Origin of the sequence: Nostoc sp. DedQUE08, assembly GCF_034530895.1 — a bacterium.
Taxonomy (GTDB): Bacteria; Cyanobacteriota; Cyanobacteriia; order Cyanobacteriales; family Nostocaceae; genus Nostoc.
This window is the reverse complement of the sequence record NZ_JAVRCD010000003.1, coordinates 1-57,671: the sequence shown is the minus strand read 5'-3', so window position 1 is coordinate 57,671 and position 57,671 is coordinate 1. Positions and strand designations below refer to the sequence as shown.

Sequence of the window (57,671 nt, the reverse complement as noted above, 5' to 3'; positions counted from 1 at the left end):
GAAAGTCTCAACGACCTAGTAGCCAGAATTACAGGTGTGGTAGTCCGGGAGCGGGTTCCTGACAGGATTATGGATGAAGCAGATGAAATAGTGGTAGTAGATGTCACACCAGAGACACTGCAAGAACGGTTATTAGAAGGGAAGATTTACGCACAGCCAAAAATCCAACAATCACTCGATAATTTTTTCCAACGCCGTAACCTGATTGCTTTGCGGGAGTTGGCTTTGCGGGAAGTGGCAGACAACGTGGAAGAAAATGCGATCGCCTCTACTCCCAACGGACAATTTTGTAATATTCACGAGCGGGTTTTGGTGTGTGTATCTACCTATCCCAATTCAGTGCAGCTGTTACGCCGGGGTGCAAGGTTGGCTAACTATATGAATGCGCCGCTTTATACCTTGTTCGTAGCCGATCCAGAACGCTTCCTCACCAAAGAAGAAAGCTTGCATATCCACACTTGTGAGAAACTTTGTAAAGAATTTGAAGGTACTTTTCTTCGTGTTACCAACAGTAATATAGCTAATGCGATCGCCCAAGTCGCCGAGAAATATCGGATTACTCAAATTGTAATCGGTGAAAGTCAGCGATCGCGCTGGCAAATGCTCCTCAAAGGATCTTTGACGCAAAAATTGGTGCGCTTGCTCAAAAATATAGATTTGCATATTATTGCCAGCGAAAAAATGGTTTCACCCAAATAGGGGATCAAATTTCCCCAAAAACCTCAGAAGTAAAGCTTCCATGCAGACCATAGGGGATATGATGCTTCAGATGTAACCGTGCAATTACTCCTTTAGAGAAATCACTAGCATCCAAAATTACCAAATCTGAGCGGTGATGAGCAGCATCATAAACCAAAGCTAATATCCAACCATCATCTTCCTTTTCGGAATTTGGGCGCGGGACAAAAATCGGTTCACCTACAAAACCACGGGGTGCAGCACTCCAAAATTGTCTTTCTCCAGACTCTAAATCAATTTTCAACAATGCTTGTAAGGGAGCATTACCAGTTTCTGCATGAGCCGCACCTATATATAGATATCGATAAGGGCGTCCCACATTCGCCGGATGTATACTGGGAAATTCACAACATCGGCTCTCAATCAATTCCCGCCGTACTATCCCATCCTTTAAATTCAGAGAAAATCGCCAAAGTTGCCCAGGTGAAGAAGCTTCAAAATCAACTTGTCGAAAATCGCTGTTGGGTTCCACTTCTGGCAAATTTTGGTAACAAATGGAGTCAATCAAAACTTCTCCTCCTACCTCAAAAGCATTAACGTGGTGGAAGACAAAACCCGACTGAGTTTCCAGAAATTTTATCTCTTCTTCCCCTGCTTTGGGGAAGCGGGGAATAATTAGAATTTGAGTTGGCTGATTTGGCTGAAATTTGATACATTCTCCTGCCGCACGTATTCCCAAAGCGAAAGGTATGGGATTAAATTTAACAGGATTTTGAAAGAAGATGCAGTAATTAGGAGTAATGACAAAATCGTGAATGAAACAGAAACCTGGAACCTTATGAGCGTGCTGTCTGACAATTTCACCCGCTGGGTTTAGCTCAAAAATAGTAATTGTGGTAGATAATCCCGGCTTAATCGAGAAGTTGACTAGGCAAGGTGCGCCCCCATCTTGCTCACAATTATTTTCCAAGCGGGGATGTGCAGCGAAAGCTTCACCTGCTGACAAAGCACCATTAAAATATTCATTTCCTAGCGTTTCAAGAGTATAAGGATCGAGACGATATGCTTCAGCCGCTTCCCACATTGCTAGCAGTTTACCGCCCCAATAGATAACATTTGTATTGGCGATATTTTTAAGTTTAAAGTTAAAAATATTAGCTAACCAACCGCCGGGTTTTTGAGTACCAAAAGTACCGCGATAGAGAATTTTTCCCGCCTTTTGCTCTGCCAAATAGCCAGTTGTGCGGACAAAGCGATTGCGAAAATGAGCGCGATCGTTTGTAAAGGTAATTTTGCTAATCATTCCATCCCCATCAAACGGGTGATGAAGAGGTTGTCCATTCACATCCAGCAAACCGGGGCCATTTCTAAACAGCGTACCTTGTAATTGTTTGGGAATTTGCCCTTCTATATCATCAATCCAATAATCAAACTCTTCGGTGAGAGATTGATATCCTCCTTGCCAGTCTGCACGGGTGTAGGATTTTTCTGTAACTAAGCTTTCTTGAATTTTCAAATGCATATACTTGGTTTTTTCTGGTTATTTTGCACAAAAATATGTAGCCGCTAATAGTTTTTTTGCGGCTTTACTATGCCGATTGCTAACACGGCAAGGCAGCGCAATGGCTTGAATTGGCGTGAGATTTATTACACTATTCGACTATTTTCGACTCTGGTTCTCTCAGTACCAACTCAGACATCAAATCTGGCAAAAACGCTTGTTCCTCATCTTTGAGTGTCTCAGTTTGTTCTTCAGCAGCAGGTAGCCATTTGATAAATGGTAGGGGTAACAGCGTGCTGAGGTTAGTAATTAACACCAAGAGCCAAAGTGACTCAAAGTTTGTTGAGGTGATTCCCAGCCAATAGGTGATTAATGCTCCGATTGCATGGGAAACCGTTCCGGCTGAATTATAGACTGACATTAACAAGGCAAATAATGTCGCTTCCACACCAGAAGGACAAAGCCTTGCTGTTAGCACCATCACTTGCATAAAGGCAATTTTTCCCATCACAGTCAAAATCAGGCTATCACCCAAACTAAACCAGTGGTCATCTATACCCAATAGCCTGTTTGTGTGAGTTACCAACAACAGCATCGTCATCCCCAAAAGTGACGAAAGGACAGTACTCCAAGCAAAAATCACGCGAAAAGGGATGCTTTTGAGGAAACGCTGAAAAATCCAAACACCTGCCAAAGAAGCGAAACTTCCCACCAAGTTTACTCGCCCCAAAAATTCTGGTTCAAAGTGGAGTTCGTTGGTAGCGAAGTAGAAAAAGGCTGAGTCAGCATTTGGGGTAGCTTGCCAAATGAAGATAAACGCCGTTGGTAGCCAAATTGTTTTTTGGCTAATGGCTTGGCGTAGCTGTTCCAGTTGATGTTTGATTGGTACAGAGTTAGTCTGATTACTATCTTCAGGATCTTTGCTAACGGGGGACTCAGCAATTAACCAAGCCACCCCTGAAACGATCAGAGGAAATAAAGCGGTAATCCCAAAGACGGTACGGGTAGTAAAGTATTGAAGTAGTAGACCGCTACAGTAGGCTGTTATTAAACCTCCGATCGCAGAAGCACCCCAGCACAGAGATTGTAGTGAACCGGCTTTTGCTTGCGATTCGCCTCTGGCTCGTTCCACAACCAACGAGTCAACGATGACATCACTCATGGCGACACTAAGAGAACCAAGAGCGATCGCTAAGGTAGCTGCCCAGCTAGTATGAACTATTGTGGCCAGACTCATCCAAGAAGCAGTTCCCAATATCCCGGATAAAATCAAGTAAGGACGGCGACGATAGCCAAATATAGGCAAGCCATCAGAGATGAAACCAAACACCGGCTTGATCATCCAAGGTAGGAAGACAATTCCCAATAGCGCCGATACCTGGACTGGACTCAGGAGTAGTTCATCTTTGAGAAAAAAGCTAACGGCTAGACGCGATAGCCCTAAAATTCCTTGGACAAAGTAAACGGTGAGAATTGCAATTAACTCTGCATTAGGTTCATTACCCAAGAAGAGTTTTTGTGTTATTGAGTCTTTGACCTTGGACAAGCCAGATGATTGATCTACCATTCGATAAATATTTTTTAAATTTTGTTTACTTGTCTATCATATCGATTCTTAAGAGGTGGGTTTTTTCTCACTTTTTCCTTTGGTTTCTTCTTTGAGTATTATTTAACGTGAGTTCGATGAACCTCTCCCGGACAACCTCCCTCTCCCACGGGGAAAGGGAGGAGCAACGAGAAATTAGGGTTTTGGCTCCCCTCTCCGTGTCGGAGAGGGGTTGGGGGAGAGGTCAAAAAAGGGCTTGTCGAACTCACGTTATTTAAGGCTTTACTAACAACTTTTCTTTCTTATAGCAAGATGTTCTCGTTTCTGAACGGCTATTCGCCTTTGAATTTGGGACATCAAATACAGTTCTATCTACTGCGATAATTTGCTCTAGTTGCTTGTATTAAAAAACACATACAAACTGCTGTTACTGATTTGAGAACAATAAATTTAGAAATCACCAGGGTTTAGCAGTATGGTCAGTATTCCTGGATACGACATAAGTAAAGAAATCTACAATGGTTCCAGAACTCTAGTTTCTTGGGGGTACTGAGAAACTGACTCATTACCTGTAGTAATATAAACTGCTCAAAAATTCATATCCCAGTTTCAGCGATCTGTTGCAGTTTTGCAATCAGTACACAATTGCCAAAAATCTTAACTCAGCTGCGATCGTCCAAATCTACAGTCTGGAAGCGTATCAAAATGGTTATGCGTTACAAGGGTTTTTAACCCTCTGCGAAAGTAGGTTTTGATTGTGTAGGCGTGATTTCCAATCACTTAGGCAAGTAATAAATGAGACTTTTCAAACAACCTCTAATAGCAAGAATTGGTTGAAACGGACTAATAAAGTATTTTTAGTCCGTTTCAACCAACTTGAGCTAATAGCCTGAAAATAAATTTTCGGGCGGTTTTTAAGCTTTTGTAACAGCTTTTAAGATGGTGGTTCTACACATATTCATATCGGGAATTAGGAATACTTAACATCTAGAAAAGGCAGTTGCTTGGAACCATTAGCGCCAATAACTTCAATACCTTGTTTGCCACGAATGCCGTCTACTGGCAGAGAAACTATATAAGGTGCGATCGCTGGTAGTCCAATTCCGGGCAAAGTACCAACGACCTCAACTCCCCAATATTCAGGTTGCTGGACGTATACAAGTGGCACAAGATTCACTTCCAAATTCAAGTATGGTTTCGTTCCACTGACAACTAAAATATAAGTGTCTCTTACTATACCAGGACGAATTTCTGCTTCTTCAAAGTCAATTAATCGAGATGACTCTGGTTTTGGTAAAGCTCGGAATTGACTAAGACTTTGCTCTAATGTACTCATTTTTTCTCCTTTAGAAGAACTATGTTGTTGAAGCAACTAATTAAGGAGATAACAAGATATTTTCAATCTTGTACCTTCAACTTTTTAGTTTCTTAGTTAATTCATCAAGCTAGAAAGCAAAGTTTATGCAATGCCAACTTATTCTTTACATTTATTTATCAAGCTCAGAAATTACCATACAAGGTGGTTAATCTAAAAGAATCCTTGCATTGACAGTGATGTACCATCGATCTCTTCGTTTGCGATCGCAGATCCTTGAAATCATCAGAGTTCCTACATTATCCGAATAACGATCTCAAACAGTTCGCGTGCAGAGATACCATCGGGGGTGAATTATATGCAGCTTCACAAATAAACGGTATTACAGCAGTTTTCATGTATTTGAATCATATCTGTCGTAGGGACGCAAGTCCTTGTACCCCTACTGCGTGGTCTATTTACCTGAAAATAGCTGTAAACAAAAAGCACATACTACGTTAAATCGATACACAAACAATTGTAAACGCATACAATACTGATTGTATGAAGAATTAATGAAGTGAAGAGGAATAAATTTATATATCTATAAGTACTATAAAACTCATATTTTATTTTTGAAAAAAACTCAGTACAACTTTATTCCTTCTTCCCAGTCCCCAGTCCCCAGTCCCCAGTCCCCAGTCCCCAGTCCCTAGTCCCTACGATTAACTCAGAAATCAAATCAGATTGCTATAGTTGACCTTCACTGTCATCTATATGAATACTATACTGATGCCAATTTAAAAAATTTTTGCTAATCAGAACGCACACTCGCACACTCTCTTATATCTATATATTGATATTGCATTCTTTTTTCAAATTGGCATGGTTAAAGAAATCCACTATATTAATACGCCTTCATTTCCTGACGACTGTTTTTTTGAATAAAAATCTATTTTTGTCCAAAACTTCCTAATATAATCGAGTTTCAGATTCACCGTCCTCAGTAATTTCTTGGCTATGGTTAGGACGGGCTACGCCTACGCTACGAGAGTATGTTTGGTGGAGGTTATTCTTAAGTAGCTCTTGATAATATGGCAATCCTTTGGAGCGATCGCTTTCAACTCCTGTAACTTATCGTCACAACCTCACAGTATAACCCCAGATTTCAAAAACTCTTACAGCTTGTTTGTTTACTAAGGGCAACGACACGCTACACGAGCAAATAAAACAACTGTTTAGCTGCTGTTTAGCTGCTGTATTCTGGATTATTAGTGGTTTTCAGACATGAAGAATATATAAAGATAAGTACTGAGATTATACCGATCGGCAAATAATGTAAAGAGTATGCAAAGATATGTCTATAAGTGTGGACATCTCAGTAAATCTTCAGATATGGTTATCAAAGTGTTATTTAGATGTTCCCTATTTTTAAGCTACACACTTACGGGCAATAGCCCACAACAACTGCATAAAAATTATTTCCCTATCGAAAGTGAATTATTCTCTATATTTACCACAGTAGGGCTACGCTTTGAGAAGAAATATGAAGTGTGGGTTTTAGGTATTCAAGCTTGATTTTTCGACACTTTGTCAGTGATGGCTGGGTTGATCTGCGGATCGAGAATGATAAAAAAAGTGTGAAACCATCTGTTTTCCTAAATACACGCTCATAAATATGTACAATGCTAAGACTTAGATAGTCTTAACTAGCATTATTAACGGGTACACAAATAACGAATGAAAAAGGAAATAGGGAATAGGCAAAGAATTTAACTTTGAATCTCCTGCCTCCTAACTTTTTCAAGTCAGTTAGATAAGTCCTACTTACAAGCTCATCAATAGGGTAAATCTTCGAGAAAATGCTAACCCTCAAGGGTGGCATAACAGTATGTCGAAAGCGTCAACTCTCGGCGATTTCCGTGTGTCCTCAAACAACATTAACAACAAGTTAATAGCTGAAGTTACTCAAAATATCGATTCAGGAAGGTAAGAGTTATGGTGAATATCATTGGAACCAACGGTAAAGATACTCTATTGGGTACTCAGGACGCAGATACAATTAACGCTAAAGTGGGTGATGATATCATCGATGGCAAAAATGGCAACGACCTTTTAAGCGGTGATGCCGGAAATGATACCCTCATTGGTGGTGCAGGCAATGATACTCTCCTTGGTGGTACGGATAACGACTCCCTCCGTGGTGGTACAGGTAACGACTCTCTCCGTGGTGGTACTGGTAATAATCTGGTGCGGGGTGATGAGGGAAATGATACCCTTGATGCTTCCTATTCTTCTGGAAATAACATCCTCAGTGGAGATGCAGGAGATGACTACCTTGATATTAGCTATTCTGCTGGCAACAATACGGTTTCAGGCAAAGACGGCGATGATTCCTTTTACGCCGATGAAGTCCGGGGTAGAAACACTCTAAATGGAGGCGCTGGTAATGATGACTTCCATTTGTCCGCCTCAAAAACTGCCCCCTCTTCCTTAACGACTCAAAGTGTAAATGGAGAAACAGGTCAGGATTCTTTGTCTGTATATTACACCCGTGCTACTAAAGGAATCACTTCGAGTTTCGATGCTGCTACTAACACTGGCTCAATTCAGGCTGGCACAAATCGGATTAACTACACCAATATCGAACAATTAGAAATTAGAGGTACAACCTACGCTGATTTTATTGTCGGAAGCAATGGCAACGATTTACTCTTCGGAGGCAGTAGTGGCAACGATTCAAATTATGGCAATGATACAATTTTTGGCGGTGAAGGTAACGATTACTTGAATGTTGATTATTCAACAAGCGATAACATCCTTAACGGTGGTGTTGGTAACGATCAATTCAGTGCTACCTCTTCAACAGGCGATAACATCCTCAATGGAGAAGATGGCAGTGATAATCTCTCTGCGTCTAAGACAGATGGCAATAACACCCTCAACGGTGGTGCTGGTGACGATCAATTAGATGCTAACTATTCAACAGGCGATAACATCCTCAATGGAGGAGATGGCAATGATTCTCTTAGTGCCTCTCGCGAATACGACTATTCCGCCTCTTTTACCTCTGGTGATAACACACTCAATGGTGGTGCTGGTGACGATCAATTGAGTGTTAACTATTCAACGGGCGATAACATCCTCAATGGAGGGGATGGCAATGATTCTTTCTTTGCCTCTGGCTACTATGACGACAAAAAAGCCGAGGGTAGGTTTGGTAATAACATTTTCAATGGAGAGAATGGTAATGATTCCTTCTCTTTCGTCCTATATACTTCTCCACTTTCCTTAGCGACTCAAACAGTAGATGGGGGAACAGGTAACGATTTGTTGAGCGTTTCGTATATCTATCCTAGTGGGGGAATTACAACAACATTCAATGCTGCTACTAACACTGGCTCGATTAAGGCGGGCACGGATCTGATTAACTACAAGAATATCGAAGGATTACATATCTCAGGTACAGCCTACAATGACTTGATTGTGGGGAGTAATGGCAACGATACTATCTCGCTCTACGGGAGTAGTAGTGGCAATGATACTATCGATGGCGGAAAAGGTGATGATTTATTAGAAGGCTATTATTACAGTAATTCTAGCGGGGGTGAGGGAATCACTTCGACATTCAATGCTGTTACTAACACTGGCTCCATTACATCAGGCACGAATCAGGTTAGTTACAAGAATATCGAACGATTAAATATTTCAGGTACAGCCTACGATGATTTGATTGTCGGGGGCAATGGCAACGATACACTCACTGGAGGCGATCGCGGCAAAGATACTATAGATGGAGGGAAGGGTGATGATTTGTTGTCTTTCTATAACTATTCCATCGGCCAGGGAATCACTTCAACATTCAATGCTGCTACTAATGCTGGTTCGATTACAGCAGGCCCGAATCAGGTGAGCTACAAGAATATCGAACAATTAAATATCTCAGGTACGAACTACGATGATCTGATTGTGGGGAGCAATGGCAACGATACCCTGGCTGGGGGACGCGGAAATAACACGATTCTCGGCGGTACAGGTAAGGATTACTTGAGTGCTGACTATTCAAATGGGAATAATTCGCTCTCTGGTGGTGATGATAATGATTCTCTGAACGTCTCTGGCTCCTACGACGACTACCGAGGCGATTTTGATCTCGATGCAATCTCTGGTAAGAACACCCTCAATGGTGGCGCTGGTGACGATAACTTAGTTACTGACTATTCATCAGGCAATAACCTACTGAATGGGGGCGATGGCAATGATACTCTCACAGCCGCTGGTTCAGCCTCCTTATATTCCTCATACGGAGCTTATACTGTCTCTGGCAATAACACGCTCAATGGTGATGCTGGTGACGATCGCTTGATTGTTGACTATTCATCAGGCAATAATCTACTGGATGGAGGCGATGGCAATGATACTCTCACAGCCTCTGGCGCTTCTGGTAAAAACACCTTCAAAGGTGGCAAAGGTAATGATAACCTTTATGGAGGAGCTGGTACTGATACCTTTGTTTTCAATAGTTTCAATGAAGGCATTGATAATATTTATAATTTCAACGCGACTAATGAACTGATTCAGGTATCAGCTGCTGGTTTTGGTGGCGCGTTATCATCAGGTTTACTCTCAGCTAGCTCTTTTACCCTTGGAACATCTGCAACAACCAGCAATCAGCGAGTTATCTATAACAACACTACAGGCGCACTATATTTTGACCAAGATGGTAGTGCGGGTGGATTTGCTCAGGTACAATTTGCACAACTATCTGGTGGAGTGTCACTAAGTCAAAATAACTTGGTAGTTGTTTAATCCTCAACCCCACAGTCAAATAGAAATCTTCAGAATGCGAGGTGCTTAATATAACGCCTCGCATTCGATTCATCAATGGAATTATTAAACCACGCGGCAGAATAATTATTCTAATCGGTGCAAATAGGGAGGCGAGGTGCTAGCGCCCCGCTTTGCTAAGGCGCTTCCTTCCGTGCAAAGAGCAAGCAATTGCCCATCTCTTTTAAGAGCGATCGCTTGTAAATTATTGAGAGACCAACAAAAAGCCTTAAATTGAATATACAGTAGATTTCAAGCTGTAAAGTAAACAAGCTAAATCTGTTACTCAGATATAAAGCGTGTTTTACTCCTGAATTCTGACTTCTGAATTCTGAATTCTGAATTCTGCTGTATCTATTCAGTTTAAATATAAGCTCTAGAAGTGTGGTGTCCAGAAAAAAAGCCAGTCAGATTACTCAAGTCTTGAAGAGTCAGCAGAAAGCTAAAGAAGCTTTTAGTGTAGTACCAAGACTAACCAACCGTCGCTACGCACTCATCGCATTAATTCTCGGCTTGATAATTGTTGCTTGCACTAACACATATCAATCCTCGCCTTCCCCATTTAATAAGTTATCCAGTGAAAGTACCGATTTAAGGATTTGGTGGGATAAAGGTTTTACTCAGGAAGAGGATGAAGCCCTCAAGCAACTAGTTAGTGAGTGGGAAAAACAAACTGGCAACAAAATCAAGCTTTCTTTATATTCCACAGATGAGCTAACACGGAAGATTCAAAGAGAAATTCAGGCTGGCAACCTACCTGATATTGTTACCAGTTATACTGCCGATCGAGAAATTATTCCCCGTTTAAGTTGGGAAGGCAAACTAGCAGATGTATCAGATGTAATTGAGCCACTTAAAAATTTTTACCCAGAAAAAATCCTCAAAACTGTTCAGTCTTATAACAATGTTACTCAAAAGCGAAGCTACTATGCTCTGCCAATGAGTCAAGCAACTATTCACATTTTTTATTGGCGAGATTTGCTAAAGCAAATAGGTCGTAAAGAAAGTGATGTACCAAAAGATTGGGATGATTTTTGGGAGCTTTGGAAACAAATACAGGATGACTTGCGGACAAAACAAATACCAGATAAAAAACAGAATATTTATGGGTTAGGATTTACTTTCGGCATTAGTTCTGCTGATACATACTATTTATTTGAGCAGATTTTAGAAGCATACGACGTGCAAATTTTAGATTCTATGGATAAACTCCTCCTTGACGAGCCGAAAGTGCGTCAAGGCATTATTAACAGCTTAAAATGGTACACAAATTTTTATCAGCAAGGCTATGTCCCACCAGATGCTATAAATTGGTTGAATCCAGATAATAATCGTAGCTTACTCAATCAAAGCGTGGTGATGACTCCTAACAACTCGCTTTCAATTCCTGCTGCTGTGCGGCAAAACCCCGATACATATTATCAAAAACTTGGGATCTTAGAGTTTCCAAATAAACCCAATGGCTTGCCAATGCGCTACTTAATTACGGTGAAGGAAGCGTTTTTATTTGCCGATTCTCAGAAACAGAAACTAGCTAAGGAGTTTCTTGCATACTTAATACAACCAGAAGTGATGGGAAATTATCTCAAGGCTTCTGGAGGCCGTCATTTACCAGTTTTAACATCAGCGTGGGAAGATCCTTTTTGGAAAAATTCCAAAGATCCTTATCTCTCGACTGCCATTAATATATTTCTCAACAGAGAAACTCGCTCATTTTATTTTGTCCAAAACCCAGCCTATAGCTTGGTTTTAAAAGATAATGTCTGGGGTAAGGCGCTCAATCGAATTGTTGTAGATAAAATTTCTCCAGAGCAAGCAGCTGATGAAGCGATCGCCCGAATTAAGCAAATTTTTGACCAATGGCAGTAAGCTTTTATAAATATGACATTTAAAACAAAAGCTAGTCAAATTGCTAAAGGCTTTCATAATCAGCCGCAATATTACTATTATTGCAGATATGTGTTCATCGTATTGACACTCAGCTTGATAATTATTGCTTGTAGTAACACCTCTCAATTAAAACAATCTTCAGTCACCCATTCCCCTACTGACAACACCGTTTTAAAGATTTGGTGGGATAAAGGTTTTACTGTCGATGAAGATGAAGCAATCAAGCAGTTGGTGAGCAACTGGGAAAAACAAACTGGTAATCAAGTCAAGCTTTCCTTCTACATTGGCGATGAGCTACCGCAGAAGGCGCGTAGGGCCATTCACGCAGGTAATCCACCCGATATCATGATGAGTTACGGCGCTGAAAGAGCGTTGAATCCGCATTTGGCTTGGGAAGGGAAACTAGCGGATGTAACGGATGTAATTGAGCCAGTCAAAAATCTTTATCCTGAATATGCCCTGCAAGCTATTAATTATTATAATAATGCTGCAAAAAAGCGAAGCTACTATGCAGTTCCAATCAATCAGGCAACGGTTCATATTTTTTACTGGCGAGACTTGCTAAAGCAAATAGGTCGCAGTGAAAGCGATATCCCCAAAGATTGGGATGGTTTTTGGGACTTTTGGAAACAAGTACAAAACGAACTGCGGGCAAAACAGCAAAAACAGGATATTTATGGGTTAGGTTTTCCTTTTTCTACTGGAGCTTCAGATACCTACATCTTTTTTGAGCATATTTTAGAAGCATACGATGTGCAAATTCTTGACTCCAACGGTAAACTGCTAATCGACGATCCAAAGGTGAGACAAAAAATTGTCCAGGCATTAGATTGGTATACCAAATTTTACCAACAAGGTTATGTGCCACCAGATGCACTCAATTGGTTAAATCCAGATAATAATCGCAGCTTGCTCAACCGTGTGGTGGTGATGACTCCTAACAACACCCTCTCAATTCCTTGCTCTGTGCGCCAAGATCCCGACACCTATCGCCATAAGCTTGGTATTTTAAAATTTCCCAACAAACCCAACGGCAAGCCAATGCGTTATCTACTCACACTTCGGCAAGCAGTTTTGTTCGCCGATTCCCAGCAACAGAAAAAAGCTTTGGATTTTCTTGCATATCTCACCCAATCACAGGTGATAGGTAAGTATCTGAAAGCTGCTGGAGGTTGTAATTTACCTGTCATCAAGACACTTTGGCAAGACCCATTTTGGAAAAACCCAGCTGACCCACACGTTTCAACTGCGGTCAAGACGGTGACGGAAGGTTCAACGCGGTTGTTTTATTATGTCCAAAACCCGGCATACAGCGTAGTGTTAGAGGAGAATATCTGGGGAAAAGCTCTTAATCGAATAATTGTAGATAAAATTTCTTCAAAGCAAGCAACTGATGAAGCAATTAAGCGGATAAAACAGATTTTTGCTCAATGGTAATCAATAATTATTTATATTAACTACAGGAATAATCAATCTACATGAATAATAAAAAAGATAAATATCTTTAGAATAAGAAACAAGTTGTAAATATATGAACTTCTGGAATCAGCACCTAACTATTAAAGTTGCCAGTTCCTTCTTATTCCTATCCTTAGTAACTGTAGGTGTAGTAGGAGGATTTGCTTTTATCAATGCGAGGGAAGCTTTGAAGCAAGCTGCTTTTGAACGGCTCAGTGCTGCTGCCACTCTCAAAGAAGAAGAAATTACCCGTTGGTTTGAAGACCAAGAACGAGACTTTCTCTTAGTAACTCAGTTTCCAGACGTACAAAATAATTTTCAAATCCTTTTAAATTCCAAACCCGCCGACGCAAATTATCGAAAAGCTTACAAAGTTCTCTCAGATTATCTTGCAAATATGGCTACAATCAAGCCAAGTCTGGGAGAAATTTCCATTCTTGACCGGAGCAATCGGATTATTTTATCTACTAACAAACAGCGTGAAGGTCAATATGAAATTTCAGCTAACATCACCTATATTGAACAGATTCAGCCAGGAGACTCTTTTGCCCCCATCTTTTATGCCTCACCGATTACTGGTAAGCCATCAGTTACTTTTGCAACCCCTCTACGTGATGCAGCCAAGGTACGTCAAGGTGTTCTTTTAGCCGATCTAAATTTAGGCAGAATAGATCAAATTGTACGAGAACGTACAGGCTTAGGTAAGAGCGGAGAAACTTATTTAGTTGGTTCTTTAGTAACTAAAAACGCTTTTATTTCTAAAGATAAAAATAAAACACCGGACTTTTCTCAAGGAGTTAGCAGCCAAGGTATTGATGCAGCAATGGGTGGAATTAGCGGTCAAGGACTTTATCCAAACTATGCTGGAGTGTTAGTAATTGGAGTATATCACTGGCTCAATGACCAAGACCTAGCCTTAATGGTGGAGATGAACCAGGAAGAAGCCTTTGCGCCGGCTCAACGATTAGCAGGAACGATGATGCTAGTGGGATTCTTATCAATGGGATTTCTATTGATTGGAGTGTCTTGGCTAACGCGACAATTAAAAATTTCTGGCGAACAGTTAGAGAATTATAGCCATAGATTAGAACTAAAAGCCAAAGAAGCCGAAACTGCCAACCGTGCCAAAAGCGAATTTCTTGCAAACATGAGTCACGAACTTCGTACTCCTCTCAACAGCATCCTTGGCTTTACTCAGCTAATGATGCGCGATTCTTCTATCAATGTTTCTCAGTTGGAACATTTAGAAATTATCAGTCGCAGTGGAGAGCATTTGCTTACCTTGATTAATGATGTGTTGTCAATGTCCAAAATTGAGGCGGGTTTAACGACACTGAATAACAATAGCTTTGACTTGTACACTCTACTTGATTCACTTGAAGAGATGTTTCAAATTAAAGCGGAATCCAAAGGTTTACAGTTGATGTTTGAACGCAGACCGGAAGTTCCTAGATATGTGCATACAGATGAAAGTAAATTGCGTCAAATCTTGATTAATCTCCTTGGTAATGCTATCAAATTTACTCAAGAAGGTGGCGTCAGTTTACGAGTTAGAATGAAGGAAGAAAGTAGACTACAGCAACAAGAAGGGACACAAGTAATAAGAAACTCCCATCCTTCATTCTTCTGGCTTCATTTTGAAGTTGAAGATACTGGGACAGGGATTGCACCTGCCGAAATTGAAAAGTTGTTTAAACCCTTTGTTCAAACAGAAGCAGGTCGAAAATCTCAGCAAGGAACAGGTTTGGGTTTAACTATTAGCCAACAATTTGTGCATCTAATGGGGGGAAGTATTACTGTTAGCAGTACTTTGGGACAAGGAACGATTTTTTCTTTCGATCTGCAAATTAGTCTAGCAGAAGTAGCTGAAGCTCCAATTCTACAGCTAAAACGACGAGTAATTGGTTTAGAGCCTAATCAACCAAAATACCGGATTTTAGTAGTTGAAGATAAATGGGAAAATCGCCAACTCTTAGTCAAGATGCTAGTATCGCTTGGCTTCGAGGTACGCCATGCTGAAAATGGTCAAGAAGGGGTGACTCTTTGGGAAACTTGGGAACCACAACTGATTTGGATGGATATGCGGATGCCTGTAATGGATGGGTATGAAGCTACTAAACAAATTAGAGCTACTTTAAAAGGTCAAGCTACTGTGATTATTGCCCTAACTGCTAGTGCTTTTGACGAGGAACGCTTTGTGGTTTTATCGGCTGGCTGCAACGATTTTGTACGTAAGCCGTTCCGAGAAGAAGTAATCTTGAATATGATGTCTAAATATTTAGGGGTGCGTTATGTATATGCAGATAAACCCCTTCAAAAAGACGAATTTGCTGAAAATTCTGACCTGAAACTTTTATCATTAGAAGAGATGCTGGCTCAGATGCCCACTGAGTGGGTAGCACAGCTCCACCAAGCGGCACTGTGTACTGATGAAAAGCTGATTTTTAGCTTGCTTGAGCAAATTCCTGAAGAATCTGCTCTTTTGACAAACACTCTGTCTGATTGGGTTAATAACTTTCGCATTGATAAAGTTATTGATTTAACACAACTGTAAGAAATGATTTTTGAATCAAAATTCAAAAGTCAAAACAAGAAAGTGGGGGATTGAGACCTGCCACTAATTACATATCGCTAAATCTTCGTGTAGTGAATGCACTAGAAGATTTGGTAGGGATCTTATACTAAACTCATTGATTTACCAGTCGGACTCCAATTAAATTCTGAATTCTGATTTCTGACTCCTGAATTATTTTCTAATAAATTATTTCTAATAAATATGGATAACCATCAAGTTCAGCTACCAAAAGCAAATATTCTTGTTGTTGATGATACACCCGATAATCTGCGACTTTTATCCGCTATGCTAACTCAGGTTGGCTATGAAATTCGGAGAGTTATTAACGGACAAACAGCTTTGAAAACAGCACAAGCTGCACCGCCCGATTTAATTTTGCTTGACATCATGATGCCAGAAATGAATGGTTATGAAGTCTGTCAACATTTGAAAGCCTCAGAGAAAACCCGCGACATTCCGGTGATTTTTATTAGCGCCTTGGATGAAGTTTTTGACAAAGTTAAAGCTTTTGCAGTTGGAGGGGTAGATTACATTACCAAACCTTTTAGTGAAGAAGAGGTTTTTGCGCGTGTAGAAAATAACTTGACTATCGGAAGGTTGCAAAAACAACTGACCCAGCAAAATATCCTTTTGCAACAGGAAATTAGCGATCGCCAAAAAGCAGAATCAGCCCTGCGCCTCAGTCAGTTTTATTTAGATAAATTTAAGGATTCTATCTTTTTTGTAAATTCGGATGCCCAGCTTGTCTACGTGAATGAAGCAGCCTGTCGTCATCTTGGCTACTCCCGCGCCCAATTGTTGACCATGACTGTTTACAATATAGATCCTAATTTTTCGACGGTTACTTGGCGATCGCACTGGGAAGAAGTTAGACAGAAAAACTCTCTCACTTTTAAGTCTAGTCAACGAACCCAAGATGGTCAGGACATAGTCGTGGAAATAACTGTTAATTATCTAGAGTTAAACGGACAGGAGTACCATTGTGCTAGTGTCCGCGATATCACCTCCTAAGAGACTTCCAATAAAAAAAATATTCCATCGCTTTGAGGGCAGGGGAGCAGGGAGCAGGGGGAGAGAAAGTCGTTTTGATGAATGTGAAATGGGATAATTTATTTTCTAGAAGTCCTTTAATAACATCATTTCAGCAAACCGCTAAAGTATTTTGTATCAAAAGTTCTGTAAATAAATAAGTAGTCTGAGATTGCTAGAAGATACCTTTAGTCAAGGCTTCTAATCTAAAACTGCTAACACAGGTGGGAAAATAGATGTTTTCTGACGTTAGCAACATTTTTTACATAAATTAATAAAACTTTAATGGCAAAATTCCTGACAAATTATGACTTTTTCATGCTGTTAAAAAGTGAGTGATTCACTAAATTAAAGGTATGGTCAAAGTAAACTTCAATCCAAAACCTCAAGAAGGTCTAACTAAGTAGAAGCAGAAGGTAAAAGCCCAACAGTAACAGGTTCTTCTGATTTGCATTTTACATTTAATTATTTCCTCTTACTGAGTTGATTATGTGGATTGAATTGAATCGGCGAACAAAAGTGTATTGTCCATTGCAACCATGTTGTTATCATCTCTGATATCTGACAGATAATCATAGATAGCATCAAAAATCAAGCAAAGAAATGTTTGGCTACTGCATCAAGTCTGCAAAGTATGCCCAAAAAAAATACTTCAGGAAAGAAAATAAGATGCGAAAAAATAGTATAAACCAAGATTTTAGCCCGCCTGAAGAAGCAATCTATCGTTGTATTCAGGCATCTGAGCAAGGAAATATGGATAGCATTGCTGTTAAAACTGATAATGCGAGCAACAACTCTTTAACTGTAGAAGATGTTACTACTGATTTGGATATTCAGAGTCATTTACTACCAGTAAACCAGGAAGTCAGGTATCCGTTGTCTAGCATTTCAGCTAAGGAGGATTTAAATGAACAGCTAACATCCTTAGTTAACCAAGCTCGTAGATATTCACCTGGAAGCCGTCAACGTCAGAAGTTGCTCACGCAAATCATTCGTTTAACACAAGGTAAACTCTGGAAGGAAAATACTCCCTACTATCAAGACGCACTGCAACAAACTTGGTTGTATTTCTGCCGCAATGTTTGTGATGGTCTGACAGGTCAAGCCTATGACTCCACTCAAGGTAGTGTAATTAATTGGTTAGATGCTTACCTAAAACGCAGACTACAAGATTTTTATCTCAACCAAAACCGAGAAAAAGCCACAACAGTCTCCTTTGGGGTTCGTCAGTCTAAGTCGGGTGAAATTGGTGAAACTATTGACCCGATAGATAATATACCAGCTACCCCCCAAGCACCTCCCATTTTGGAAAACCTGGAGACATGGGTGGAGACAGACTCGGATATGGAACTACGTAGTACTCACATTAAAGGGCGTCCAGACGTAAATTGTCAGGTATTAATTCTCAAACGCTTACCCCCAGAAGTTAGCTGGAAAGAATTATCAAAAGACTTTGGGCTGTCAATTGCGACATTAAGCAGTTTCTATCAACGTCAATGTCTACCACGCTTGCGGAAATTTGCTGAGGTAGAGGGTTTATTATAAACTAGGCTTTCACCATAGGAAGGTGGCTCACAAAATTCCAGATAGTGGCAGCAAAACAATATTTCAACAGATAACCTAGAGAGGCAGTCTAGGATAAATATCGATTTAGGTTTTACCTATTCACGAAATATAATAATGTCCATGCCAAACCTGATACTTTATTAACCTACAATACTCTGAAATAAAAAACCAATAATTAGACCAACTATTCCAGCAATCAAACCGGCACAAAAGAAGTAGAAAACAATTCAAAACTTGCTTGAGTATTTTGAGTATATCTGAAATAAAATATTGCCCAAATCGCTCCAAGCGTTCCTAAAATTACTGTTGGAATCGTTACGATTGCTATGACACTTTGAGTTTTCATTGATATATGTATAGTATTACGAACCGTAAAAGTTTCTAGTTAAACACATAACAGAAAAGACCAGAATTAGGCGAAAAATCAAAAAATATGCACAAATAGAGCTAAAAATACGTACTTATCCAGAACGGATTATGAATAAAATCTGATAAAAATCAATCCTGGTAAAACTGCTCCTTCAATAATGCCTATAATCCAGAAAATTGAAATCCAAAGAAGCCAGCTGAAGCCTTCAGAACTAATAAAGAAATCAGCTGAAAATCCTTCAGCTACCCTCGAACCAACTAAATTACCAATAAAACCACCAACTATTCCACCAAGCAATCCTCCCAAAAATGAGTAGAAAAATAACTTGAGAGTTACTTGAATATTTTGGCTATACAGTAGATAAATTATTGCCCAGAGCAATCCTATGATTGCTGAGATTACTACCGATACTAATATAGCAAAGATTATCACTTTCATCGCTTTTTTCGTGGTCTTAGCTATGGGTAAAGATATAAGGTTCAGACTTAATAGTAACATGACAAAAAATATCGCTATAAAATGGGAGCATCCCAATTTTGCAAAAAAAGGGGAAAAACCCAGATTATTCTTTAACTATTATTAGCCGAGAGACTCTCAAAAATAAAATAATTCATTACAGTTTCGTTTGAAATTATTACTATCAATTAAATTTGAGGATGATTTTTAATTATCCTATCAAACTTAGCGGGATAATATAGTTAAAACTGACTTGGTTAATAATCAATAGTTATATGTACTAACTAGTGATTTTTAGCAAATTTTTATATATGATTTGTTCAGCAGTTTCACACCGATAACTAGTCTAAACTACAGCACTCATGGGTAATGTAGTAATTGCTTTGAGGTTACTGAACAGTGCTTTTTATACTCGAAAGTCACCATCGCCAATCCTAAAACAACTATTAATGCCCAACCGAACGCGCCTATAAAAAATAATCTTTGAAATCTAGCTGCTTTTTGCTCTTGAACTAGTCTAGCTTTAACTTCTTTAGTTCGTTCTGCTTCTAACCATGTCTCAACTTCCCGCCGATCGCATTCTTGGCTAGCTGCTAAAAACTGATAATCTAAATCGCTCAAACTTTTGCCTTGCGACCAAGCTAAAGCTTCATGTAAGGCTGTCCCGCGTAATAGTCGGGAATGATCGCGATGCTCTGAGGCTATCCAAGCATTGAATGCTTGGGAATATGGCCGTAATTTTGCTAATTGTTTTTCTACCCAAGCTTGGTTAAAAACCTCTTCATAAATCCGGTTCTTTACTATTAATTGCCCTTGGTGCTTGGTTACTAACCCCGATAACAGCAGTTCTATTTGTTCTTCTCCATCATCACTAGCTATCTGAATACCTTGTAAAATTTGCTGGTACAATCCTAGTAAACCTCCAGCACGCTGTTCATCGATCAGCAGGCGATCGCGGATTGTTTTCAAATGCTCTGGATCGTCTTTTGCTTCCCATTTCTCTATAATATGGGTTTGCACTAGTTTTTCTAAAATTAACAAAGGAAATTGATAATAAAAATTTATCAAATGTTGATTAATAATCGGTAAATGATTATCCAATTTATAACGCTCATCAACTTCTATGCTTCTGTGTTCCTGAACATCTTTGCTTCCAGAGTTTCTTTCTTGCACCACTATTTGACATAGTTTTTGAGTCAGAAATGGCTGACCATTTGTCCAAGCCAAAATTTCTTTGAGAACTGCCATCGGATTAGCTACTTTACTTTCTAAACCTGCGGCTAATGGCTGAACTTCCGATAAATTAAAACCGTGCAATTCAATAGATTTACCAATATTAAATGGCGTACAGTTGCGATCGGCAATCAAATCTGAAGGCGTTGCGACTCCGAACAGCGCCCAAGTTAGACGGTTATATTCGGGATTTTCGGCTCGTTGATTGTAGCACGAGCGAATCAGAGTAAAAAAATCGACGACAGGGAAATTCAAACCTAAAACACTATCAATTTCATCAATAAAAATAAATATTTTTTCAGTTTTTAGTTCAACTAACAAAATGTCTTCAACAAACTGGCTCAATCGCTGTAGCGCAGGTAAATCTTCTCGCTCCGACCACCAGCATTTTATATTAACTTTGCTAAAGAGATTAAAGCTTCTTAATAAGTCAACTACTATCCCCTTATACCATTGAGCAGGAGTAATATTGCCGTTGCCAATGCGAGTCATGTCGATAGATGCACAACTGTAGCCTGCTTGTTCTAATCGGTGTCTCGTTTGTAACCGCAAGCTAGATTTACCCATCTGTCGGGAACTAAATACATAACAAAATTCACCTTGAATTAGAGTATTATAAAGTTCAAAGTCAGCCTGCCGTTCTACATAGCTAGGAGCATCAACTTTGAGACTACCGCCAATTTGATATTCGTACTTATTCATAGCATTTAGGTTAATTGCTCTTGGAAATATAGCTGATACAAATCACAGCTAGGCATTGCCTGATTTCCTTCAAGTTTTACCAGACCCATACTTTCTAATTTATAAGCAGCGATCGCTTCTAGTTGTACACTTGTGGGAGAGGTAACTACCCGTTTGAGTGCGATCGCGAGTTCGGGATGTTCTTGAAGATTTGCCAGATGATGCCGTAAATAGTTGCTGTAGATGCCGGCAATTGTGGGAGCCTCTTGTAATAGCTGCTCTAGGGTTACTGTTTGATTTCCCAGGTTATAAAGAGCCAGACGAGCTAAATAAGGATGACCGCCAATCATCGCTCGTAGCAAAGCCAGCTTTTCCAATCCTTTCTCACCTTTAGCCCAATCCAATCCATGACGCACTGCCAAATCCTGCATCTGCTCTAAACTAAATTCTGATAACTTAATCGGCAGTCCCACATTGAAAGGTGATTGATTAATATCTAGTGGGATATAAGCTTCAGTGGCATGAACTACTACTAATCGCAGTTTTTGCCAGATTTCTAATTCGGAAGCATCCTCATACCAAGAACGCAGTAGCGGCAGAAAATCTCTAGAGATTTCTGGATACTCGAAAATTCGATTCACTTCATCCAAAGCTAAGACCACCGGAGCGTCGATTTTTTCTAGCAAATACTCCTGTAAATACAATGTGCAGCTAACTTTGCTACCAATATCCTCATCCCAATAATCATCTAGTCTGATTTCTAAGTTCAACTGTCGGCTAATATTCGCACAAAACCAGCGTAAGAATTTTTCCAAGCTAGTGAAAACTTGACTATCTGCCCTCTGTAAACCAATCTGTACAGTGTGTACCCCAGTCTGTTTGGCATGAGTCAGAATTCTGTGCATTAGAGAGGTTTTTCCCATTTTGCTGGGGGCTTTGATTCTGATTAGGCTTCCAGGTTTATTGATTTCGGTATAGGTGCGTTCTTCAATTGGCGGACGTTCTATGTAAAAAAAGGAATTTAGGGGCACTGAGCCACCAGGATTTTCTAAAAAGTCGGGATTAGAGACTGGGGTTTTTCTTTCGTCTTGTTTTTCGATTACCAAAGAAGACGCTGATATCGCATCTTTGGCTCTGCTTGTTGGCTGAGACTGTCTCAAGACTGCTGGCACAGGTTGTAGTTTTTCTGACAAAACGCTATTTTGCGTAGGCAAAGCGCGCTGGAGGCCTCGCCGTCTCAATACTGAGCGAAAATTACTTTTTGTCACCTCCTCCCCGAAAGCTTGTGAAAGTAGCTTCCATAACTTAGAACCAACATCTTTTATATAATTGGCATCGTAACCACAGCTTTCGGCAATGTCTGGATAAGTTTGTCCTTCCCAAGCTTTACGAAATATGATTTCCTGAACATCACTTAAGCCATGTTCAAGAAATGTATCTAAAATTACTAGTGCTTCTTCTATATTCATTTGTAGAAAGAATAAAGTTTGTTTTAAATAAGACTTTAGCGGAATTTTTCAGATTTTTTTCAGTATTTACTTAAATTTAAACAGTTATACCAATTTAATTAATCTTTGCGACAGATGGATTACTTGTAGGGGCATACAGGTAGCTGCGCACCCCTACTCAGGTATCTGTTGTGTTCTTTTCCCAAATTGGTATTAGCTTTATTTACATCTGCCGCTCCAAGATATTAGGGAATGTCACAATCCCCATTACTTAGGCAGACTAATGGGCATGAGAGTTAATTTACAGTAGTTTTCATGTATTTGAACTACACCTGTCGTAGGGGCGCAAGGTCTTGCGCCCCTAGCGCGTTGATGCCAATGGCATTAACAAAAGCTGAAATGCCTATTTTAGTAACATTCAGCCCTGATACTTTGTTCAATCTTTAACTTTCATATAAACATAGTTTGACGTAGAATTTGTTTTTTTAGAGTTTAATTAGCTCAGGATTAATGCAGCAATTAATAAGAGTATTTTCATCGCACGAAGCTTTAAGCTTAAGACGAATTATGTGAATATTTCTAACTAATTTCTAGCATTTTTAGAATTAATACTACAATTCTTAAGTAAGAGCATTGTTTTGCTAAATGGTCATCTAAAAAGATTGTAGCCATGAAAAATAACCTCTTTGCACTAGCGCTAACCTTATCAGCGCTTCCTATATCTATTTCTACATCAATTAATCCTGCGATCGCAGAGTCAACTCCTGTTGAACCATCTGTCTCAATACGAGCATTTAATCTTCGTAGCTACTATATTCGTCATCGCAATTTCCTTGGCGAAGTTAGCCTCATTTCAAGTTCTCTAGACAGAGGAGACGCAAGTTTTAGAGTAAGGTCAGGGCTAGCTTCTTCTGACTGTGTTTCATTTGAATCCTCAAATTTGCCAGGATACTACTTAAGACATCAAAATTTTCAAATTAGATTAGATCGCAATGACAATACCGCACAGTTAAAAGCTGATGCAACGTTTTGTATAAAACCAGGTTTAGCAAGTTTAACAAATGTTTCTTTTCAGTCATATAATTTTCCTACTTACTACATACGTCACAGAAACTTCAAGCTATATATTGACCCGTATACCACTGATAGCTTGTTTTTAAACGATGCCACTTTTACACTAGTAGCACCGTTCACTCGTTAGTTAAAGTGGCTTACAAACTTAGTCATTCAATCCCTGATGGCTTGTATAGAGTAAACTGTCTTGGCGCGTTGGTACATTACTAGAGATGACAATATTCTTTTGTGAACCCCTTCATCTGTGGTTTGCCTAAACCGCTCATTTTTTCTAGCAGACTCTGTACAATTTATATATAGCTATCGTTCCGGTGCTTGTTTGTTTTAACCAGCACCCTAAAGGATCGATAGCTTTCTTGTGAATTAGCTCAATTAAAAACTGTCTGGAGTATTGCTCTATTATATTTGCAGTTTATTTCTCGTTCCCAGATTGGAATCTAGGAACACCAGTAACGAGTGTAAGTAGGAGATGATTATGCCGAGATGGAACGCAGAAAAAAAACAAGCGTATCGAACCGAGGTAATTCAACGCATCACCGCAGCGATGCCCTCAGTAATGCAGGAATATGCCTCAATTAATTGGCAAGAGGAACTCAAAGGCTACCATACTGAGCATGAATATTACCCTGACTATATCCACGCTCCCATTCATGGGTCAACTGATTCCTACACTAACCCTCAGTCGTGCTTAGGTTGGGATGCTGCTATGGATGCGATTATTCCCCTCAGCCACAATGTTAGTTGTCAGCAGTTGCGCGAGACAATGGCTGAACTAATTCCTGAAGACACTCAAATTGAGACGGTGCTAGAGCTTGGTGCAGGTACGGGTGGTGGAGCGCTGGCACTGGCACAGCGGTTTCCACAGGCCACCTTTCGCATTACTGATGTTTCACCTTATATGTTGGTGATTAGTCAGCACAAATTTAACAAGGCTGGATTAAGTGAGCGGGCATCCTTCGAGCAGGTGGACGCTCGTAACACTGGCTACCCTGACAACTCCTTCGATCTTGTCACATCATCACTACTGTTTCACGAGACACCTAAAGAGTGGACTCCTAAGATTCTCAAGGAGATGTACCGGATTACCAAACCCGGAGGTTGGGTACTATATGCTGACACCTATCGGGGTGAATACGCCCTGAGTGCTTCTTTTCAAGAACCGTGGTTGGATGACTTTATCCATTTCAACTTCGAGTACGAGTTTGCGAAAGCAGGTTTTACAGAACTCAATTACATCCGCTATGCCGTGGGTTTGTGGTATATGGTTGGCCGGAAGCTAGAAATGTGAGGAAAAAACAATGACAACAGAAGTTGGCATTCTCCCTTAGACAGTTCTGAAGCTCGTGTTCAAAGCAGCTACGTAAACAAAGTTATTTTCAAGATAGTGTCGTTTACTGTACAAGTGCTGCTATAGCATAAGTAAATGCTGCAAATTACTCAAGTTGCATTCAAACGTAGGCTGATCGGCGCGATCGCTCTGCCAATTATCCTGTTATTGTCATTGTCAGGAGTTTCAATCTGGCAAATTAACCGCCTGCTCAAGGCTATGCAATGGGTCGATCACACTAATCAAGTCATTGCCAGAGCAAATGGCTTACAAAAACTGTTACTGGATCTAGAGACAGGAGTACGTGGATACCAGATTACAAGTAAGCCAGAATTTCTTGAACCTTATCAGCAAGCTAACTCTACCATTAATAATACTTTTGATGAGTTGGGTGATTTAGTTTCAGATAATCCCCAACAAAATCAACGCTTAAGGCAAATCAAGGCAGAGCAAACAGTCTGGAATATCTCTATTTCTCAAGCGATCGCCCGCAAACAAAGAGGTGAAGCTGAACCCTTATCAGCAATTAAGGTTCGCAAACAGAGTATGGATGTGATGCGAAACCAAATTACTGATTTGATTGCCACTGAAGAGCAGCTACGGTATCAGCGTAACCAAACAGTCAAAGAGACTACTGGGCGAGTCATCTTTACTAGCATAATCCTGTCGCTTGCTGCTGGTGGCGTCCTTGCCTTTTATATTCGGCGGCAAATTGCCCATGTGTCTGACAATTATGAGAATGCTCTCAAAACTGCCCAAGTACAAACTGAAAATGTTCGGCTTTCTGCCCAAAGACTTGCCGCTTTACATAATATTGACCGGGCAATTTTAGCAGCTGAGTGTATCAAATCTCTAGTCCGAACTGCACTCAAACAAATGCATCAGTTAGTTCCTTATGAGCAAGCATTTGTTGCCCTATTTAATTTTGAGGCAGGCACAGCTGAGATTGTGGCAGGCAGCAGCACTAAAGAATTACAACCGCTTGAAGGTACAAAGATGGCAGTATCAGACTTTGCGCCTGAGCAAAGCTTACGACAAAACTTTAGTTATATTAAAGACTTGACAAATGTTAAGCTTTACCCACCTATTTTAGCACGGTTGCATTCGGCAGGAATGCGTTGTTGTTTGCGGATTCCGATGTTAGTTGAAGAAACGCTGCTAGGAGAACTCAACTTGGCGGCGACTCAGACAGCCGTTTTTGATGCTCAAGCACAAGATGTTGTGGTAGAGGTGGCGGCTCAGTTAGCGATCGCTATCCAACAATCTTTGCTACGGGAACAACTTCAAAATTACGCTTTGGAACTAGAACAGCGTGTTGCCGAGCGCACTGCACAGTTGCAAGAAACCAATCAAGAGCTAGAAGCCTTTACTTACACGATATCGCACGATTTACGCGCACCGTTACGTACTATGCAAGGCTTTGCTCAGGCATTGCAAGAAGATTACACAGACAAACTAGACTCGGTTGGGCAAGAATACATTCAATATATTACAGAGGGTGCAGTCCAAATGGACACCCTAATTTCCGATCTGCTGGCATACAGCCGCCTCAGCCGTTCCCAAATTCAAATACAAAAAGTTGATTTAACTAATGTTGTCGAAGAAGCTTTAAAACAACTCAGCAAACAACTTCAAGAACAGCTTGCACAAGTTACGGTGGCAAAACCTTTGCCGCTAGTGATGGCTCATCGCTTTACGCTTGTTCAGGTAGTAACCAATTTACTCAGCAATGCGATGAAATTTGTGCAGCCTGGAATACACCCAAAAGTACATATCTATGCACAGGAACAGCAAAATTCGATAAAATTATCGATTGTGGACAACGGTATTGGCATTGCGCCAGAACATCAAGAGCGCATTTTTCGGGTGTTTGAACGACTGCATGGCGTTGAAATCTATCCAGGTACTGGTATTGGTTTAGCGATCGTCCGCAAAGGATTAGAGCGAATGAACGGTCGAGCCGGAGTAGAATCGCAATTAGGTACTGGTAGTCGTTTTTGGATTGCACTGCCAAAAGCCGTTCTTCACAGCAACGATGCCAATGACGCAAGTACTTCGCATTCTGATAATTGATGATAATCCAGGCGATCGCGCCTTAACGATCCGAGAACTGAGGCGAGAATTTCCGCAATTTCAACCTCAAGAAATTCGCGAAGCCTCTAGCTTTGCTAGTGCATTAGCAGCAGGTGAATTCGATTTAGTTATTACCGACTATCAACTGGGCTGGAGTACTGGACTAGAAGTTTTATATACAATTAAGCAACAGTATCCAAACTGTCCAGTGATTATGTTTACTAATACAGGTAGTGAAGAAATTGCGGTAGAGGCAATGAAGTCTGGGCTAGATGATTATGTCCTCAAGTTACCCAATCGCTACATTCGGATACCAGCTGCTGTGCGACTTGCACTAGAACGAACAGAAATCAAACGACGAGCTACCTTACTTGAAATCCGTCTTCAAGGTTTGCTTAACCAATTAAAACTAGGTATATTTCGTATTTATCCAGATAGAAATTTTATTGAGTGTAACCTAGCGTTTCTGGAATTGTTAGGGCTGGATTCATTATCACAAGCCTCAGCGATGAATTTATTGAACATCCATGAATACTACTCAATACTACAAAAGCTGCCGCCACCTCAACAGCAAGAGCAAGAGATTCAATTACAACGAGCAGATGGAAGATTTATTTGGGTAGGATTAAGCATAGCTCTAAATACAGTTGAGGGACAACAGGTACTAGATGGCTTAATTGAAGATATTACATCTCGTAAACAAGCTGAAATTGAAATTCAGCAACTCAACCAAACCTTAGAAGAGCGAGTCAGGGAGCGCACTGCTGAATTAGAAGTAGCAAATCGAGATTTAGCGCAGAGAAATCAGGAATTAGCAGTAGCTAATCAAGATTTAGAAGCATTTAGTTATTCAATTTCCCACGATCTGCGAGAACCATTACGCGCTATCCAAATGTTTGGTTCAATCCTCCTAGAGAACCAGGATAGGGAATCTAACCTAGAGAACCAACAAGACTATTTGCAGCGCATTATTGCAAGTACACAGCAAGCAGACAAGCTTGTTCAAGATTTGCTTGAATACAGTCGCCTCAGCCGGACTGAAATGCCATTACAACCTATTAACTTATCTTTATTAATGATACAAATACTGAGACAGCTAGGATTAGAGATAACACAGCGACAGGCGAGAGTGCAGGTTGAAGAGCCTTTAGCTGAAGTTACGGGAAACCCTACTATTTTGATTCAAGTAGTTACCAATTTGCTAACCAATGCGATTAAATTTGTTGCACCGGAAGTTCAACCTCAGTTACGGATATGGACTGAAAAACGTAATCAATTGGTTCGCTTATGGGTACAAGACAATGGCATTGGTATTGAGGAAACACACCACAAACGCATCTTTAATGTTTTTGAGCGCCTACATAGCTATGAAGTTTATCCTGGTAGTGGTATCGGTTTAGCAATTGTCCGCAAAGGAGTCGAACGTATGGGTGGACAAGTTGGTGTAGAATCCCAACCTGGACAAGGAAGCCGATTTTGGATAGATTTACCTATAGTTATAGATGTAAATCCCTAAAATTTTTCAATCCTCTTGATTACGGGCAAACATAAAATTCTTTCTACGGTCTTAAATATTTAGTGCAAAACCCTTGTCCTACGCTCTGGGGCACACAGTAAGTTTTGAAAAACTGTCTTTCCCCCTGCCCCCTGCCTCACTTCGGCTACGCTCAGTGACCACCTGCCCCCTGCCTTTGCCTTTAATGACAAAAATTTCATGAGTAAAGAGCAAGACACTATTTTACTTGTAGAGGATAATCACAAAGATGTGCTTCTGCTGCAACGCGCGCTCCGCAAGGCTAACATTGTCAATCCAGTTCAGGTGGTAAATGATGGCGATGCAGCAGTGTTATATCTGTCTGGGCAGGAACCTTATGGCGATCGCACTCGTTATCCCTTGCCTGTACTAATCTTGCTCGATCTGAAACTCCCCCGCAGATCCGGGGCTGAGGTTTTGATGTGGTTACGGCAGCAACCAGAACTCAAGCGCTTACCGGTCGTAGTTCTCACCTCATCGAGGGAGTATGCCGACATCAATCATATCTATGACATAGGTGTAAATGCTTACATAGTTAAACCAGTTATTTTTAACGAATTAGTAGAAATTGTTATAACCCTCAATCTCCACTGGATTATGTTTAACGAAAGACCGCAATTTTGAACTGTTTGAACATTTTTTGGACTTTCTTCTCACTGCTATCCTTACGTAAATATAATGAAATTAAATGTTACGTATTCTTCTAATTGATGATAATTTGAATGACCGCCTACTGGCGATTCATGTACTAGAGCAAGAGTTTTTTGACCTCCAGTTTCACGAAATTGTTCAAGCAAAAGACTTGGAAGAAGCACTGGAGAAAGGACAGTTTGATTTAGTAATAACGGACTATCAATTACGCTGGAGTGATGGCTTAACCGCGATCCGGGCAATTAAAAACCGTTATCCTGATTGCCCAGTAATAATGTTTACTAGTAGTGGTACTCAGGAAGTTGCCGTTGAGGCGATGAAATCGGGATTGGAAGATTACATCATTAAGTCTCCTAAGCACTATGTTCGATTACCCGCAGCAGTCCGCCGAGCAATAGAGCGGACTGAAGCTCAACGTAAAGCAGTCAGGCTAGAATCACGCTTTCAAACTTTGCTGAATAATTTAAATGTAGGAATTTATCGCTTAACGGCAGATGGTATTTTACTCGAAGGTAATCCGGCATTTCTGCGGCTGTTAGGTTTAAATTCTCTAACTGAAATTCCAGCAAGTCAAACCCTTGAGCCTTATTTCCAACCATTGGACTATGCCCAAGTTCTCAACCAATTAAAGCAAAATAGCGAAATCCGCGATCGCGAAATGCAATTGCGACGAGCGAATGGTAGTTTAATTTGGGTGCGAATTAGTACAACTTTTACCCAAGTAGATGGTACAACCGTTATTGACGGCTTAATAGAGGATATTAGCGAGCGTAAACAGGCACAAAAAGCTCTACACCAGAGTGAGGAACGCGCACAGCTTGCCATTAACATCAGTCGGCTTGGGACTTGGCATTATGACCCCAGTACGAACCTCGTCGAGTTTGACAAGCGGATGCGTGAGATTTGGGGCGAACCGGATGACACCGCGCTTATCCCTTTGCCGATGGTAATAGAGCGCATCCACCCAGACGATCGTGAGCGTGTAGTCAACACCATCAGCAATGCGCTCGACCCGATGTCGTCAGGTACTTATGAAATTGACTATCGGATCGTGTGGAAGGATGGAACTGAGCGGTGGCTATTCGCTAATGGGCAGGTGCAATTAGAGGGAGAGGGAGTATCCAAGCAAGCGGTTGGGTTCCTGGGAACCGCACTCGACATCACCGAACGCAAACGAGCAGAGGAACGGCTGCATCTGCTGTATGAAACGACCAGCGATTTACTGGCCACAGAACATCCCATGTTGTTAATGAATAACTTATTTAACAAGCTCTCAGCCCAGCTAGAGTTACATTCTTACTACAACTACATGGTCGAGGAAAAAGACAACCAGCTAATGCTGCATCTGAACAACTATGAAGGGATCTCTGAGGCAACAGCTCAATCGCTGGAATGGATTGAATTTGGTCAAAATCTTTGCGGACTGGTGGCACAAGAGCGGCAGCAAATTGTCCTCGATCGATCGCAAATCTCCACCCATCCCAACGCGCAGCTTGTCAACTCAATCGGCATTACGGCTTTTGCTGGACAACCGTTGATTGTCCAGGGACGGTTACTGGGGACGCTCTCCTTTGCCAGCCGCACCCGCACCTGTTTTACTCCCGAAGAAATCGATCTGCTGCAATCCACTTGCGAGCAGATGGCGATCGCTATTGAGCGGGCAAATCTGCTGGCTTCAATTCAGCAACAAGCTCAACAATTGCAACAAGCTAACCGAATTAAAGATGAGTTTCTGGCAGTATTATCCCATGAGTTGCGATCGCCCCTTAATCCAATTCTGGGTTGGTCTAAGTTGCTCCAAACCTGTAAGCTTGACGAAGCCAAGACCGCTCATGCCCTGAGTGCGATCGAACGCAATGCCAAGTTGCAGTCCGAACTGATTGAAGACTTGCTGGATGTCTCCCGAATTCTGCAAGGCAAACTTAGCCTGAATGTTTGCCCAGTGGATCTAGTATCGATCGTTCAAGCTGCAATGGAAACTGTACAGTTGGCTGCTGAAAGCAAGTCTATTCAAATTCAGGTGAGGCTTGAACCAAATGTAGGGCAAGTTTTGGGCGATCCAAATAGGTTACAGCAAGTGATTTGGAATCTCCTGTCGAACGCGATTAAGTTCACTGATGTCGAGGGACGAGTCGATATCCAACTCAAGCAAGTTAGCTCTTTTGCCGAAGTCACTGTTATCGACACAGGTCAAGGGATTCACCCTGACTTCCTCCCTTATGTATTTGAATACTTCCGCCAAGCAGATGGTGCTACAACCAGAAAGTTTGGTGGACTGGGATTAGGGTTGGCGATCGTCCGTCACTTAGTCGAATTGCATGGCGGAACTGTTCGGGTAGAAAGTGCAGGTGAAGGTCAGGGAACAACCTTTACTGTGAGACTTCCGCTCATGGCAACTCCATCCCAGAAGAACGCGGACAGTAAACCGTCTGAGCCATCCTTAAATTTGCATGGCATCAAAGTTTTGGTGGTAGATGATAACACAGATACACGGGAGTTTATTGCTTTCATGCTAGAGATGTATGGAGCAAATGTAACAACTGTCACCTCAGCCGTTGAAGCTCTCGCTACTTTAACCAAGTACAGAGCAGACGTGCTACTTAGCGATATTGGGATGCCAGAAATGGATGGCTATATGCTGGTACGCCAGCTGAGAGCCTTGCCGTACCAACAGGGCGGGAAGATTCCAGCGATCGCCTTAACAGCATTTGCTGGAGAAATTAACTATCAAAAGGCTATAGAGGCAGGTTTTCAACGGCATGTTCCGAAGCCTATCGAGCCAGTAAAGCTGGTTGAGACGATTACCGATTTGGTTAAACAGAGCCAGTAAGGGGGGTAGGGGGCAGGGGGAGAAATAAAAGCTTAACCCAAGCGTATTGGATCTACAATAGACCTCTTGTAAAAATGTATTTTTGCAAGACAGGGAAAAGGGTAAAGGTTAAAGGGAAAGGATTTTGAGTTTCTTTACCCTTTTCCCCTTTGCCTTTACCCCGACTTTTGCAAGGACATGGAAAATAGAACTACATCCGTGGGTAGAGAACTTCTAGCCTAGACAATTGTTACAAAAATAGTTTTGTAGGTATGAAAATTGATTTTGGTGCAACTGCTACTGATTATGCAAAACACCGCGCTGGGTTTCCTAGTTCATTATTCAACAAATTGTCTGAATATGGTATAGGTTTACCAGGGCAGAATATTGTTGACCTTGGTACGGGAACAGGGACACTAGCGCGGGGGTTTGCTGATAGAGGTGCTTATGTAATTGGCCTAGATCCATCAGCCTCACTTTTAGAACAAGCCAGACTGTTAAGCGAAGCTTTGCAACTTAAAGTAGATTATCGAGTTGCAAGTGCCGAGAATACCGAGTTACCAAACGCCAGTGCAGATGTAGTGACAGCTGGACAGTGTTGGCATTGGTTTGATCGTCCGCGTGCTGTCAAGGAAATTACTCGCATATTGAGAGTAAATGGCTTACTGGCGATCGCACATTTTGATTGGATACCCTTAAAAGGTAATGTAGTTCACGCAACGGAACAACTGATCCAGGCTCATAATCCCGCGTGGAATTTGGGCGGCGGTAATGGTTTGTATCCCCTGTGGTTACAGGATATTGGCGAAGGAGGATTCCGAGAAATCCGCACATTTTCTTACGATGTATTTGTATCTTATACACACGAAGCTTGGCGGGGGCGAATTCGTGCTAGTGCTGGCGTGGGAGCCAGCTTAACACCAGAAAAAGTAGAAATATTTGACCAAGAATTGGCGACATTACTCGAAACAAAATATCCGACACCAATTCTTCAAGTTCACCATAGAGTTTGGGCAGCGATCGCCAAATCACCGCTATGAAAAAGTATATATATAGTTATAGATTTATTAGCAATTGCTTCACAATGGGATCTTAAAACCATTCGGTTAGCTTGTTTTTCAAGGGGAGATACCCCCAACCATTGGTGTCAACTTAAGGTGAAACCCTTATAAAGGCTTGATATTGAGTCTACTCATATCATGTCCGCATAATTAGTTACGATTCCCATAGTCATTGCACCCCACCCCCAACCCCTCCCCGCAAGCGGGGAGGGGAGACAAAGCACAGCTTTGGCGGGGTGGGGTTCTTTGCGTTTAATAAGCAATCAAGCGGACACGATCTGACTCAGTTTCTTGCAAAAGTCAGTATATAGCGATTGGCAGTAAAAATGGGAACAATATATATTGTAAGGATAAAAACTTTACCAGATAATTTATGCTTTGATTTCTTACTTTATCAAGGTGAAGTTGACTTATATTCTATATCTAACAATAGTTTTATACTCCAAGCAGGAAGAACTATGACACATTTATTTACTCGGAATGACAATAGTAGAAATACTATATTAACCGTATTTTTAACTACAGTATTTTATGGTGGAATCGCGCTTAGTGGGGCGATCGCATATCGGATGATGGGGACGAGTGAAGCAGTTAAACCTCAGCCAGTGGTTGTAACTCCAGTGGTGCAAGCGGTGACGGCTTTGGGGCGTGTGGAACCTGAAGGAGAAGTAATTCAAGTGTTTCCGCCTTCTTCAACGGAATCAGCCCGCATTCAACAGCTACGCGTGCAGCAAGGGGATTGGGTGAAGGCAGGGCAAGTGCTTGCAGTGTTGGATAATTATACTCGTCGTCTGGCAACTGTGAATATGGCGCTAGAAGAAGTGAGAGTAGCCCAAGCGCGATTAATGCAGGTACGAGCTGGGGCGAAACAGGGAGATTTACAAGCTCAACAAGCGGCGATCGCTCGTTTGGAAGCGGAATTGAAAAATGCTCAGATGGAGGAGTCACGGTATCGCAGTTTGTACCACGAGGGAGCGGTTTCGGCTTCCCAGTACGATAGCAAACGCTTGGGGATGGAAGCGGCACAACGACAGGTGAATCAAGCCCGTGCTTCTTTGAATAGTTTGGCAGAAGTGCGTCCGGTAGATGTGCAGTTGTCTCAGGCAGAAGTGAAACACGCAAAGGCAAAGGTGATGCAGGCTCAGGCGGAATTAGCCTTGAGTGTGGTGCAATCGCCCCGAACTGGACAAATCATTAAGGTGCAAACTTCTCCCGGTGAAATGGTAGGGACGAAAGGCATCGTGAGTTTAGGTAATACGATGCAAATGGTGGTAGTAGCAGAGGTTTACGAAACAGATATCCCTAAAATACATCTAGGCCAAACAGCAACGATTACCAGTCCCAGCCTCACTAAACCGCTCTTTGGAAAAGTATCTCAAGTGGGTTTAGAAATTGGTAAACGCGATGTTTTAGATACAGATGCCGCAACAGATGTGGATGCTCATGTGGTAGAAGTAAAAATTCTCCTGAATCGGGAAAATAGCCGTGTTGTAGCAGGAATGACAAATCTCAAAGTTGATGTATCAATAGGACTTAAAGAATGATTCGACGTTTTGTAATTGAAATTCAAAAAATTCCCATTGCTTGGTTGCAATTGAGATATCAACGCAATCAAACTATAGCGGGAATTGTAGGAATTTTTTGCATTACATTTCTCATTTTTATGCAGCTTGGGCTGAGAAATGCCTTTTTAGAAGGAGCGTTGCAATTACCTTTGAATTTTAATGCAGATATTGTTTTAGTTAGCTCTCTCTCTTCAACTGTATTGCAACCAGTAACTTTTTCCTCTAGACCTTTATATCAAGCACTAGCGTTAAAGAACGTTGAATCTGTCGCACCACTTTATATTACTTCAACCCAATGGTACGACAGAAATCAATCTCTTTATCGTATTAGAGTGAATGTTATAGGCATTCCTTCTAATATACAAACACTAAATCTTCCCGGACTTAAAGAGAATATTGAAAAACTAAACAAGCAAAAATTCGCTTTATTTGACCGTAATGCCAGAAATGAATTTAGTCCCATCATTACTGAATTTAACGAAACAGGAAAATCATCGGCAGAAGTTTTAGCAGGAGCTAATGGATCGTTACAACAACTTAGAGTTGTTGGACTTTTTGAGTTAGGGGTTAATAATGCTTATGATGCTAGTTTTATTATCAATCCAACAACTTTTAGTCAATTATTTGGGCGGAGCCTGACAAAAATAGATGCTGGCTTAATTAAATTAAAACCAGATGCTAATTCAGATACTAATATAGAGCAAACTGTTGAGCAATTAAGAAAATATCTTCCGGCAAACATTAAAATATTTTCTAAATCAGAATTAATCGCCAGAGAAAAAGTATTTCATGAAAGCAACTCACCGATGGGTTTTATCTTTCGGTTTATTTTGATTATTGCTATCATTATTAGTATTTTTATTTTATACCAAATACTTTATGTAAAGGTTACGCATAATCTTGCCAATTATGCAACGTTAAAGGCTTTGGGTCTTAACCACAATTCTTTAGTTTCTATAGTTTTTCAAGAGGCAATATTTTTGGTTATTGCCGGATATATTCCAGGTGCAATAATATCATGCTTGGCTTATGATTATCTAGTTAAAACTACAAAAATATTTATCCAAATGACTGTAGAATCAGGATTATTTGTTTTAGGATTAGTCTGCATGATTTGCATAATATCAGCAGGACTTTCCTTACTAAAGGTTAAAGATGCAGATCCAGTGGATGTTTTTAAGTAAATTTAATTCCTTAATTTTATAGGTTTATGAATCAGGTTATAGCCATTAAAAGGCTGAATCATTATTACCGAGAAGGCAGAAGTCAAAGACAAATCTTATTTGGAATCGATCTGGATATTTACCCAAAAGAAGTTGTTATTTTAACTGGAGCATCTGGTTCTGGGAAAACAACACTACTATCTCTAATTGGCTGTATGCGTTCTGTTCAAGAAGGCAGTCTCAAAGTCTTAGATCGTGAATTGAAGGGAGCCAACGAAATCCAGCGAATGCAAATACGGCGAGGAATCGGCTATGTTTTTCAGCATTTTAACTTACTGGATTTTATGACTGTCCAGCAGAATGTGATGGTTTCGCTGGAACTACAGGATGATTTCACGCCTCAAAAAGCAAAAAGCCAAAGTTCGCAAATTCTGAAAGCGGTGGGGCTAGGGCAGCACTTGAATGCTTACCCAAGGGATCTCTCTGGCGGGCAAAAACAACGTGTGGCGATCGCCCGCGCCCTCGTTCACCGTCCTCGATTACTTCTGGCCGACGAGCCTACATCCGCTTTAGATCGGCAAACAGGGCAAGAAGTCACCGAACTAATGACCACACTGGCGAAAGAACAAGGAAGTGCGGTTTTGATTGTCACTCATGACAGTCGGATCTTTGGCGCTAGCGATCGCATTGTGCGTATGGAAGATGGCAAACTGGATGTGGACTATGAGGGTCAGGTATCTGTTACTTTACCAACCTTAACGGATAAGCAATTAATTCAGTTGATTCCCAGGCTAAAAATGTTGACCTTCCAGCCCGGTGAAATTGTTATCCGCCAGGGTGATGTGGCTGATAGATTTTATATCTTGATTGAAGGGGAAATAGAAATCATTCAAGAGTCTTCAGGTTCAGAATCAAAATTATTAAAAACATTGGGGCCTAATAACTCTTTTGGTGAAATAGGATTACTCCAGCGAAGCAAGCGCACAGCAACAGTACGTGCGGCAAATGACGCAGCGATCAAAGTTATTGCCATTGAGCGTTCTGATTTCTTTGAAATGGTTGTCAACTCAAAAATGACTCATGCACTTTTAGACTACCAGGCAATACAATTGCTCCATCAAGACGAGCGGCAGAGGCATGATGAATCGAAGCTCTATGTTTCATCCAGAGAAAGCCATGACTAGCAACACATAGACAGTTGCTAGTCATGGCTGATAATACAAAGCTAGTTGCCCTTGATAGGTTTGATTCTGGCGATCGCTTGTAGTAACATTTTTGGCAGCCAGAAAAGATAACAATATATTTGTTTTGCCTGACTATAAAGCGAGAATAACTTTCTTTCACTCAATAAAGTAAATGGTCGAACTGCTCTGAGAATTTCTGCAAATTTATCTTCCGTCGCAGATTCAACTGAACCACTTACAAAATAACCTTGTAAATGTGGAGGTAAGCGCCAGTTAATATTAGGATCTGGCTGATGTATTACAGGCTCAACATTTCCCCGCCATGCAACTCCCATAATTTGCATAGTTTGATACACCATTGTGTTCCACCCTTTCTCTTTAAAATAGTCCAAGCCTTGGCCTACATCAGGAGAAGCCAAATCGTGAAATAAAACTAAAGCATCTGCTTCTGCAAATTGTTCGCAAATAATTGCATCATCGAGTGGAGCTGATGCCTCGTGATTACCATCTATAAATATCAATGACCATTTACGTTGAAATTTATTTGCAATATCTTCTACTTTTTGAGGGCTAAATCCTGGTATGAGATTTACAGATTCCTTAACGCCTGCTGATTTTAGTGACTCTGTAACGCTTTCATTAAATAATTGTTCAGATAGCATCGGATCGATTACATCTAACTCTACTCCTCCTAGAGCCAAATGACAAGCTGACCAACCCATCCAGCAACCTATTTCTAAAGCTTTTTTTCCTCGAAATTTTAAGGCTGTATTATATAGAATATGAGCTTCATCTCGGCTTACAAAACCTACCTTTTGCCGTCGCTTATCCACATACCAGTTATGAGTAATATCCCGCCGCAAGTAAAGCCAAAAAGAATCATATTTATTTCCTAAAGTTATATTGGGAAAATATGAATCTGCCTGAATAGTGGAAAATCCTGACGAAACATAATCTCCTTTTGGCAATAAGTTTGCTTTAATCACGCTTACTGTTTTTTCACTCATAAGTTACTCTCTAAGTATTTGAAATTCTAGGTTTTGGGGTGACAATGCAACTTCAACAACTTCTCGAAAAGCGTCATCGTCTCTACAGATGAACTAGTTAATTTTTTTTAAGCATTACGTCTTTTTTTGTAATGCAAAATCATTAATAGCCCAGCAAAATAGTCCAGTATGGGGCTATAGCTCCATTCTGAAAGCGATTTTCCATCTTACCTCTAGGAGAATACTTTTGGGTATAAAGTGCTAAAATGCTGACTGTATATGCATTTTTGCAGCTTTTGCCCTCTTCTTTTCAGATTTTGTGAGAAATCCGAAAAAGCTGTCCGCACTATTGGCTTAAAAAACAATTGCACGATTTTAGGGAAGATAACCATGATCGATCTTTATTATTGGACAACCCCAAACGGTCATAAAATTACGATTTTCTTGGAAGAAGTCGGCTTGCAATATACCATAATTCCTGTGAATATTGGGGCTGGAGATCAATTTAAACCGGAATTTTTAAAGATTTCTCCTAACAATCGCATCCCCGCGATCGTTGACCACGAACCAGCAGATGGAGGTGCGCCAATTTCGGTATTTGAGTCTGGTGCAATCTTGCTGTATTTAGCAGAAAAAACCGGGCAATTAATCCCCCAAAATTTACGCGATCGCACTCAAGTTTTAGAATGGTTGTTTTGGCAAATGGGAGGACTGGGGCCAATGGCGGGACAAAATCATCACTTTAGCGCCTATGCTCCTGAAAAGATTGAATATGCGATTAACCGCTACGTGAATGAGACGGGACGCTTATATGGAGTGCTGAATAAGCAACTAGCAGATAGAGAATTTGTGGCTGGTGATTATTCTATCGCCGATATTGCTGCCTATCCCTGGATTGTACCCTATGAACGCCAAAGTCAGAATCTAGAAGATTTTCCTCATCTCAAACGGTGGTTTGAGGCAATTAAAGCCCGTCCAGCAACAATTCGTGCCTACGAGAAAGCAGAAGCATTGCAAACTCAGCCGCTCGATCCTGATAAGTCACGGGATTTGTTATTTAACCAGTCGGCAAAGACTATTCAACCTTGAGCCTAATGAAATTGTCTTGTTACTGTGGCGATCGCTAAGTAAGCTCTAAAGGAGCAATTATGAGCAACAATTTCTCACTATCTTCCTTTCCTAAATTAGAAACAGAAAGGCTCCTTCTTCGTGAGACAACGTTGCAGGATGCTGAGGCTATCTTTGCTGTATTCTCCGATCCAGGCGTGACTAAGTTTCACGATCTTGATACTTTCACTTCTATTAAAGAAGCGATCGCTGTTGTTGAACGTAGAGCCAAACGCTTTGAGCGAGGAGATGCAATTCGCTGGGGAATTGCTCGTAAGCAAAACAACGTTTTGATTGGTTCTTGTGGATTTACGTGGAACCCACAAGAACACTCAGCCGAAGTCGGTTATGAGCTTGCCAGTACTTTTTGGAGGCAAGGCATTATGACGGAGGCAGTGAGTACTATCTTGCAATTTGGGTTTCAAAAAATGGATTTGCGTTTCGTTGTTGCCCAAGTCATGCTGGAAAATATCGCTTCTAAAAAGCTGCTAGAAAAGTTAGGTTTTCACAGTCAGGGTGTAAAGAAACAGAATGGCTTCTTCAAAGGGCAATATCACGATCTGGAGCAATTTATGCTTAAAAATAATACCAATTTGGAAAAACAATGCGACAAATAGGCCATCTGTAAAGACGCGATTCATAACATCTTTACCCAAGAATATGTTGCAACCATTAATTGAATTAGTATTAGCAACGGATACAGGATGATGTTGAGCTTAGTTTCTCCGTTCGAGGTTGCTGACTTGCGCCTGTAATTTTCCTTCTACTTGAAACGGTAGTTGATAATAGTTGTTAGGTTCATATTCTGGTGTCACTTTCCAATCATATCGTTGCAGCAATGTTGCCAAAAAAATCTTCATTTCCATCTTGGCAAACTCTATTCCAATGCATATATGTTCGCCACCACCAAAACCAATTAAAGCAAAGGAGTCTTTTTTATCTTCTTCGCGGGGAGGGGCAAAGCGTTCTGGAGCAAAACTTTCTGGGTTAGTATAAATCTCGCTCATGCGATGCGTTAATCCTTGAGCAACAATCACCACCCAACCGGGAGGAATGCGATAACCTGCGTATTCAATTTCTTTTACAACTCCCCGAAACAGCACTACACCTGCGGGATTGTAAAGTCGTTCTATTTCCTTGAAAAAATAAGTCATTTGATTTAGTTGCTTGAGGTGTCCCAAGTTCAAAGGTTCATCTTTGACAACTGTTGTAAGTTCTTGGCGGAGTTTTTCACGCCATTGCGGACGCGCTGCCAATTCAACCATTGCCCACGTTAAGGATGTAGCAGTAGTGAAATGCGCTGCATTTAATAAGTGTATCAATTCGTCTACGATCTGTGACTGGGCTAAAGCATTTCCCTCTTCATCTAATGCTGCCAAAAATAATCCTAATACATCACAAGATTCTTCTAAGTTGCCTTGAAGTTTACGTTCGTTGATAATTTTTTGTAAGAAAGCTTTCAACTGACGACGAGCATTTTGGGAACGACCATATTTTGTGAATGGTATATCTAACCGTAATAGCGCCAATGCTCCCTGCGTCAAAGCGTTATACAACTGTTCGACTTGCTCAACATCGCTTTGTAGTCGAACACCTAATAATAACCGAATTCCAATTCGCAATGCTAACTGATTAAATTCATTCTTGATGGAAGTTGGACTGTTTTGCACCCAGTTTTCTAGGCATTTGTTAACTTCAGTTTGCATGATGTCAAAATAATTAGCAATGGCTTTACTATGAAACGCTGGAGCCATTAAACGACGAGTCCGGCGATGTTCTTCACCATCCTGAAGCATCATAGGCCGCCCAAAAATATGCTCCATAGCCACTTTCCATCCTAAGTAGGAAGATACATAATCGGCTTTTTCTTGCAAAATTAGTCGATTTGCTTCTACCCCTACCAAAACTGCATATTTCTTTCCTAAAATGCTAGTTTTAAAAACAGGCCCGTAGCGTTCGTAGTTCTTCGCCAGTCCCCATCCTTGGGTAGCAAATAATCGGAGAGTTTCACCTAAAATCGGTAGCCCAAAGCTACCGGGCATTTCTTCGGCTGGTTTTAGTTGTGTCATTTTTTGGACTATGGACTTAAAGTGTGATGACAACTATTGAGTCTAGCTTTAATAATATCGTGCTGTCTCACGCAATCTTCCGAAAACTAGCGTTATCTTCCGAAAAATTCAGTGTAGCTTCTTAAATGCTTGAGGAGTGATGCCGATATATTTGCGAAAAACCTTGGTGAAATGACTTTGACTTTGAAATCCTACTAGTTGGGAGACTTGTATAACTGATAGTTCTCGTTTTACAAGTAAATATTTTGCTCTTTCAACTCGGCATTGAGTGACATATTGATGGGGTGCTATTCCCATTGATTGCTTAAACAAGCTAGCAAAATAATGCGGACTTATCTGTGCGATCGCTGCAATTTCTGCTAGAGATAAATTTTGGTCTAAGTTATCGTTGATATAGGCGATCGCTTGTTTTAATTTATGTTTTGGTAATCCACCTGTGTATTCTCGAATGATAAATTTCTGCGTTGAGTAACATTTCAATAAATGCACTGCCAGTAGATTTGCTGCTGACTCCATATACAGGGAACTATCAAATCCACTAGTTTTTATTTCGTGCTTAAGTGTCAGTCCAATTTGTTGAATCAATGGATCGTGCGTTTGCAGTTGTTGGATAATTTCAACGGTATCAGCATTTACTGATTCGTAGGCAACACGAGTAATCATCGCTGGTTCAAGGCCAAAGTGAATAAACCCTAATTCCTGTTCAAATTGTACTGCTGGCGAAATTTGATCGGCAGGAAAAATCCCTACATCGGTTGCTGCATAAGATTTACTTTGCCAGTGTCCGTTAATTTTTAATTTTGCCTGAAACTCTCTACTGTAAATGGTAATAATGTGCTGAAAAGGCGATGTCTCAGGAAGTTGATAGTTTGACTGGCGATGATAGGCAAAATAAAAACCATTGCAACCTGTAACTGGGCTGGAAATAATTAAAGGTTTGGGAAGAAATTGTTTTAGTTTGTCTGGTTGGGCAGCATTAATTCTAAAAGGCTGATCTATTTGCATGACGACTCACACGCTTTTTTGTAAATATAAATTAAGAGGTGTTAATTCCCATTTTCTATTTTCCAACTTGTTGTGCTAGAGATGAGGAATCTTAGATGCAAACAGGTAAAATACGGTAAGCCCTCCAAATTACCGTTGATTTATCCAAAACAACGCTCAATTATTGTTACTTGTTTGTATAATTGGAAACTCAAATAACTGCTTATGTCAGAACAATATCGTTTTGAAACCCTGCAAGTTCATGCTGGACAAGAGCCTGCTCCTGGAACTAATGCTCGTGCTGTACCGATTTACCAAACGACTTCCTACGTTTTTGACGACACCGACCACGGAGCGCGGTTATTTGCTCTCCAGGAATTTGGTAACATTTACACCCGCATCATGAACCCGACGACGGATGTATTTGAAAAGCGGATTGCTGCGTTAGAAGGGGGTGTAGCAGCATTAGCAACCGCTAGTGGGCAAGCGGCGCAATTCTTGGCAATCAGTACCATCGCTCAGACTGGGGATAATATTGTTTCCACTAGTTTTCTGTATGGTGGGACATATAACCAGTTTAAAGTTTCCCTACCACGGTTAGGTATTAAAGTCAAGTTTGTTGAGGGAGATGACCCAGAAAGTTTTCGTCAGGCGATCGACGATCGCACCAAAGCCTTATATGTTGAAACCATTGGCAATCCTCAATTCAATATTCCCGACTTTGCCGCTTTAGCTCACATTGCCCACGAAAACGGCATTCCTTTAATTGTGGATAATACCTTCGGTGCTGGTGGTTATTTAGCTCGACCCATTGAGCATGGTGCAGACATAGTAGTAGAATCTGCAACTAAATGGATTGGTGGGCATGGTACTTCTATTGGTGGTGTAATTGTCGATTCGGGTAAATTTGATTGGGGTAACGGCAAATTTCCTGTATTTACTGAGCCAGCACCCGGCTATCGTGGGCTAAATTTTCAAGAAGTGTTTGGGCCTAGTGGAACATTTGGTAACATTGCCTTTATTATTCGCGCTAGAGTCGAGGGGTTACGAGATTTTGGCCCGTCCTTGAGTCCATTTAACGCCTTTCTGTTACTGCAAGGATTAGAAACTCTCTCTTTGCGTGTAGATCGTCATGCGAGCAATGCCCTAGAATTGGCTCGGTGGTTAGAACAGCAAGAGCAAGTATCTTGGGTTAATTATCCCGGACTTCCCAATCACCCGTATCATGAACGAGCGAAAAAATATCTTCGGCATGGCTTTGGGGGAGTTTTAAACTTTGGTATCAAAGGTGGACTAGAGGCGGGTAAAGCTTTTATTAATCATGTGAAATTAGCGAGTCATTTAGCAAATGTTGGTGATGCGAAAACCCTTGTTATTCATCCCGCTTCTACAACCCATCAACAGCTAAGTAATGACGAACAGCTTTCAGCAGGTGTGACACCCGATTTGGTGCGAGTATCAGTGGGAATTGAACATATCGACGACATCAAAGAAGATTTTGAGCAAGCATTCGGGCAAGTTAGGATTTAGTTTTTAATTGGGCATTGGGCATGGGGCATTGGGGATTGGGCATGGGGCATGGGGCATGGGGCATTGGGCATGGGGCATGGGGCATTGGGCATGGGGCATGGAGCATTGGGCATAAGAGGCAGAGGGGCGGGGTGCTGCTCTTGCTGAGGGGAAAACTCTTCTCCCTTGCTCCCTGCTCCCCTCCTCCCCTGCTCCCTGCTCCCTGCTCCCTGCTCCCCTGCTCCCCTGCTCCCCTGCTCCCCTGCTCCCCTCCCCCTCTGCTTCCCACTCCCCACTTCTAGTTATGATCTACTCAGACTTCATCTCACCGCAAACCCAGTTTTACCAGCTAACAATACCATTTCAATTAGAAGGCGGCGAAGTATTAATTGGGGTTCAGGTTGCTTATCGCACCTGGGGACAGTTAAATGCTCAAGGCAATAATGGGGTACTGATTTGTCATGCCTTAACTGGTTCTGCTGATGCTGATGATTGGTGGGAACCTTTATTTGGTTCAGAGAAAGCCTTCAATCCAGAACGCGACTTTATTGTATGCAGCAACATTTTGGGAAGTTGTTACGGCACAACTGGGCCAACTACTGTCAACCCCATAACGGGAAACCCTTATGGCGTATTCTTCCCTAAAATTACAATCCGAGATATGGTTTGCCTGCAAGTTGCGCTATTAGAATACCTGGGTGTTCAATCTCTGCGGTTAGTAATTGGTGGCTCGCTCGGTGGAATGCAAGCACTGGAGTGGGCGTTGTTATATCCAGAAAAGGTGAAAGCGATCGCACCCATTGCTGTTTCTGGCAGACATTCAGCTTGGTGTATCGGATTAAGTGAAGCCCAAAGACAGGCAATTTATGCCGATCCAAACTGGCAAGGAGGGAAGTATACTCTGGATGCGCCGCCAAACCAAGGACTAGCAGTAGCGCGGATGATGGCGATGTTTACTTACCGTTCTTGGGATAGTTTTACAAGCCGCTTTGGACGCGAGTATGATGTATCTGAGCAGTTTACTATAACCAGTTACTTACAGCATCAGGGTCAAAAGCTAACAGAACGATTTGATGCCAACACTTACATCACTCTCACCCATGCAATGGATCGCCACGATATTGCACGCGATCGCACCAGTCCTGATTTGTCAGATTATGAATCTATTCTGCAAAGCATCCAGCAACCAACTTTAGTTGTCGGCATTGATTCTGACATCCTCTATCCTCCAGTCGAACAACAAGAATTGGCAAATTTAATCCCTAATGCTCAACTGGCGTGGCTGAATTCAACCCACGGACATGATGCATTTTTAATTGATATGGCTGCATTGAATCAACTGCTGATCTCTTTTCGGCAAAGTTTAGATTTCTCAGCCTCCTAACTCGATAATCTGATTTTGTCGTTTTGTAGGGTGTGTTATCGCGTCAGCGTAACGGACGTTAGAGATTTGAGAGTTAGGAATAATATTATGTCTGCTTGATTACTTATTAAACCCGAAGAACCCCACCCCGCCAAAGCTATGCTTTGTCTCCCCTCCCGAAGAGCGGGGAGGGGTTGGGGGTGGGGTGCAATGACTGTGGGAATCATAACTATTTATCCGGACATGATATAAATTCCACAACGCACCTTATTAAATAAAAGCTTGTGTATATGGAAACAATGTAAAAATTATTTTAATTAGTGCCAGTCAACAGAAGTGGCAAAATGTGGGTATTAAGATTAAAACAATTATCAGTAAGCGTCACCCAATCTACAGGTTTTATAGCTCATGAAACAGAGACAAGTAAGCATATACAAATGCACTCAGCGACTTTGGAGTGTTTTGTTAATGTTAGTAATTTGGAATCTACCCCAATACGCTCTAGCAGATGTCAACCCACAGGAGATAAATGCAATTATTCGCACGCGGGATATTGCCCTGCAAGCTCTAAACACTCGCGATTTTTCCAAAATACAGCCTTACTTGCACCCAAACTTCACAATCACAACAGTTGATAATCAGATATTTCACAAAGTTCCTGAGTTGGAACAGTACTGGAATCAGCAGTTTTCCAGTTCCATTAAAGATATCAAAATGCAACTAAAAGGAGATAGTCTTAGAACATTTCTCACTCCAGAAATCGATGTTGCCTCTGGAGAAGCGATCGCATCTTTCTTTTTCAAAGATGGCAAAGCGGCTGATATGGCCTTGCGATGGACAGCTGTGCTGCAAAAATTCCAAGATAAATGGACGATTCAATCGCTACATTTCTCCTCCAATCTGTTGAATAACCCAGTATTGAATGCTGCTCAACAATTAGGGCGGATTCTAGCAGTTGCAGCAGGAGTGGGCGGTTTCCTTTTGGGAGCAGTGACGATGCTATTATTACGTCGCACGACTAAGCCACGAACCGAAAGGATATAGCAAATAAAGTGGGAAGTATTTATCAGTCCAGTAAAAATATTAGCTTTCATCGCCGTCTCAAAGCAACCTTAGTAGTTTTATTAGTCTGGAGTGGCGTGAGTTTACTGCACTGGCTACCAGAAACACAATGGTTGATGCTGGGATTAACGGCAATCCTGACTGTGCAAACGTTACGGATGCTGTTAGCTAAACCAGCGGCGGCGGTGATGGAGAGTGAAATTTATTTACCGTCAGTCTCGATTTTAGTTCCGGCTAAAAATGAAAGTCCAGTGTTGGCTAATCTAGTTTACAGCTTATGCCAACTTAATTATCCCAGCGACTCCCTAGATATTTGGGTTGTTGATGATGGTAGTACCGACGAAACCCCCAAGGTTTTGAAAGAGTTACAAACTCAATTTCCAGCTTTACAAGTTCATCGACGGGAATCAAAAGGTGGTAAATCAGGCGCATTGAATGCGGTGTTTCCCTTTACTCAAGGGGAGATTATCTTAGTCTGTGATGCGGATGCTCAGTTAAGAGCTAATTTTCTCCAGCAAACAGTACCTCTGTTTCATAAGCAAGCGATCGGTGCAGTGCAAGTACGAAAAGCAATTTCTAATGCTAATACCAATTTCTTAACCCATTGCCAGCAGATGGAAATGAACTGTGATAGCTTTCTACAAACCCATCGCATTGCTATTGGTGGAATGTCTGAACTGCGCGGTAATGGGATGTTAATTCGTCGGCAATTATTAGAAAAGTGTCAAGGTTGGAATGAGAACACTGTCACCGATGATTTGGATCTTTGTTTCAAACTCTATTTAACAGGTACGCAAATTGAGTTTGTTACAGTTCCATCAATTCAGGAAGAAGGTGTAACTACTTGGGAAAAACTTTGGAATCAACGCTGTCGTTGGGCTGAAGGTGGCTATCAGCGTTACCTAGATTATTTTCCGCAAATTTTTACTTTAGGTTGGGCAAAAGAAATTGATTTACTATTGTTTTTTATATTGCAATTTCTTCTGCCAATTGGGCTAATACCCGACTTACTTTGGACAATTTTTTATAGCCATAATCCAGTTCTGTTTCCCCTCCAGACACTACTTAGCATCATTCTGACAATTGCCTTTATTGCTGGACTTTACCAATTTCAAAATTTACGAGGATGGTCTTTGGTTTGGGCAACAATTCAAGGGTCGTTATACATGGTGCATTGGATTCCTGTGATGATTGTGACCACTTCAAAGATGTGTGTGCAAAAGGAGCGATCGCGCTGGGTAAAAACTGAACATAGGGGAGGAATTAATTGAAGGAAAAATTATTTAGTAAAACAATGTTGTATCTCTGAATTTTAGTATATTTTCATCAACAATCCTTAACCGAAACGTATTGGATAATTCGGGTTTAATAAGCAATCAAAATGTCACAGCTTCTAGACATAACCAAGGGTGATTAATTCGTAGAAGCTGTATTGGCGTTTTTTGAAGCTGAGATGCGATATTAGCTAATTTAATCCATCAGATGCTGCTGTACTTTGGAAACTAGTTCATTTGTCCAGTAGTTGGTGAGTTCGGCATTGGCTGCTTCCACCATTACTCTAATGACTGGTTCTGTGCCAGAGGCGCGAACCAAAATTCTGCCGGAATCGCCCATTGCAGCTTCAGCAAGAGCGATCGCTTGTTGCACAGGTTGGCAATCTTGCCATCCCAAACGGCGATCGCGATCGACAACGCGCACGTTCCGTAATAATTGTGGATAGGTTTGGAAGCTTCGATCTACTAATTCGCTCAAGGGAACACCCGCCTCTCTCACCAAAGATGCTATGTGTAATGCGGTTAACAAGCCATCTCCAGTGACGGCATAGTGACGGCAAAGAATATGCCCTGATTGTTCGCCACCTAGCATTCCCCCAGTGCGCTGCATTTCGGCTTGTACGTATTGGTCGCCAACTGCGGTACGAATTAAGTTACCACCAATTTGCTGCCAAGCTTTCTCAAAGCCTAAGTTGGCCATGACTGTAGATACAATCAAGTTGTCTGGCAATTGTTGGTTTTGTTGTAAGTGTCGTCCCCACAGGTAGAGAATGTAATCGCCGTTAACTTGCCTGCCTGTATTGTCTACTGCTAAGACGCGATCGGCATCGCCATCGAAGCCAAAGCCGATATCGGCGTTGTGTTCTTGTACCGTTGCTGCCAAAATGTCCAGGTGCGTGGAACCGCAGTTAACATTAATGCGATCGCCATCTGCTTCGTTATGCAAGCAGATTACCTCCGCTCCCATTTGGGTAAATACTGATGGTGCTAACCCAACTGCGGCTCCCCACGCCAAGTCTAAAACAATCTTCATTCCCTGAAGATTCAAGACACCGTTTAAGGGCTTTTTCAACGCCGAGCTATAGTCTTCCACTAACTCGAAACGTGAGTAATGCCGTCCGCAATTACTGACTCTAGCGATCGGTGATATCTTGCCACGCAGTCCCGCTTCAATTTCTGTCTGCAAGATTTGCGGCAACTTCCCACCATTGGCAGCAAAAACCTTAATTCCATTGTCTTCTGGAGGATTGTGGCTGGCAGAAATCATCACTCCGCCAATGGCATCACTGATACTGGTGAGATAGGCAACGCAAGGAGTGGGACATAATCCCAAATACCAAACCTCTAACCCTGCTGCTGTTAACCCTGCACTCAAAGCCATTGCCAGCATATCGCTGGAGTTTCTAGAGTCCTGTCCGAGAATGACTGGCCCTACTTGAGCAGCATGGTTACGTAAAACAATCCCCGTCCAAAAACCAACTTGCAATGCTAAAGGCGCATTCAGTAATTCTCCGACTCGTCCGCGAATCCCATCTGTGCCAAATAAGGGATTTGCTGGTAATGGGATTAAATTCAGTCCAAAACTGCTCTCAATCCCTTTGCCCAATCCCTCAACTTCAGAAGTAGAACCCCCAGAAATGCCCGATGTCCGAGTTATAGATGAAACCATATTTTTAAACACTCCACACAATCACACTGAAAAATAAATAGCACTTAAGACTTTATTCAGCAATTTTGACATGCTTTTTCTCTTTATAAATTCATTTTAGATCGAGTCATCTTTACGTAATAATACTGAATTTCTCTTTCTAAAATTGTAAATCTTTGATAAAGTCAGTATTGGTTTTTACTTTATTAGTAAAGTCTCCACATCTTAGCTGATTATTCCTTTTCTGCCGACAATTTTCGTTTTGATTTTTATCTGTATTAGTTCACACTTGATAATGCTATTACCAAATAAGTATGTAATAAATATTACTTTTGGTAAATCGCAAAATTTTTCATCCAAGCTGAGAATGAAAGCAAGATTCAGCTAATAACAACAAAAAATCAAAATCTAAAATCTAAAATTCTGTTCTCTTAGCCTTATCGCTGTGTAAAAAACTACAAAATCATTGCAGCTTAAAAAATTTTAATATAAATTCTCATCAAATAGTTTTAAGGTAACGTTTTAATGGCCTTTTTAGCCGTTAGTAAATCAAAACTCCGGCAGTAAACTTTTTAAAGTTGAGAAATTTAGCATGAGCAGCAATTTAGCAACCAAATTACGTGTAGGCACTAAGAAAGCCCACACAATGGCAGAAAATGTTGGTTTTGTCAAGTGCTTTTTAAAAGGAGTAGTGGAAAAAAACTCTTACCGGAAACTTGTTGCTAACTTCTACTTCGTCTACTCAGCGATGGAAGAGGAAATAGAAAAGCACCGCCAGCACCCAATAGTTTCTAAAATTAACTTTCCTCAGCTAAACCGCAAGCATAGCTTAGAGCAAGACCTAAGTTATTACTTTGGTGCAAACTGGAGAGAGCAAATCAAACTATCTCCCGCAGGTGAAGCTTATGTACAGCGCATCCGAGAAATATCTGCTACAGAACCGGAATTGTTAATCGCCCATTCATACACTCGTTACATAGGTGACTTATCCGGGGGACAAATTCTCAAAAATATTGCTGTAACAGCGATGAATTTGTCTGATGGACAAGGAACAGCCTTTTATGAGTTTCCAGAAATTCCTGATGAGAAGGCATTCAAAACCAAATATCGGCAAACTTTGGATGAATTACCCCTTGACGAGGCGGCAACCGATCGCATCGTTGATGAAGCTAACGCCGCCTTTGGCACGAACATGAAGCTGTTCCAGGAATTGGAAGGTAATTTGATCAAGTCGATCGGTGTGATGCTGTATAATAGTCTTACACGGCGTCGTACACGTGGTAGTACTGAACTCGTCACAGCTGAGTAATCGTGTTGAGATTGCGGAGTATGGTGTGTGGAGTCATAAATTCAGATAGCCTGATGAAGGATAATTCATAGGTGTTTCTGACAAAAGAGCGATCGACGCTCAAAATATTTAGGGGCAATAGCCTTGTGACTGCTTTTGAGATGTGAAAGTAAGCATGGGGAGATTGCCCCTCAATTTTGATTGGATTGGGAATTGGGAAGATAAGTATCTGGATTCAAAATCCCAACCAAATTTTGAAATATTTTCTAGTTTAGTAGTTTACACTACCACATTTATCAGTACCGATGCTTTGTCGAGTTCTGACTGAATCAGGCTGATAACCAGCAAATATAAAATAATAAAATACTCAGTAAAAGTCGGCAGTATTCCAAAATGGAATACGGAAATGGAATTTAAGTATATCGAGTCACGACATCGAAAAAATTGTCGCGATCGAGTCCGATTAATTAAAAACTACGGTAATACGATCGAGTTGTGGTATATTACCACCATCAGAAAATTGTCTACTTGTAAACTCAGAATAGTTTTCAGCCGCTCTCAAGCTTTCGATTTTGACTAAAATTTTGCCCGATCGAGTTTTAGCTGATTTGTTAGCGATGACAAATTAGGCTTTGTTACATCACTTGCAAAGTGAGAAAAATAACCAAGCAGTTTCAATTACAAACGCACAATTATGGTAGATATTAAGTTCGCATACTGGATTCCCAACGTTAGCGGGGGGTTAGTTGTGAGTAAAATTCCCCAACGCACAGATTGGACTTACGAATACAATGCTCAACTAGCTCAGACGGCTGAAGAAGTTGGATTTGAATATGCTCTAGCACAAGCCAGATTTATCGCTAGCTACGGCGCTGAGTACCAATTAGAGGCATTAACAACCGTGTCGGCTCTAGCTCCTGTCACCAAGAAATTGAAATTGATTGCAGCAGTTCACCCTGGATTGTGGCATCCGGGAGTAGTTGCCAAAATGGGTGCAAGTATTGATTTTCTCTCTAACGGCCGATTTGCTTTGAATGTAGTTAGTGGCTGGTTCAAAGATGAATTCACTATATATGGTGAACATTGGTTAGATCATGACGAACGCTATCGTCGTTCAGAGGAATTTATCCGCGTTCTCAAGGGTTTGTGGACTGAGGATGAGTTTCACTTTAAAGGCGACTTTTACCGCATTAACGGCGGTTGGGTGAAGCCTAGACCAATTAATCAGAATCCTCACCCGGAGATATTCCAAGGTGGTAACTCCAAAGCAGCGCGGCGCATGGCTGGCCGCGTCTCTGATTGGTATTTTATGAATGGCAATACCATAGAAGGCGTGAAAGAGCAGATTGCAGAGGTGTCTGAATTAGCGAGTCTTCAAGGACGCACAATTAAGTTTGGTTTGAATTCCTTTATCATCGTGCGAGATACGGAAGCAGAAGCGCATGAAGTATTGCGCGATATTATTGCCCAAGCTGATGTGGAAGCGGTGAAAGGATTTGGCGAAGCAGTGAAACAGGCGGGAGCTTCAACTCGTGAACGTCAGGGAATGTGGGCGAATTCCAATTTTGAAGACTTGGTGCAGTATAACGATGGTTTCCGATCGGGGTTGATTGGTACGGCTGAACAAGTAGCTGAAAAGATTCGCCAGTTCCATGAAGCGGGAGTCGATCTAATTCTTGGTGGCTTCTTACACTACACAGATGATTTACCAGCATTTGGTAAGACAGTAATACCAATTGTGCGCGAACTTAAATCTAATCCTCGGACAGCTGATGAGTTGGTTGGAGTGTAGATTAACAGCAACATACTTTGTCGGAGCGGGTTTTGTGGATTGAAGCTGTTGTAGATAACAGCTATATCTGAACGGCACTAAGAAAAATCCAAAGGCTGTCTCATAGTAGTGGCGATTATGAGTCACTCAATCACAATCAAGGAGTTTTACTATGACATCAGTAATTGATGCTGACCAGAAGGCGCATATTATTCAAGATGACAAAGAAGCGATCGCGATCGCTCACGAATTAGCAGCTGAGTTTGCCAAGGGAGACTCAGAACGCGACCAAAATCGGCGTTTACCTGCTGAGGAAGTAGAAAAGTTCTCCCAGAGCGGATTGTGGGGAATTACAGTCCCGAAAGAGTATGGCGGTGCTTTTGTATCGAATGCCACCCTCGCAGAAGTAGTTAAAATCATCTCCGAAGCCGACTCTAGCCTCGGTCAAATTCCCCAAAACCATCTCTATATGGTGGAAGCAGTCCGGTTAGATGGTACAAATGAGCAGAAGAAGTTTTTCTTTGATTTGGTTCTCCAAGGTAAACGCTTCGGTAACGCCTTCTCGGAAATTGGCACTAAGTCTGTGACTGATGTCCAAACAAAATTAACACCAGATGACTCTGACTTCGTACTCAACGGACGTAAATACTACTCTGCTGGGGCACTATTGGCACATTGGGTTCCCGTGATTGCCAGTAATCCAGATGGTAAGACAGTGGTGGCATTTGTCGAAAGAGACGCCGAAGGATTAACCCTACTCGATGATTGGACAAGCTTCGGACAGCGTACCACTGCTAGCGGCACTACGATTATTGAAAATGTGAAAGTTAAGGCAGAACACGTGATTCCGCACTACTTGGCTTTTGAAAGGGCAACACCAATGGGTGCGATCGCCCAAATCATCCAAGCCGCCGTAGACGTGGGAATTGCTAAAGCAGCAGTCCGTGACACCATCTACTTTGTCCGCAACCATACTCGTCCTTGGGTTGACAGCAATTTAGAAAAAGGCTACGAAGACCCCCTGACGCTCTATAACTTAGGCAATGTCCAAATTCAGGTTCACGCTGCGGAAGCATTGCTGCGACGTGCAGGTGAGTTTATCGACATCGCCAACGAGTCAGGCTTAGAAGAACCCAAGGTAGTTGAAGCATCAATTGCAGTTGCCGAAGCCAAAGCCTTAGCCACCGAAGCATCACTACTAGCTACCAACAAACTGTTTGAACTAGCAGGTACTAAATCCACATTAGAAGAATTCAACTACAATCGCCACTGGCGAAATGCTCGTGCTCACACACTGCACGATCCCGTCCGTTGGAAATACTACGCTGTTGGTAACTACTTCCTCAACGGCGTCTATCCCCCGCGCCATCCTTGGTTGTAATTGCAGCATTTTCTACTGGGGTGAAGCTTTCAGAATTAACATTTACCAGAATGCTTTACCCCTGATAAGAGACTTCCAAATAAAAAAATATCCCATCGCTTTGACGGCAGGGGGGCAGGGAGCAGGGGGAGAAAAAATCATTTTGACTCAGTGAAATTGGATAATTTATTTCTTGGAGTCCCTAAATTTATTGATTTGTCATCCCGTTCAATCAAACTCCGCCAAATATTAGCGGGTTCTTCATAATTTTTCACTTATTCGGCAGATGTTGCTTTTTGTTTCAACTCCTCTACCGTTTGTGCAACACTGATTTCAGGAATTAAAGCCAAGCCTAAACTCAACAATAACGGGAATATTTTCCGGCTTACCATAGACTTTCAGCTTAAAATAACTAAGTCAATCTTCAAACCAAGCTTAATCTCAGTATTTAAGTTTGTAACCCGTAAAACTTCTCATACTGAGTAAATCAGGCAAAAATATGGCAACGAAAATTCCTGTCACAGTGATTACAGGCTTCTTAGGTAGTGGAAAAACCAGCCTAATTCGCCACCTGCTACAAAACAACGAAGGACGGCGTATTGCCGTTTTAGTCAATGAATTTGGCGAACTCGGTATTGATGGCGAATTGTTAAAATCTTGTCAAATTTGCCCCGAAGATGGTGAGGGCGACACTAATATCTTTGAATTAACTAACGGTTGCTTATGCTGCACTGTGCAGGAAGAGTTTTACCCGACGATGCAAGAGTTAATCAAGCGACGAGATAGCATCGACTGCATTTTGATTGAAACTTCTGGTTTAGCTTTACCAAAACCACTGGTGAAGGCTTTTCGCTGGCAAGAAATTCGTAACGCCGCCACTGTAGATGCAGTGATTACCGTGGTAGATTGTGCGGCGGTTGCAGCCGGGACATTTGCTAGCGATCCAGATGCGATCGCAGCCCAGCGACAAGCAGATGATAATCTAGAACACGAAACACCTTTGCAAGAACTGTTTGAAGACCAACTTGCTTGTGCAGACTTAGTGGTGTTGAATAAAATTGACTTGGTAGATGCCGAGACAAAAGCCAGAGTTGAAGAATTGATTAAGCAAGAGTTGCCCAGAGTGGTGAAAATTGTTGAGAGCGATCGTTCTCAATTAGACGCATCTATATTACTAGGATTCCAAGCCGCAGTCGAAGACAATTTAGATTCTCGTCCTAGTCATCACGATACTGAAGAAGACCACAATCACGATGAAGAAATTACTTCAGCTAATTTAATTTTGGATCGTACCTTTGACCCCGAAAAGCTGCAACAGCAGTTGCAAACATTGGTACAACAACAAGAAATTTACCGGATTAAAGGCTTTGTCGCAGTACCTAATAAATCCATGCGCCTAGTGATGCAAGGCGTGGGAACCCGATTTGATAAATTTTACGATCGCCCTTGGAAACCAGAAGAAGCTAGGCAAACGCGGTTAGTTTTCATCGGGCGTGATTTGAATTCTTCAGAAATTGAATCACAGCTTGTAGCTTTATAAGTATACCCTGATTCCTGACTTCTTTGAAAAGTCGGGAATCTATCTCTTGAAGTTAATTCAAAACGAAAGCAATAATAACTTCAAATTGCTAACTCATCACTTTAGACAAATATGACGATTTCTCAACTATTTAATATTGCCAATCTTTTCGTATTGCCATTTTGGGCATTGATGATTTTATTGCCTAACTGGAAAGTCACACGGTCGATAATGTCATCATATTTACCCTTTGTGCTGTTAGCTGGGGCATATTTGTATTTGTTTATCAACAGCATTACGCCAGAAAATGCTCAAGCTTTATCGAATCCTCAATTAGCTGATATTGCACGATTTTTTGCAGACGAAACAGCTGCGGCAACAGGTTGGATTCATTTTTTAGTGATGGATTTATTTGTCGGTCGCTGGATTTATTGGGAAGGACAGAAAACAGGTGTTTGGACAATTCACTCTCTAGCTTTATCTTTGTTTGCTGGGCCTTTGGGGTTACTATCTCACATCTTGACTGACTGGATTACTAAGACATTTTTCCCGAAGTTTCAGCAGAATGAAGGAGTGACGGCAGGAGAAAAAGCTGCGTCATAATCTTACACATAATAGGGTAGCACTGCTGTGCTACCCTATTATTTAGTAGTTACCTGATTTTAAAATCATTAACCGTTGTCGTGTCTATAGTCAGCATCTAACCAACAGCGTGGTAAAACTTCACCTGAAGGAAAAACGAGATTTTCTTTTTTAAAGCTTTCAGGTTGCTGTTCTTCTTGACCTTCTTGGTCTTTTGCGCGAACAACATCATTATTCGGGTCAATTAATTCCTGAATTTCAACAATTTTTACCAATTCGCCACTATCTTTGACTTGTAAAAGCATAGAAATTGCCTCAATGAGTTTGCATGAAAGTTCAAAGCGAGTCTCAACATAAACTCGCTCAAATCTAAACTGATTTTGAACGCGGAGATTCCTTAATTGTTAAAGGAAATTTTTATCAGACCACACAGAAATTACACGAGATTCATCTATGTGTATCTGTAGAGTTAATATTTATAAAATTGATACTATAAACATATTCCTCATTCACAAGAGAAACTCGAATCAGGAAATGCTGATTAACAAAATTGTCTAGCCAAGATAAGTTTGTTTTATCTATTAGAAATCGCGTTGATATTTTTCCAAAATATCAACTAATGTTACCTGGCATTGTAGGGGTAGTAAATCGATTAAAGGAACTTCACGTTTCCCGCCGCCAATTTTTACTGGAATCGCTCCCAAGACTTGTAAAACTCGGTCTTCATTGACAGCGTTGGAAGTAATTAAGGGATACAGTTGCTCGGCAACAACTGTATGCAGTTTGGCATTAGATAAATAAAGATGCCATTTGGCAACATCTATGTAGACGTTTTCGCCAATTTCAGCTGCTAGGGCTTCTAGTAGTTCTGTGGTGTTAGTCTTAGCCATAAAAATAACCCTACATTAAGAAAAAGTGCGAAATCTCAGGCTTTTTTATATTATGGCTCAATTAACAGGCTAATCCTACTACCAGAAGTTACAATCGCCCTAGCATGAGTAATCCATCTTCAGGTGGATTTTGGTGGAGTTTCGGTGTAGTTAGCGATCGCACTAATATAAATCAGATGTGCTAACACTATTCCCGTCCAACTTAACGTTACCAAAGGCAGCCACTCCCAAGTAGTGTCTTTCAAAATGTGGAAAAACCACAACCCGGAATTAATACAAGCAGCGATCGCCACATGGATAGCAAAATTCATCCGGTCATCGATCTTGCGGTAATCAGGGTCTTTGCGATCGGGTTTGCGAGGCCAACGAGGAGGCATAAATATTTGTTACAGATTTAAATACACCCTACTCATTCTAAGGTTTTTAGTGCAGTCGTTGCTATTAGACTTCTAGAAGCAGTCATAATTGAATTGGAAGTCAAGAGCCGCTGGGTTAAATCCGATGACAATCTTTGAGCAAATAGACCCCGATCTCCTCTATCCAGATAGCGACGGCAAACCAATGGCAGATAATACAGAGCAATATCGTTGGATTGTCTTGATTAAGGAGAATTTAGAAATTCTGTTTGCTAATAATGACAATGTTTTGATTGCAGGAGATTTGCTCTGGTATCCAGTCCGTTCTCGGCTGATTACACCGACTGCACCTGATGTGATGGTTGTCTTCGGTAGATCAAAGGGTAAACGTCGTTCCTATCGTCAGTGGCAAGAAGATAATATTCCACCACAAGTAGTCTTTGAGATTCTTTCTTATAGTAATGATACCAAGGAGATGGAGCGCAAGCTGGAATTTTACGATACCTATGGTGTTGAAGAATACTATTTATACGACCCTGAAAGTTTTCAACTAGATGGCTGGTTACGGCAAAACAACCATTTGAATAAGCTATGGCAAATGGATAGTTGGATCAGTCCCCGTTTGGGAATTAGATTTCAAACGGGGCTTGGAGAGTTAGTAATTTACCGTCCAGATGGACAGAGATTTTTAAATTCCCTGGAACTCAATCAACGGGCTGAACAGGCTGAGTTATTGGTAGAACAAGAACGCCAACGCGCTGAACAAGAACGTCAACGCGCTGAACAGTTAGCAGCATATTTGCGTAATCTCGGCATTGATCCTGACAATCTGCCGTGACTGGCGAGCAGAGGAGCAGGGGAGCAGGGGAGCAGGGGAGACAAGGGGACAAGGGGACAAGGGGACAAGGGG

43 protein-coding genes and 1 pseudogene (1 of these 44 running past the window's edge) are annotated in these 57,671 nt (G+C 41.2%); 31 read left to right on the top strand and 13 right to left on the bottom strand.

Going from position 1 to position 57,671, the window contains the following annotated elements:
- Positions 1–699, top strand: the 3' portion of a protein-coding gene (locus RMY64_RS02800) for a universal stress protein (RefSeq protein WP_322699339.1). 450 nt of this gene lie to the left of the window's left edge; only the last 699 of its 1,149 coding nucleotides appear in the window; the start codon falls outside the window, past its left edge; the stop codon is at positions 697–699.
- Positions 700–703: 4 nt separating this feature from the next.
- Here the strand turns inward: RMY64_RS02800 and RMY64_RS02795 are convergent, their stop codons facing one another.
- Together RMY64_RS02795 and RMY64_RS02790 are read right to left on the bottom strand one after the other, a co-directional pair.
- A complete protein-coding gene (locus RMY64_RS02795; RefSeq protein ID WP_322699249.1) occupies positions 704–2,200 on the bottom strand; it encodes a carotenoid oxygenase family protein in 1,497 nt (498 codons plus the stop codon).
- A gap of 130 nt (positions 2,201–2,330) precedes the next feature.
- Complete coding sequence (locus RMY64_RS02790) at positions 2,331–3,746, bottom strand: folate/biopterin family MFS transporter (protein WP_322699248.1); 1,416 nt, start codon at positions 3,744–3,746, stop codon at positions 2,331–2,333.
- Positions 3,747–4,200: 454 nt separating this feature from the next.
- Here RMY64_RS02790 and RMY64_RS36735 point away from each other — a divergent pair.
- Positions 4,201–4,444: pseudogene (locus RMY64_RS36735) on the top strand (hypothetical protein); the annotation flags it as partial.
- A 251-nt stretch (positions 4,445–4,695) separates the two neighbouring features.
- Here RMY64_RS36735 and RMY64_RS02785 read toward each other — a convergent pair.
- Positions 4,696–5,061 carry a hypothetical protein gene (locus RMY64_RS02785; protein WP_322699247.1) on the bottom strand — a complete coding sequence of 122 codons (366 nt, stop codon included), beginning with the start codon at positions 5,059–5,061 and terminating at the stop codon, positions 4,696–4,698.
- A gap of 1,956 nt (positions 5,062–7,017) precedes the next feature.
- On the opposite strand from RMY64_RS02785, the gene RMY64_RS02780 reads away from it, so the two are divergent.
- From RMY64_RS02780 to RMY64_RS02755, 6 genes are all read left to right on the top strand, one after another.
- A complete protein-coding gene (locus RMY64_RS02780) occupies positions 7,018–9,828 on the top strand; it encodes a calcium-binding protein (protein ID WP_322699246.1) in 2,811 nt (936 codons plus the stop codon).
- Positions 9,829–10,233: 405 nt separating this feature from the next.
- On the top strand, positions 10,234–11,715 hold the full coding sequence (locus tag RMY64_RS02775; protein ID WP_322699245.1) for an ABC transporter substrate-binding protein: 1,482 nt from the start codon (positions 10,234–10,236) through the stop codon (positions 11,713–11,715).
- 12 nt (positions 11,716–11,727) lie between these two features.
- Positions 11,728–13,173 carry an ABC transporter substrate-binding protein gene (locus RMY64_RS02770; protein WP_322699244.1) on the top strand — a complete coding sequence of 482 codons (1,446 nt, stop codon included), beginning with the start codon at positions 11,728–11,730 and terminating at the stop codon, positions 13,171–13,173.
- Positions 13,174–13,267: 94 nt separating this feature from the next.
- On the top strand, positions 13,268–15,748 hold the full coding sequence (locus RMY64_RS02765) for a hybrid sensor histidine kinase/response regulator (protein ID WP_322699243.1): 2,481 nt from the start codon (positions 13,268–13,270) through the stop codon (positions 15,746–15,748).
- A gap of 222 nt (positions 15,749–15,970) precedes the next feature.
- Positions 15,971–16,780: a response regulator gene (locus tag RMY64_RS02760; protein WP_322699242.1), complete on the top strand. Its 810-nt coding sequence runs from the start codon at positions 15,971–15,973 to the stop codon at positions 16,778–16,780.
- 903 nt (positions 16,781–17,683) lie between these two features.
- Complete coding sequence (locus tag RMY64_RS02755) at positions 17,684–18,343, top strand: sigma-70 family RNA polymerase sigma factor (protein ID WP_322699338.1); 660 nt, start codon at positions 17,684–17,686, stop codon at positions 18,341–18,343.
- 496 nt (positions 18,344–18,839) lie between these two features.
- Here the strand turns inward: RMY64_RS02755 and RMY64_RS02750 are convergent, their stop codons facing one another.
- From RMY64_RS02750 to RMY64_RS02740, 3 genes are all read right to left on the bottom strand, one after another.
- Positions 18,840–19,232, bottom strand: coding sequence for a hypothetical protein (locus RMY64_RS02750; RefSeq protein WP_322699241.1), 393 nt, complete (start codon positions 19,230–19,232; stop codon positions 18,840–18,842).
- 318 nt (positions 19,233–19,550) lie between these two features.
- A complete protein-coding gene (locus RMY64_RS02745) occupies positions 19,551–21,125 on the bottom strand; it encodes an AAA-like domain-containing protein (RefSeq protein ID WP_322699240.1) in 1,575 nt (524 codons plus the stop codon).
- Between the two features lie 5 nt (positions 21,126–21,130).
- Entirely contained in the window at positions 21,131–22,573 is a 1,443-nt protein-coding gene (locus RMY64_RS02740; RefSeq protein WP_322699239.1) for an AAA-like domain-containing protein, read from the bottom strand.
- Positions 22,574–23,222: 649 nt separating this feature from the next.
- Here RMY64_RS02740 and RMY64_RS02735 point away from each other — a divergent pair.
- From RMY64_RS02735 to RMY64_RS02690, 10 genes are all read left to right on the top strand, one after another.
- The gene (locus tag RMY64_RS02735) at positions 23,223–23,753 is read left to right on the top strand and encodes an AbfB domain-containing protein (protein WP_322699238.1); all 531 of its coding nucleotides are present in this window, start codon (positions 23,223–23,225) and stop codon (positions 23,751–23,753) included.
- A 348-nt stretch (positions 23,754–24,101) separates the two neighbouring features.
- Positions 24,102–24,914 (top strand): class I SAM-dependent methyltransferase, encoded by an 813-nt coding sequence (locus RMY64_RS02730; RefSeq protein WP_322699237.1) that lies wholly within the window; start codon positions 24,102–24,104, stop codon positions 24,912–24,914.
- Between the two features lie 135 nt (positions 24,915–25,049).
- Positions 25,050–27,026, top strand: coding sequence for a CHASE3 domain-containing protein (locus RMY64_RS02725; protein ID WP_322699236.1), 1,977 nt, complete (start codon positions 25,050–25,052; stop codon positions 27,024–27,026).
- Positions 26,995–28,542 (top strand): sensor histidine kinase, encoded by a 1,548-nt coding sequence (locus RMY64_RS02720; RefSeq protein WP_322699235.1) that lies wholly within the window; start codon positions 26,995–26,997, stop codon positions 28,540–28,542. Before RMY64_RS02725 ends, RMY64_RS02720 begins: the two co-directional genes overlap by 32 nt.
- 198 nt (positions 28,543–28,740) lie before the next feature.
- The gene (locus RMY64_RS02715; protein ID WP_322686161.1) at positions 28,741–29,184 is read left to right on the top strand and encodes a response regulator; all 444 of its coding nucleotides are present in this window, start codon (positions 28,741–28,743) and stop codon (positions 29,182–29,184) included.
- A gap of 64 nt (positions 29,185–29,248) precedes the next feature.
- A complete protein-coding gene (locus RMY64_RS02710) occupies positions 29,249–32,041 on the top strand; it encodes a response regulator (RefSeq protein WP_322699234.1) in 2,793 nt (930 codons plus the stop codon).
- A 251-nt stretch (positions 32,042–32,292) separates the two neighbouring features.
- Positions 32,293–33,060: a class I SAM-dependent methyltransferase gene (locus RMY64_RS02705; protein ID WP_322671667.1), complete on the top strand. Its 768-nt coding sequence runs from the start codon at positions 32,293–32,295 to the stop codon at positions 33,058–33,060.
- 479 nt (positions 33,061–33,539) lie between these two features.
- Positions 33,540–34,625, top strand: a complete 1,086-nt coding sequence (locus RMY64_RS02700; protein ID WP_322699233.1) for an ABC exporter membrane fusion protein — start codon at positions 33,540–33,542, stop codon at positions 34,623–34,625.
- Entirely contained in the window at positions 34,622–35,830 is a 1,209-nt protein-coding gene (locus tag RMY64_RS02695) for an FtsX-like permease family protein (RefSeq protein WP_322686158.1), read from the top strand. Before RMY64_RS02700 ends, RMY64_RS02695 begins: the two co-directional genes overlap by 4 nt.
- Positions 35,831–35,856: 26 nt before the next feature.
- Positions 35,857–36,993: an ATP-binding cassette domain-containing protein gene (locus RMY64_RS02690; RefSeq protein ID WP_322699232.1), complete on the top strand. Its 1,137-nt coding sequence runs from the start codon at positions 35,857–35,859 to the stop codon at positions 36,991–36,993.
- Positions 36,994–37,034: 41 nt separating this feature from the next.
- Here the strand turns inward: RMY64_RS02690 and RMY64_RS02685 are convergent, their stop codons facing one another.
- Positions 37,035–38,000: a class I SAM-dependent methyltransferase gene (locus tag RMY64_RS02685; protein ID WP_322686156.1), complete on the bottom strand. Its 966-nt coding sequence runs from the start codon at positions 37,998–38,000 to the stop codon at positions 37,035–37,037.
- A gap of 369 nt (positions 38,001–38,369) precedes the next feature.
- Here RMY64_RS02685 and RMY64_RS02680 point away from each other — a divergent pair, with 369 nt between their 5' ends.
- Positions 38,370–39,068 carry a glutathione binding-like protein gene (locus tag RMY64_RS02680; RefSeq protein WP_322686155.1) on the top strand — a complete coding sequence of 233 codons (699 nt, stop codon included), beginning with the start codon at positions 38,370–38,372 and terminating at the stop codon, positions 39,066–39,068.
- 59 nt (positions 39,069–39,127) lie between these two features.
- Positions 39,128–39,703 (top strand): GNAT family protein, encoded by a 576-nt coding sequence (locus RMY64_RS02675; protein WP_322699231.1) that lies wholly within the window; start codon positions 39,128–39,130, stop codon positions 39,701–39,703.
- Positions 39,704–39,802: 99 nt separating this feature from the next.
- Here RMY64_RS02675 and RMY64_RS02670 read toward each other — a convergent pair whose 3' ends face one another.
- Both RMY64_RS02670 and RMY64_RS02665 read right to left on the bottom strand, forming a co-directional pair.
- Entirely contained in the window at positions 39,803–41,155 is a 1,353-nt protein-coding gene (locus tag RMY64_RS02670) for a cytochrome P450 (RefSeq protein ID WP_322671674.1), read from the bottom strand.
- A 108-nt stretch (positions 41,156–41,263) separates the two neighbouring features.
- Positions 41,264–42,160 carry an AraC family transcriptional regulator gene (locus RMY64_RS02665; protein WP_322699230.1) on the bottom strand — a complete coding sequence of 299 codons (897 nt, stop codon included), beginning with the start codon at positions 42,158–42,160 and terminating at the stop codon, positions 41,264–41,266.
- 204 nt (positions 42,161–42,364) lie between these two features.
- Here RMY64_RS02665 and RMY64_RS02660 point away from each other — a divergent pair, with 204 nt between their 5' ends.
- The 4 genes from RMY64_RS02660 to RMY64_RS02645 all read left to right on the top strand — a co-directional run bounded on the left by RMY64_RS02660 (position 42,365) and on the right by RMY64_RS02645 (position 47,344).
- Positions 42,365–43,669: an O-acetylhomoserine aminocarboxypropyltransferase/cysteine synthase gene (locus RMY64_RS02660; RefSeq protein ID WP_322699229.1), complete on the top strand. Its 1,305-nt coding sequence runs from the start codon at positions 42,365–42,367 to the stop codon at positions 43,667–43,669.
- A gap of 283 nt (positions 43,670–43,952) precedes the next feature.
- Positions 43,953–45,032, top strand: a complete 1,080-nt coding sequence (gene metX / locus RMY64_RS02655; protein WP_322699228.1) for a homoserine O-acetyltransferase MetX — start codon at positions 43,953–43,955, stop codon at positions 45,030–45,032.
- 447 nt (positions 45,033–45,479) lie between these two features.
- A complete protein-coding gene (locus RMY64_RS02650; RefSeq protein WP_322671678.1) occupies positions 45,480–46,055 on the top strand; it encodes a nuclear transport factor 2 family protein in 576 nt (191 codons plus the stop codon).
- 8 nt (positions 46,056–46,063) lie between these two features.
- Positions 46,064–47,344 (top strand): glycosyltransferase family 2 protein, encoded by a 1,281-nt coding sequence (locus RMY64_RS02645; protein WP_322671679.1) that lies wholly within the window; start codon positions 46,064–46,066, stop codon positions 47,342–47,344.
- 199 nt (positions 47,345–47,543) lie between these two features.
- On the opposite strand, the gene glmM is transcribed toward RMY64_RS02645, so the two are convergent.
- Positions 47,544–49,016 (bottom strand): phosphoglucosamine mutase, encoded by a 1,473-nt coding sequence (gene glmM / locus RMY64_RS02640; protein ID WP_322671680.1) that lies wholly within the window; start codon positions 49,014–49,016, stop codon positions 47,544–47,546.
- Between the two features lie 571 nt (positions 49,017–49,587).
- Between glmM and RMY64_RS02635 the strand changes: the two genes are divergently transcribed.
- The 6 genes from RMY64_RS02635 to RMY64_RS02610 all read left to right on the top strand — a co-directional run bounded on the left by RMY64_RS02635 (position 49,588) and on the right by RMY64_RS02610 (position 55,536).
- Positions 49,588–50,304 (top strand): heme oxygenase (biliverdin-producing), encoded by a 717-nt coding sequence (locus RMY64_RS02635; protein ID WP_322667120.1) that lies wholly within the window; start codon positions 49,588–49,590, stop codon positions 50,302–50,304.
- Between the two features lie 385 nt (positions 50,305–50,689).
- Entirely contained in the window at positions 50,690–50,863 is a 174-nt protein-coding gene (locus tag RMY64_RS02630) for a hypothetical protein (protein ID WP_322671681.1), read from the top strand.
- Positions 50,864–50,977: 114 nt separating this feature from the next.
- Positions 50,978–52,075: a dimethylsulfone monooxygenase SfnG gene (sfnG, locus tag RMY64_RS02625; protein WP_322671682.1), complete on the top strand. Its 1,098-nt coding sequence runs from the start codon at positions 50,978–50,980 to the stop codon at positions 52,073–52,075.
- A 151-nt stretch (positions 52,076–52,226) separates the two neighbouring features.
- A complete protein-coding gene (locus tag RMY64_RS02620; RefSeq protein ID WP_322671683.1) occupies positions 52,227–53,435 on the top strand; it encodes an SfnB family sulfur acquisition oxidoreductase in 1,209 nt (402 codons plus the stop codon).
- Positions 53,436–53,913: 478 nt separating this feature from the next.
- Positions 53,914–54,954 (top strand): cobalamin biosynthesis protein CobW, encoded by a 1,041-nt coding sequence (gene cobW / locus RMY64_RS02615; RefSeq protein ID WP_322671684.1) that lies wholly within the window; start codon positions 53,914–53,916, stop codon positions 54,952–54,954.
- Positions 54,955–55,065: 111 nt separating this feature from the next.
- Positions 55,066–55,536, top strand: a complete 471-nt coding sequence (locus RMY64_RS02610) for an ABA4-like family protein (protein ID WP_322671685.1) — start codon at positions 55,066–55,068, stop codon at positions 55,534–55,536.
- Between the two features lie 68 nt (positions 55,537–55,604).
- Here the strand turns inward: RMY64_RS02610 and RMY64_RS02605 are convergent, their stop codons facing one another.
- From RMY64_RS02605 to RMY64_RS02595, 3 genes are all read right to left on the bottom strand, one after another.
- A complete protein-coding gene (locus tag RMY64_RS02605) occupies positions 55,605–55,820 on the bottom strand; it encodes an acetyltransferase (protein ID WP_322671686.1) in 216 nt (71 codons plus the stop codon).
- Positions 55,821–56,096: 276 nt separating this feature from the next.
- Positions 56,097–56,405 carry a DUF3181 family protein gene (locus RMY64_RS02600; RefSeq protein WP_322667128.1) on the bottom strand — a complete coding sequence of 103 codons (309 nt, stop codon included), beginning with the start codon at positions 56,403–56,405 and terminating at the stop codon, positions 56,097–56,099.
- A 119-nt stretch (positions 56,406–56,524) separates the two neighbouring features.
- Positions 56,525–56,782 (bottom strand): hypothetical protein, encoded by a 258-nt coding sequence (locus RMY64_RS02595; RefSeq protein WP_322667130.1) that lies wholly within the window; start codon positions 56,780–56,782, stop codon positions 56,525–56,527.
- Positions 56,783–56,906: 124 nt separating this feature from the next.
- Here RMY64_RS02595 and RMY64_RS02590 point away from each other — a divergent pair, with 124 nt between their 5' ends.
- Positions 56,907–57,599: a Uma2 family endonuclease gene (locus RMY64_RS02590; protein WP_322667132.1), complete on the top strand. Its 693-nt coding sequence runs from the start codon at positions 56,907–56,909 to the stop codon at positions 57,597–57,599.
- Positions 57,600–57,671 lie beyond the last annotated feature (72 nt).

What these genes read in the sequence shown, in the direction of transcription:
- RMY64_RS02795 (WP_322699249.1), bottom strand. Translation starts at nt 2,200, where the DNA reads ATGCATTTGAAAATTCAAGAAAGCTTAGTTACAGAAAAATCCTACACC.
- RMY64_RS02790 (WP_322699248.1), bottom strand. Translation starts at nt 3,746, where the DNA reads ATGGTAGATCAATCATCTGGCTTGTCCAAGGTCAAAGACTCAATAACA.
- RMY64_RS02785 (WP_322699247.1), bottom strand. Translation starts at nt 5,061, where the DNA reads ATGAGTACATTAGAGCAAAGTCTTAGTCAATTCCGAGCTTTACCAAAA.
- RMY64_RS02780 (WP_322699246.1), top strand. Translation starts at nt 7,018, where the DNA reads ATGGTGAATATCATTGGAACCAACGGTAAAGATACTCTATTGGGTACT.
- RMY64_RS02770 (WP_322699244.1), top strand. Translation starts at nt 11,728, where the DNA reads ATGACATTTAAAACAAAAGCTAGTCAAATTGCTAAAGGCTTTCATAAT.
- RMY64_RS02765 (WP_322699243.1), top strand. Translation starts at nt 13,268, where the DNA reads ATGAACTTCTGGAATCAGCACCTAACTATTAAAGTTGCCAGTTCCTTC.
- RMY64_RS02760 (WP_322699242.1), top strand. Translation starts at nt 15,971, where the DNA reads ATGGATAACCATCAAGTTCAGCTACCAAAAGCAAATATTCTTGTTGTT.
- RMY64_RS02750 (WP_322699241.1), bottom strand. Translation starts at nt 19,232, where the DNA reads ATGTTACTATTAAGTCTGAACCTTATATCTTTACCCATAGCTAAGACC.
- RMY64_RS02745 (WP_322699240.1), bottom strand. Translation starts at nt 21,125, where the DNA reads ATGAATAAGTACGAATATCAAATTGGCGGTAGTCTCAAAGTTGATGCT.
- RMY64_RS02740 (WP_322699239.1), bottom strand. Translation starts at nt 22,573, where the DNA reads ATGAATATAGAAGAAGCACTAGTAATTTTAGATACATTTCTTGAACAT.
- RMY64_RS02735 (WP_322699238.1), top strand. Translation starts at nt 23,223, where the DNA reads ATGAAAAATAACCTCTTTGCACTAGCGCTAACCTTATCAGCGCTTCCT.
- RMY64_RS02730 (WP_322699237.1), top strand. Translation starts at nt 24,102, where the DNA reads ATGCCGAGATGGAACGCAGAAAAAAAACAAGCGTATCGAACCGAGGTA.
- RMY64_RS02725 (WP_322699236.1), top strand. Translation starts at nt 25,050, where the DNA reads ATGCTGCAAATTACTCAAGTTGCATTCAAACGTAGGCTGATCGGCGCG.
- RMY64_RS02720 (WP_322699235.1), top strand. Translation starts at nt 26,995, where the DNA reads ATGACGCAAGTACTTCGCATTCTGATAATTGATGATAATCCAGGCGAT.
- RMY64_RS02715 (WP_322686161.1), top strand. Translation starts at nt 28,741, where the DNA reads ATGAGTAAAGAGCAAGACACTATTTTACTTGTAGAGGATAATCACAAA.
- RMY64_RS02710 (WP_322699234.1), top strand. Translation starts at nt 29,249, where the DNA reads ATGTTACGTATTCTTCTAATTGATGATAATTTGAATGACCGCCTACTG.
- RMY64_RS02705 (WP_322671667.1), top strand. Translation starts at nt 32,293, where the DNA reads ATGAAAATTGATTTTGGTGCAACTGCTACTGATTATGCAAAACACCGC.
- RMY64_RS02700 (WP_322699233.1), top strand. Translation starts at nt 33,540, where the DNA reads ATGACACATTTATTTACTCGGAATGACAATAGTAGAAATACTATATTA.
- RMY64_RS02695 (WP_322686158.1), top strand. Translation starts at nt 34,622, where the DNA reads ATGATTCGACGTTTTGTAATTGAAATTCAAAAAATTCCCATTGCTTGG.
- RMY64_RS02690 (WP_322699232.1), top strand. Translation starts at nt 35,857, where the DNA reads ATGAATCAGGTTATAGCCATTAAAAGGCTGAATCATTATTACCGAGAA.
- RMY64_RS02685 (WP_322686156.1), bottom strand. Translation starts at nt 38,000, where the DNA reads ATGAGTGAAAAAACAGTAAGCGTGATTAAAGCAAACTTATTGCCAAAA.
- RMY64_RS02680 (WP_322686155.1), top strand. Translation starts at nt 38,370, where the DNA reads ATGATCGATCTTTATTATTGGACAACCCCAAACGGTCATAAAATTACG.
- RMY64_RS02675 (WP_322699231.1), top strand. Translation starts at nt 39,128, where the DNA reads ATGAGCAACAATTTCTCACTATCTTCCTTTCCTAAATTAGAAACAGAA.
- RMY64_RS02670 (WP_322671674.1), bottom strand. Translation starts at nt 41,155, where the DNA reads ATGACACAACTAAAACCAGCCGAAGAAATGCCCGGTAGCTTTGGGCTA.
- RMY64_RS02665 (WP_322699230.1), bottom strand. Translation starts at nt 42,160, where the DNA reads ATGCAAATAGATCAGCCTTTTAGAATTAATGCTGCCCAACCAGACAAA.
- RMY64_RS02660 (WP_322699229.1), top strand. Translation starts at nt 42,365, where the DNA reads ATGTCAGAACAATATCGTTTTGAAACCCTGCAAGTTCATGCTGGACAA.
- metX (WP_322699228.1), top strand. Translation starts at nt 43,953, where the DNA reads ATGATCTACTCAGACTTCATCTCACCGCAAACCCAGTTTTACCAGCTA.
- RMY64_RS02650 (WP_322671678.1), top strand. Translation starts at nt 45,480, where the DNA reads ATGTTAGTAATTTGGAATCTACCCCAATACGCTCTAGCAGATGTCAAC.
- glmM (WP_322671680.1), bottom strand. Translation starts at nt 49,016, where the DNA reads ATGGTTTCATCTATAACTCGGACATCGGGCATTTCTGGGGGTTCTACT.
- RMY64_RS02635 (WP_322667120.1), top strand. Translation starts at nt 49,588, where the DNA reads ATGAGCAGCAATTTAGCAACCAAATTACGTGTAGGCACTAAGAAAGCC.
- RMY64_RS02630 (WP_322671681.1), top strand. Translation starts at nt 50,690, where the DNA reads ATGGAATTTAAGTATATCGAGTCACGACATCGAAAAAATTGTCGCGAT.
- sfnG (WP_322671682.1), top strand. Translation starts at nt 50,978, where the DNA reads ATGGTAGATATTAAGTTCGCATACTGGATTCCCAACGTTAGCGGGGGG.
- RMY64_RS02620 (WP_322671683.1), top strand. Translation starts at nt 52,227, where the DNA reads ATGACATCAGTAATTGATGCTGACCAGAAGGCGCATATTATTCAAGAT.
- cobW (WP_322671684.1), top strand. Translation starts at nt 53,914, where the DNA reads ATGGCAACGAAAATTCCTGTCACAGTGATTACAGGCTTCTTAGGTAGT.
- RMY64_RS02610 (WP_322671685.1), top strand. Translation starts at nt 55,066, where the DNA reads ATGACGATTTCTCAACTATTTAATATTGCCAATCTTTTCGTATTGCCA.
- RMY64_RS02605 (WP_322671686.1), bottom strand. Translation starts at nt 55,820, where the DNA reads ATGCTTTTACAAGTCAAAGATAGTGGCGAATTGGTAAAAATTGTTGAA.
- RMY64_RS02600 (WP_322667128.1), bottom strand. Translation starts at nt 56,405, where the DNA reads ATGGCTAAGACTAACACCACAGAACTACTAGAAGCCCTAGCAGCTGAA.
- RMY64_RS02595 (WP_322667130.1), bottom strand. Translation starts at nt 56,782, where the DNA reads ATGCCTCCTCGTTGGCCTCGCAAACCCGATCGCAAAGACCCTGATTAC.
- RMY64_RS02590 (WP_322667132.1), top strand. Translation starts at nt 56,907, where the DNA reads ATGACAATCTTTGAGCAAATAGACCCCGATCTCCTCTATCCAGATAGC.